The following is a 57671-nucleotide window of genomic DNA, read 5'->3' as shown; positions in this document are numbered from 1 at the left end:
CCTGAAGCCTGTATAATATGTTTCAGGAATGCAGATAAATCTCCGCGAGTTGGTAAGAGAATTGCAAAGTGATATAACCCGGTCGTTCTTGCCTCTTTTGGTGCAGCATTTTCAGGCTGTTCTAAAGTTAATAATGGTATTTTCCCATCCGCAGTTAGAACTGCTTTGTTTTCTTCTTCTACCATTACTTTAAATCCCATAAAATCTTTATAAAAAGTAATGGATTTCTTTAAGTCTGTCACATTTATATTAACTTCTCCTACGTATATTGTCGGTTGTTCAAAAAATTTCTTTTCCATAGCAATCTCCCTCACTTTTAATTACATGTTTATACTTAGTTACTTTATGTAAGTATTATAATGACTTTTTTTATTATTGTCAAATTACCTTTATTAAAAATAGTAAGAAGTGAATAAAAAGGCTTTTCTTTTATCTGTTTTTGTATTATACTAACTTGCATTGCTTTACGTGGTTCGTAACCATCCCACGATAAAAAACTAAGGAGAGATTTACGATGACCGTAAGAACACTTGTAATAAATGGTTTATTGGCTGCATTGTATATTGCTGTATCTGCACTTATTATACCTTTTGGGTTTACAAATATTCAATTCCGCATTTCCGAAGTATTCAATCACCTGATCGTGTTTGATAAACGTTACTTCTTCGGAATTGTACTAGGTGTATTTTTATATAATCTTTTATTCTCCCCATTAGGGTGGTATGATTTGGTCTTCGGAGTTGCCCATTCAGCTATCTCATTGGGTATTATCATCTTACTTGCAAAATATATAAAAAACATTTGGGTACTTCTTGTTGCAAATACAATCGTCTTCACATTCAATATGTTTATTATTGCATTTGAATTGAATCTGGCATTAGCTCTACCATTCCTATTTACATGGCTTACTACAGCTATTGGCGAATTTGTTGTGCTGGCAATCGGTATTCCAATAATTTATGCTCTAAATAAAAGATTACATTTTAATAAACTAATTTAAATTACTTCATCATTCGTTTTAATTTTGCGGATGATGAAGTTTTTATTTTGTCTACTCGACTACATTGCTTATACTGATAGTACATTCCACACCGGAAAGGATGGAGTTTAAATGATTGTCAGAGAACATGACCAACATTTTGTATTAATTCAGCAGGATCACCACGCCCAAATCTCAGGAGATATTTTGAAGCAGTGGAAATCGGATTATTTTCATGGTATTGAACTTCGTGAATCGGTTGAATACGCAGCATATCAGCATGATCATGGTTGGAAGGAGTTTGATAAGCAACCCTTTTTGAACGATAAAGAAAAGGTACCATTTTCCTTTTTCGATTTTCCTAACCTACCCAAAATCATTCTATATAAACATGGTATAGATGAAGTACAAAAAGTAGATTCCTATGCAGGAATGCTTTGTAGCGAGCATTATAAACGGTTTTTATTGAACAATACTTCGCTCGAAGCACAGGCATTTGTCACGTATGAGGAAATGCGTCAACAAACGATAATTGACACACGAAACAAATTCAACAAACGTTTGTTTGAATTTCATTATAGTCTTCTCCAGCTTGCAGATAACCTTTCATTATATATTTGTATGAATGAGCCAGGTGCTGAAAAACAAAATGAACATTCTTTTTTTAAAAAAGGGATCCCAACCAACACCACTCTCCATGAATTCTGTAAACAGAAAATACAACTTCGATGGCTAAATGGTCATACCGTAGTGATGAATGACTTTCCGTTTGAAGGGCCAATTGAAGTTACTATAAAACAAAAGGTTATTGCAAAAGATACGATCGCTACGAAAGGATTAATTGAAAGTTATGAAGAGGCTTCATTTGAGGAATTACCAATCACCATTTTGCCGGAGTAATTTCCTGCTTATAAAGTAATCATGTACAAGAAAAGCTGAACTACCTATACACGCGGAAGTTCAGCTTTTTCATACTTTTTCAGAAATCAATCCCATTCATAGGGAGTTGCCTGGTATACATAGTAATTGAGCCAATTCGAAAACAACAGACTGCAATGGCTTTTCCATCGATATAATGGTGCCTTTTCCGGGTCATCATCAGGGAAATAGTTCTCCGGTATTTGTGTTTTAATACCTCGTTCATGATCCCGTTGATATTCCTCCGCCAACGTTGTAGCGTCATATTCTAAATGACCGGTAGCCATTATATTTTTACCATCTTTGGATCCAGCAAGAAAAACTCCAGCTTGATCGGAATGAGCCAAAACTTGAAGTTCCGGATGATTCCTTATCCGCTCATACTCAATATCGGTGTATCTAGAATGTGGTGCAAGGAAATGGTCATCAAACCCGCGAACAAGATTTTCATTAGGCAGTAATACTTCATGTTCATATATACCAAAACATTTTTTAGGCAGTTCATATTTATTTAATCCATAATGATGGTAAAATGCAGCCTGTGCACCCCAGCATATATGTAAAGTTGAAGTTACGTTTTCTTGGGACCAGTCCATTATATCCTGTAGTTCTTTCCAATAATCGACTTCTTCAAATGGAATAAGTTCTACAGGAGAACCCGTAATAATCATTCCATCGAATTTCTTTTTATTTACCTCAGAAAACGACTGATAGAAAGTGTCTAAATGAAGCTTACTTGTATTTTTCGAATTATGTGTTGTCATCCTTAAAAAAGATATATTTACCTGGATAGGTGTATTCCCTAGAAATCGAAGCAGCTGGGCTTCCGCCTTTTCCTTTTCAGGCATCAAATTTAAGATTAATATATTTAATGGACGAATATCCTGCATCGTGGCACGTTCTTCCTCCATCACAAATATATTTTCCTTTTCAAGAATTTCCTTTGCAGGTAGTTGAGCTGGTATTCTTATCGGCATATAAAAAGCCCCCTTCTTAGACATTCCTAGTTGTATCAAAATCTATTAGATATTCAAATAATTGTCAATACGAATGTAATGAATTTTTCAGATAATACTATTAGTTTATCAGAAGAAAGGGTCCATATGTCAAAGGATAATCAATTTGTTGCTAGATTTTGTTTTTAATCCCCTCTTCTTTTAATTACTAACATTCCTTTTCCTTGGCTTTTACTGTATATGCGCCTTGACTGAAATATAATTATACACTAATATTGGCACTTCTCTTTTCGAAATCAACATTTGGATAGTATGCATTCTTTACTAAAACATTTGGCCCCAGGCATTTAACTGCAGGACAGTGACAGTTCAGGCTTTTTGCGGTATTTGTTTTCAACCATGTTGCATAGGAATCCAGTAAAGACGTTGTTTGAATATTACCAAGTGAAGGCTCATCAGCAAAATCCGTTACAATTACTTCGCCCGTGAAAATATTTACATTGAGACGCGAGCGGCCATCCGGGTCATTTCTAATGGTCACATTCCTCTCTTTATACAAGCGTTTTAAAAGCTCTAATTCTTCCTTAGAAGAACTACACGCATAAAATGGAAGTGTGCCAAACAACATCCACAAATTTTCATTACGGTGATCCAACAGACGTTGAATTCCTGTTCGCATTTCATCCAGACTGAGTATTTCCAGATTGCTGGCAAAATCAACGGGGTACATCGGGTGAATCTCGTGTCGTGCACAACCCATTTCGACAACATGATCATGAATTTTTTCGAGATATGGAAATGTACGCTTATTAAGCATCGTTTCTGCTGATACCATTACCCCTTCTTGAGCAAGAAGCTGGGAGTTCTCTACCATCCGCTCATAATATTTTTTGCGGTTCTCTTCAGAAGGCTTACGTTCCATCAGCGCAAATCCTGTTTCTGCAAATTCCTCCTCTGTTCCCCAGTTATGGGAAATATGTAGGACATCCAAATATGGAATAATCTCTTCATAGCGACTATATGGTAATGTCAGGTTAGAATTTATTTGTGTTTTCACTCCCCTGCCATGAGCATATTTCAACAATGGAAGCACATATTCCCTTACTGATTTTTTATTCATCATCGGCTCCCCACCAGTAATACTTAGTGTGCGGAGATGGGGGATTTCATCCAGTCTTCGTTGAATAATCTCCATCGGCAGCGCTTCAGGGTCCATATTTTGCAATGTGTAACCAACAGCACAATGAGCACATCGCATATTACACATGTATGTAGTCGTAAATTCAATATTGGATAAGGTCATCTCTCCATGTTGTTCCACGTCCATGTATGCTTCCCATGGATCATTGGCAGGAATTATAGTCTTCTCTTTCATATTCACTGATCCATCTTCCTTTCTCTATATTCCTTATATTAACATTTTTAGTTACCTTTACTCACCACTTCTTAAAACTTAAATCACTGGATATGGAAATAACGTTTTTATCGAGTGATTATTTTTATATAACGCGATTACTTTCAGTCTTCCATGGTAATTATAGTTAATATGAGTTTTCATTTGGCTACAGCCGAAAATCTAAATGGAAAAGAGGAGAACGAATGACTAAAGATCCATCAAAACAGAATACATCCGGAAATGTTGAAAATGACGATACGTTAACCACCAGACAGGGGCACCCCGTTACAAATAATCAAAACATAAGAACTGTCGGCAATCGTGGCCCCGCTACGCTTGAGAACTATGATTTCATTGAAAAAATCAGTCATTTTGATAGAGAAAAAGTTCCTGAGCGAATTGTGCATGCACGTGGAGCTGGAGCGCATGGTTATTTTGAGACTTATGGAACAGTTGGTGAAGATCCGGTCTCAAAATATACAAGGGCAAAAGTATTTCAAGATAAGGGAAAACAAACTCCTGTTTTTGTAAGGTTTTCAACGGTAGTACACGGCATGCACTCCCCTGAAACGGTAAGGGATCCTCGTGGTTTTGCAGTTAAATTTTACACAGAAGATGGTAACTGGGACTTAGTTGGTAACAATATTAAAATATTTTTCATTCGCGACGCCATGAAATTTCCTGATATGATTCATGCATTCCGACCTGATCCAGTAACAAATATTCAGGATAGTGAGCGTTTCTTTGATTTTTGTTCCAATTCTCCAGAATCTTTTCATATGGTTACATTCATCTACTCGCCTTGGGGAATTCCTGCAAACTACCGAATGATGCAAGGATCCGGAGTAAACACGTATAGATGGGTTAACAGTGCGGGAGAAGCTGTACTTGTTAAATATCACTGGGAACCAAAACAAGGAATTAAAAATCTAACAATGAAAGAAGCAGAAGAAATACAAGGTAAAAACTTTAACCATGCTACACAAGATTTATATGATTCGATTGAGAAAGGTGATTATCCGGAGTGGGAACTATTTGTACAAATTATGAGTGATGATGAGCATCCTGAATTGGATTTCGATCCACTTGATGATACAAAACTCTGGCCAGAGGACCAATTCCCATGGCTACCTGTTGGGAAAATGGTATTGAATAAGAACCCAGAAAATTATTTTAATGAAGTAGAACAGGCGTCGTTTGGTACTGGAGTTCTCGTGGACGGTCTTGACTTTTCCGATGATAAGATGCTCCAGGGCAGAACTTTCTCCTATTCTGATACGCAACGGTATCGCGTAGGTGCAAACTACTTGCAGTTGCCGATTAATGCTGCTAAGAAACGCGTTGCCACGAATCAGGAAGGTGGGCAATTACGTTATGAAAATGATAAAGCACCTGGTCAAAATCCACATGTGAACTATGAACCTTCCGTACTTGGTGGGCTGAAAGAAGCAGAACAGAATGGTTCGGACCATACACCACAAGTAGAAGGTAAACTTGTACGGGAATCCATTGATCGAAATAATAATACAAAACAAGCTGGTGAAACATACCGCATGTTTAAAGACTGGGAAAAAGATGAGTTGATTTCCAACCTTGTTGGCGATTTATCTGAATGTGATCAGCGTATTCAGGATAAGATGATCGCTCTTGCGGAAAAAGCTGATGAAGAATACGGCCGCAGATTGCGTGAAGGGTTGGAGAAGGCAAGCAAAATGATGGATAAGGACGGGACAAGCCAGAACCCACTAGGAGCTAAAGATGCAGAAAAAGCACCTGAAGAAGCAGTTGAAAAAGGTCACGACGCAGAACCTTATTAAAAGGAGCCAATTGGCTTCTTTTTTTGGTGTTATATTTATTGATCAAACGTTTGTTTAATGCCGACCTATGTCAACTGCTGTTCGGCAAACTTACGATATAACTCATGTGTTTCAACTAACTCCTGGTGTGTCCCCTGCCCTGTCAATTTTCCTTCCTCAATAAAAATAATTTTATCTGAATCAACAATTGTTGATAAAACTAGGGATATAAATGGTTTTAAGCCTTCTTTTTGCTTCTTTTCCATACTAGAACTCCTGTCATTAATGTTTTCATTATCAAAAAAAGGAATAGGCTTAACCAGCAATATCCCTTCTATTGTAACCAACAAATCCTGCAACTGATACACTAATTGCAATGATCATCAATATGGTCACACTTAAAAAGTCCATATCTTCCACAGGTATTTGTGGAACATGACCAAAGGCAGATAGGTTACTTAGCCATGCCGGAAATTGCAGCAAATCCCCTAAATAAACGACAATGAAGGAATAAATTAAATACAACCATAGTAACCCTGTGAATTTTGGTGCAAAACCAACAAGTAATACTGCAACACCAATCATCACCCAGATTGCAGGCAGATAAACCATCCCAGCACTAAACATGGTACCAAAAGTAATTTGTTCTTCCATTACTGCTGAACCCGCCAACCAAAGGCCAAATACAGCCAGAAATTGCATAATAAAACTTGTAGCAACCGATAGGATGTAATAACTTCCCATTAGTCGTCTACGAGATACGGAACGGGTTAATAAATGTTCTGTTCGATTTTTATTTTCCTCGCTCTTTATCTTCATAGCAACCATTAAAGCAGGAACTGTACTAATCATAGACATAATTGCCATTAACATCGTAATGAACTGCTCCGTTAACGAAAACCCTTCTACTGGCTTTACTAATTGCTGCATCATTTCAATATCTTCCATAAACGATTCTAAATCACCTAGAACAGATCCATAGGAAATACCTATCGCAAACATCCCTACAGCCCAGGCAAAAATAGTTGTCCGCTGAAGTCGAAAGCTCAACCCGATTGGGCTTTGTAAAAATACAGAAGCATTTCTCCTTCCGGCTTTCGATGGTAAAAATCCAGAATTTAAATCTCGTATTGCATTTAAATAGAAAGCAAGAATAGTTAAAACAAATGATACGACGAGCAACAATAATACGGGCCACCAATAATTATTTACATAAACTTCTGTACCTAACGTCCAACCTAAAGGTGAAAACCAGGAGAGGGTTTCGTTTCCAACATCACCAATAGCTCGAATAAGATATGCAAGACCCAATACAGTAAGAGAAAGGCTTATCGTTCCTCTGGAGCTTTCAGAGAGTTGGGCAAAGACTGCTGTCAAAGAAGTGAATAAAATACCAGTGGCCCCCAAAGATGCTCCATACAAGAGGGAGCCCTCCAAGTCCATGCTCTCGATACCTAAAGCATACATTCCAAATCCGGTAATCAATGCCAATAGCACATTTGTGACGCTCACTGCTATAATTGCAGAAGCTAGATTCGACAGACGTCCTGAAGGCAAGGAACGAATCATTTCGATACGTCCATCCTCTTCTTCTGCCCGTGTATGTCGTGTAACCAGTAATATACTCATAATCGCAACGGTAATAGCAGTAAAAAGCAACATCTGGTGAGCCATCATAGCTCCAACTGTATAATTATCCAATCCATAACCTTGGCCGACCATCGCAGTCATTGCAGGATTACGCATTGTTTCAGCCATTGCTTGCCTTTCACCATCATTCTGATACAGATCAATAAATGCAAGCGCAATGACAATCGTTATACCAGATAAAGAAATGAACCAAATAGGAATTCGAATGCGATTTTCTCTAAATATAAAACGAGAAAGCCGCCCCGTATTTTTAAACAGCTGATTCATTATCCCGCACCTCCCACTCCTGATTCTGCAATATTTCCAGATCCTTCATAGTAGCGCATAAATAAATCCTCTAACTTTGGAGGTGCACTTTCTAATTTCACTATCCCGAATTGACTCATATACTTCATCACTTCATCCAGTTCTTCAGAATCGACTTGAAAAGAAAATGTTTGATTATCCTCCTCTATCCCATGTACCCCTTTTAATTCATTCAATGACGGAATAGGCTGTTTCGTCTCTACCACAAAATGGGTACGGGTTAAATGGCGCAGCTCACTTAGTGTACCTGTTTCAATCATTTTACCTTGACGAATAATAGCCACCCGATCGCATAATTTTTCAACTTCAGATAAAATATGACTGGAAAGCAATATACTCTTGCCCTTACTCTTTGCTTCCATTACAAGTTCCTGAAAAACATTTTCCATCAGAGGATCCAGCCCTGATGTCGGTTCATCTAATATATACAAGTCTGCATCAGATGAAAAAGCAGCTACTAACGCAACCTTCTGCCTGTTCCCCTTTGAATAGGTTCTACATTTTTTGGTTGGATCCAAGTCAAATCTCTTCATTAAATCTTCGTGTCTACTTTTATTGTTAGCGCCACGCAACTTTACAAACAGATCTATGACTTCTCCACCGGTTAAGTTTGGCCATAAGTTTACGTCTCCGGGTACATATGCGATTCGCTTATGTATTTCTACAGCATGACTCCATGCATCCTTACCAAAAATCTCTACGCTTCCTTCTGTAGCCTTCAAAATACCGAGCAATACACGAATAGCTGTTGATTTACCAGCACCATTAGGCCCTATAAAACCAAAAACCTCTCCTTTTTCCACTTCAATATTAACGCCATCTAGTGCAGTAAACTTTCCAAACTTCTTTGTTAAATTCACTGTTTTTAAAACGGACATACTTCCTCCCCCTCTTTGAAAAAAACATCCTTTCAATAAACCTTTTATGAAATATTTTATATTATATAGTTCATAATATAAATAGATATTTATCAAAAGATATTACCAATGACCGAAGACATTACAAAGTTGTTTTTTTATGGGGTTATTGGAAAGGGCAACGATTAATAGTCCCTCGGTTGCATTTCCAAAACCCGCATTCGATAAACATTCAATGTCGTTTCTGCAAGTTGATCCATTAAATTATGGTTCGCGTATGCACCGACAATTGCTCCAAATCCAGGAATTAACTGAAACATCTTTATTAAATCAATATGATCGCGATATTCTTGTTGGAATACACGCCAATCCATATCTACGAGTTTTTCTTTTTGCGCATCCCAATTTTCAACGATAAATAATGTCTCTCTCCGTTTTTCTTCACTGGAAAAAGCCAGTTGAAAAATATGAAGTAAAAATAAACGCTCCTCGTACTTACTTGTGTCATACCCATAAATAGCAGCAGCTTCGAATAGAAATTTAATTTTTATGGATAACAACAGAGGAAAATCAGCTGCTCCAAGCAGCAAGCCACCTGCACCAGTACCCGCACCTTCAATTACCGCTGTTTTCCGATACGATGTATGTTTCCCTCTTAAAAGCTCGTCCCTATCACGTAGACTCACATCTTTTTCTGGTAGTTTTTTCGTCATCATATGTGAGCCAGTTAACGTAGCTTTGACCATGTTTTTAATACTATCTGTTACTATTTTATGCGCTTTTTCCGGAATCCAGCTGTTGATCTTATTTTGTACTTTTTTTGAAAATCGGTTTACCAATCCAGATTGCTTCATTACTTTCAGTCTCCATGCCTGTACTTCTTGATAGGCTTTCAATTCATAGTTATCCGCCATATTATTCACCCTCTAGTTAGTGACCTATTTTATTATACGTTTAGCTCCAGTGAAAAGTTCCCTTCATACCTCTAATGCCTACACTTATCAATCCAATAAAGCATAATTATACTTTATAAAATACGAACAATTAAAAGTTTATTAAATAATTTTGCTAATTCGAGAAAATAAAATTGATGATAATGCTATTTTTAATTATACTAAGGTGAAAGTGAAGGGAGTTTTAAAAATGGTACAAATGAAACTTGAATCAAAAGTGTTTTCCGTTCTGAAAGATAAAATACGATTAATCAGATCTCAGGATCGTGCTATATATTTAATTGGACCAATTCAACTGCCTGTTAATTTATATGGAGAAACTATCATCTTTGAATGGTATTGCTGGCTGAATTATGATGAAGTAACCGAAGACTACGAAAAGATAATCGAAAAATTATCATCTTCCAATCTGGCTGAATTCCAACAATCGAGTGTACTTGTCTATGGAGATTTCGAGAATTCGGACGACGCACTAATACGTATGCATTCCATCTGCCATACGGGAGATATTTTCGGCAGTAAACGCTGTGACTGTGGTTTCCAATTAAAGGAATCGATGAAGAAAATTAAAGAGCATGGTAGTGGAGCACTCTTTTACTTGGCGAATCACGAAGGTAGAGGTATCGGTCTATTCAGTAAGGCAATGGCATACGTTCTCCAGGAGAATGGTTACGACACCGTGGAAGCAAATGAAAGTCTTGGATTTGTCAATGATTCCAGAGACTACAATGATGCCATTAAAGTACTTAAAACATTACGTCTGAAACCTGTAACGTTAATTACTAATAATCCGAAGAAGATGGAAGCATTGGTAAACTCAGGGATGCTTGTTGCAGGACGCACACCTTTATGGGGGGATGTCTCTGAGTACAACGAAAAATACCTGCAAACGAAAGTAATAAAATCGGGACATTTAGAAGAAGAAAGGACTTGCTCCAATGATTAATGATGAGTTCTATATGGATCTCGCATTAAAAAATGCACAAGCAATGAAGGGGCAAACAGATCCTAACCCTCTCGTTGGTTCGGTTGTTGTTAACGATAATCGAATCGTTGGTATAGGTACCCACTTAAAGGCTGGTGAGCCGCATGCGGAAATTCATGCATTACGGATGGCTGGTGAAAATGCAAAAGGTGGGACAATCTATGTCACGCTTGAACCATGCTCTCATCACGGTAGAACAGGTCCATGTGCTGTAGCAATCGCAGAAGCAGGTATTAAAAAGGTGATTATTGCCACCCTGGATCCAAATCCAATTGTAGCCGGTAATGGAGTTAATATATTACAAGATGCAGGTATCGAGGTCGTTACCGGGGTACTGGAAAATGAATCCCAAAAAATGAATGAAGTATTTAATAAACATATTGTGACAAAGAAGCCGTTTATTACATTAAAATCAGGAATTACATTAGACGGAAAAGTTGCAACCCATACTTCTAACAGCAAATGGATTACATCAGAGGAAGCAAGACAGGATGTTCATCAATTAAGAAATGAAAACATGGCAATTCTTGTTGGAATAAATACAGTATTAAAAGATGATCCAGCATTAACGACCCGAATTCCGAATGGTCGAAATCCTATTCGCATCATTATGGATTCCAAGTTAAGAATTCCTTTAGAATCACAGGTTATTACTGATACCCAAGCAGAAACAATAATCTTTACTTGTAAAGACTATGATAAAGAAAAAAGAAAGGCACTGGAAGCTCGGAACATAACTGTATTGGAAACTAGCGGGACCCTACATACAGATCCGGTTGATGTGGTCACACAGCTAGGGGAAAAAGGCATTTCCTCCCTGTTAATCGAAGGTGGCGGGAATATAAATGCTTCGTTCCTCAAAAATAAACTGATTGACAAAGTAGTCCTTTATTTTGCACCGAAATTAATTGGCGGGAAAGACGCACCTACGTTTCTTGAAGGTGCAGGTATTGACTTGATGAAAGATGCCATTGATTTGGAACATACAGATATAAGCCGGATTGGACCAGACTTCAAGTTTGTCGGTTATCCGAGCTATCATAATTAATACGATACCTGAGGGGTTATTTATGAAATTTGGATTTGATATTGATGACACACTAATTAATTTGAGAGAACATGCATTTCATATTTATAATGAAAAATTAAAGAAAGCGATCGACATCGAAGTTTTTAGCAATATAAAGCGGGTCGAGATACATGAAGCTTTTGGTATGTCAGATGAACAAGGGAATGAAATGTGGAACAGCTCCCTGGAAGAAATCTATTATACATCCTGTCCTCCTTTCCCTGGTGCGGTTGAAACTTTACAAGCACTTGAGAAAGAAGGGCATGAGATTTACTATATTACAGCACGCCCCAAAGAACATGGAGAAAGATCAAAAGAGTGGTTAAAAGAACAAGGATTCCCGGTACAGGATAACCACTTTTTCTACGGTATGAAGGACGAAGAAAAGATATATACCATACAAAAATTGAAGCTTGATTACTATGTGGATGATAAACCCGCTGTTCTCCAAACGCTTCTAGCGGGCTCAACCAAATTATATGTGAAAGACCAAGCTTATAATCGGCACTTACAAAACATTCCAAGGATTGAAGGCTGGTCGGACTTTTTAAAGGATATAACAGAGTAAACATTGATAGAAAAGATATTCCGGATTTCTCAACGGTATATCTTTTTTTCATGACTTTTTTTAAGGTTGAACTACGAATACTCATCCCAAAATAAATTGGAACTCCGCAGTCCTAGACAATTATCAAAGTCCCTTTTCCATTAACCGACACGTTTCATAATTACACCTCAAACTTCCCAGGTTTTTACAGACACTTCCAAAATATCACTATTGTGATATATTGCATATTCCAATTGAAAGCAATTTCATGTATACTCCTAGTAGGAGTTTTATCATTTTCCAGGAAGGTGTGAATTATATTGCCAATACCAACTGATCATTTAAAACCAATTCGCTTATCAGCAAAAGAAAACGCATACAACCAAATTCAGCAGTGGATTATAGATGGAACGTTACTTCCAGGAGAGAAATTAAACGATACCGAACTTGCCAATGCATTAGGTGTCAGCAGAACACCCATCCGTGAATCCTTGCAGTTACTGGAGTCTCAAGGGTTTGTAAAAATGTACCCAGGAAAAGCTACACAAGTAACAGAAGTAGAGAAGGAATCTATTAAACAACTTCTGCCTCCACTAGCAGCATTACAATCATTATCAGCAGAATTAGCCATTCCTAAATTAAATGAAGAGACTTTGAAACAACTAAAGCAAACAAATGAACGGTTTGCCGATGCCATCCAATCAGAAAATTATTATTCTGCTTTAAAAATTGATGAACAATTTCATAAAATAATAGTCGCTACAGCAAATAATCCATACATAGACAGCATCTTAGAAGCTTTACAGGCACATGTAAGAAGGCAATTTTATCACAATTCCATTGTACTGACTGAAAAGTCGGTTGATGAACACTGGGAAATTATCGAACTGATGAAAAACGGTGAATCAACAACCCTTTCATCCGTTATGAAAGAAAACTGGCTACGTAATATTACGATGTTCTAAAGGCAATTGTCGAACAGTCATTCGCCTGAGATAAAGAAAACTTTTTGGGAGCGTATTGAATTGATATTGATGTAGATTACGGCGATAACGATCAGTCCATCACAGTTTAAACTCTGGAATTGCGACGGGCTTACCCTTCCCGAAAACTTTATAGAGTAAAAAAAACTATACTTTCTAATATAATGAACTCAACTTTCGAAATGGATAAATTATCCTTGATAGAATTAGGAAGGCTCGTGATAAACTGCTCAAGTTAACTTTGGATGAACTGTTTGCACTAATCAGTTCCGGATACATCGAGATTCCAAAGCTCTTTTTTTCATCGCATTTTCTATAAACTGCGAAGTAACTGCTTATCCCGCCGTCCGGGATCGCTCTGGGCGGATGCTTTCCGCGGGCACGGCCTCAGCCCCGAAGAGAAAACCACTCTTCTGGTCTTCGGACACGTGCTGTTCCCGCAGGAGTCACCGCCCGCCGCTCACCCGGACTGGTGAAGCTCGGTGATTTGAATTTTATAAATCACTAATGCAGTTATCAGTTTGTAAGCTTAAAACCAACTCTGGGGAAATATACTTCGCTTTCCGCGGGCGGCTGGTGAGCCCTCCTCGTGCTTCGCACTGCGGGGTCTCACCGATGCCTTTCCTCCCGCTGGAGTCTTCGTATATTTCCCCAGAGCGGTCGCCGAAGTAACTTATCCTAGTTCGTATTTTATCTCAACTCTGCGATGATTAAAAAGCAATAAACATTACGTAAACAGCCTTATTTTTACCAAGTTTAGCAAGGAGAGATGATTAGTAGAAACATCCTAAGTTTACCCCAGTTACCTATTTGAACCTATTTTATTGCTGCGAAAGTTCAGTAATGAAAAAACCTGTTTTCCTCTGTATAAGAGGTTTTTCGTTCATGTGCTTTTTTATGCTTCCTGAGCACTACTTACTTTCTGCAATTTTGAGGCTAGTCCTGTAATTAAGATTACAATTAATGCCGGCAGCAACCAGCCAAGGCCCTGATCATAGAATGGAAGGACCTGTTCATAGAAGGACACTACTGGTTTCATCCAGCTAAAGTAATCTATACCAAGTGAATCACATAATGCTTTCAAACCATCAAAAATACTAATCAAGAATGTAACTGCAGTGGTTGCAACATAAACAACTCTCGCATGATTAAACAACGGAGAAATAAATGTAAGCAACATGAGTACGATTGCTAATGGATATAGGAACATTAATACCGGTATCGAATAAGTAATAATATTTGCCAATCCAAAGTTTGCAATTACAAACGTTAATGTGGAGAAAAACACAACTAACACTTTATAGCTTATTTTTGGAAATAGTGTATGGAAATATTCAGCATTTGCTGTAATTAACCCGATTGCTGTTGTTAAACAGGCCAATGTTATGACAATAGCCATCATGATTGATCCAAACATTCCAAAGTAATGGGATGCCGCACCACTCAGTACCGGGCCACCTGTATCAAATAAACCTAGAACACTAGTACTTGTTGCTCCTAGGTAAGCAATACCAACATAAATAATTCCAAGAAGTGAAATTGCAATAACTCCTGACTTAGCTGTTGCCCTAAGAATTTCTCCTTTAGAAGTAACCCCCAGCGACCGTATGACATTTATAACGATAATACCAAATACAAGGGAAGCCAATGCATCCATCGTATTATATCCTTCTAGGAATCCGCCCATAAATGCTCCACTTTGATATGCTTCTTGTGGTGCCTGAATCGAACCCATTGGATTAAATAATGCAACCAGCAAGAGAACTACAAGCAATACTACAAGGAATGGTGCCAATAATTTACCTACGTTATCAACGATTTTCGCTGGAAATAAGGAGAATAAAAGAGCAATGGCAAAAAAGATAATGGTAAAAATAAGCAATACCGTTTGTTGTGACCCCTCACTCACAAATGGAGCGATCCCTACTTCGAACGCTACTGTTCCAGTCCTAGGAGCAGCGAAGAACGGTCCAATTGTCAGATAAAGCAATGCAGTGAAAAAGATGCCATATATCGGATGCACCCTGCTTGCAAGCTCCTGCAAGTTTCGACTGCCTGAGAAGCCCATTGCCAAAATCCCAAGTAATGGAAGTCCTACACCAGTAATTAAAAACCCAAATGCCGCTGGCCATAAATTGGTTCCTGCGTTTTGACCTAATTGAGCAGGGAAAATTAAATTGCCCGCTCCAAAGAATAATGCAAATAACATAAATCCGATTGCCATATAAGAAGAAAAAGGTAGCTTGTCCTTCATAAGTTGTTCCCCCTTGTTGTAAGCTCAAATACTTTATTAAATTTTCAAAATATTTAGCGAGCTGTGTATAATGTCTCAATGAAGATATCATACTACCTTTTTCAACAAAATGCAATATATCGCAGGAAATTTATGTGACAATTTTCGTAAATTAAACAAAGCATTTCTGTTGGATATTAATTTAATAATATGTTCTACTATAAACATAAGTTATATAAGGATATAATATTTAGATAATTATTTGAACTAATTGTAAATGAGGTGTTTTATAATGGAAATTTCGAATCGTTTAACTAAACTACCTTCCCAATTCTTTGCAACCTTAGTAAAAAAAGTTGCTGTAGCAGTTTCTGAAGGACGGGATGTGATTAATCTTGGCCAGGGAAATCCGGATCAACCAACTCCGAAGCATATTGTCCAGGCATTGCAAAAAGCGGTTGAAAATCCAGATACACATAAATATTCACCATTCAGAGGCACCGATGAATTCAAGCAAGCAGCAGCTGATTTTTATAAAAGGGAATACAATGTAGATCTTGATCCCGACTCAGAGATTGCTGTTTTATTTGGTACAAAAATCGGTTTAGTTGAATTACCCTTGGCCTTAATGAATGAGGGTGACCTGTTTCTACTTCCCGACCCCGGTTATCCTGATTATTTGTCTGGTGCAGGTATAGCAAATGTCACCTATGATACGATGCCTTTACATAGTGAGCATGGATTTTTGCCTGACTATAAAGAACTAACGGATAAACAGAAAGAAAAGGCGAAACTACTTTACTTAAACTACCCGAATAATCCAACCGGAGCGACAGCATCTCTTGCATTTTTTGATGAAACTGTTCAATTGGCAAAGTGTAATAATATAGGTATTGTTCATGATTTTGCCTATGGCGCCATTGGATTTGATGGTGATAAACCAGTCAGTTTCATGCAGGCAGAGGGTGCAAAGGAAGTTGGAATTGAGCTGTATACATTATCAAAAACCTATAATATGGCTGGATGGCGCGTAGGTTTTGCTGTAGGTAATGCAAAAATGATTGAAGCGATCAATCTTTTACAGGATCACTTATTTGTAAGTATCTTCCCAGCCCTTCAACATGCAGCTGCAACTGCTTTGTCTAGTAGTCAGGAATGTGTCGATGAACTGGTTAACTTATATGAAGGTAGACGGAACACATTAATTAATGAATGTAATCGGATCGGGTGGAAAGTAAACGCACCAAAAGGATCCTTCTTTGCCTGGCTCCCCATACCGGAGGGATTTCAAAGCGAGGAATTTGCAGACTATCTGTTGGCAAAAGCAGATGTCGCGGTTGCAGCTGGAAATGGTTTTGGAACGTTTGGAGAGGGATATGTACGAATTGGCTTACTTGTCGATGAAGGGCGCATCATAGAAGCCATCTCCAGAATTGAGAAGCTAAATATATTTAAGCCATAACCTTTTGATTATAAGGATGTGTTAATGGATTATCCTTTTTTCAAAATAAGTATTGACGAAATGATTGATATAATGTAACTTTATTTAATAACTCGAAACAAATAAATAAATCTCTTATCAAGAGTAGCTGAGGGACTGGCCCGTTGAAGCTCGGCAACCTTTATTGTTATACATAGAAAGGTGCTAAATCCAGCAAAACATGACGTTTTGGAAGATGAGAGAGGAACGTGAATTTATAATTTACTAGCCTCTCCTTTTATAATGAGAGGCTTTTTTTAATTCAAGGGTAAGGAATACTAAAATAGAGGTTTTCATCATGATGCCAGCCTCTTTTGAAAGGAATGTTACATACATGATTAAACTAGACAACATCACGAAAGTATTTCCTTCTAAAAATGGAGCTGTCAAAGCACTAAATGACGTTAACCTTCATGTGAAGAAGGGTGAAATTCACGGTGTAATTGGTTATAGTGGAGCAGGTAAAAGTACCTTAATTCGTTGTGTTAATTTACTTGAGAAACCAACCAGTGGCACTGTTTCCATAAACGGAGTAGAAATGACCTCTATGTCCCAGGAAAAATTACGAAAAACGCGGCAAAAAATTGGTATGATTTTTCAACACTTTAATCTGCTGAAAACGGCCACGGTTTATGATAATATCGCAATTCCACTTAAGCTTCTTGGCTATGACAAAAAAGAGGTTGAGACCCGTGTAGATAAATATTTGGGTATTGTTGACTTATTAGAAAAAAAACATACGTATCCTTCTCAATTATCAGGAGGACAAAAACAACGTGTTGCGATTGCAAGAGCATTATCACAGGAACCACAAATCTTACTCAGTGACGAAGCAACAAGTGCACTTGATCCAGAAACAACCAATTCCATTCTCGATTTACTTTTAAAAATTAACGAAGAGCTTGGAATAACTATACTACTCATCACTCACGAAATGAATGTAATTCAAAAAATCTGTGATTATGTATATGTGATAGAAAATGGGGATTTGATTGAACAAGGAACAGCAATTAATCTATTTACCAACCCCAGAGAAAAAACGACAAAGAAATTTTTAAATACAATCTCACAACGGAAATTATCTGATAGCTTAATAGAGCAGCTTAAATTAAACGGTACGGTTACAAGATTGACATTTATCGGCGAAAATACCGGACAACCCCTGCTTGCTCAAGTGAGCCATCGATTTAAAGTAGAACCAAATATATTAACAGCCAATATTATGGAATTGAAAAATGGAATTGTTGGAAACCTGGTCATACATCTAGTTGGAGAATCTCAAGAAGTTGCAAATGCCTTGAAATTTTTAGATGATAACGGTGTTTCTACAGAAGAATTGGAGGGGAAAACAAATGAATGAGTTTATTGAAGAGTGGTTTCCCATCATATCGGAAGCAGTAGTAGAGACATTTCAAATGGTCCTTATTTCCCTCTTTTTTGCCATTCTGATTGGAGTACCTTTAGCTATATTATTAATTCTAACCAGACCTGGACAATCATTGGAAAATAAATGGATTTATCAAATATTGAATTTATTTATTAATGTTATTCGATCTGTTCCATTCATTATTTTGCTGTTTTTTATTCTGCCATTTACAAAACTGCTTGTCGGAACATCTATTGGCGTGAAAGGTGTTATCGTACCTTTGGTTATCAATGCCGCCCCATATATTGCGAGGTTAATTGAATCTGCATTACTCGATGTGGATAACGGTGTAATTGAAGCCTATAAAGCAATGGGAATCAAAACTAGACAAATTATCTGGAATGTTATGTTAAGAGAAGCAAGACCAGCTATTATTTTGGGGCTGACAATTGCCACGGTCAGCTTAATTGGGGCTACAGCAATGGCAGGACTTGTTGGTGCTGGTGGTCTCGGTGACTTAGCTTATCGTTTTGGACATCTTCGCTATGAAGTGGATGTTATGTACGTGACTGTCTTTATTTTAATTATCATCGTACAAGGTATCCAATCCATTGGGAATAGACTAGCAGCAAGATTGAAAAAAGATTAATGCTTTTGAATATACTTTGATGAGGTGACCACTTTGACAATCAACAATATAGAAGATTCCTTTATACAACAGATTGTTTCATCCGAAGCCTTCCCCCTTAATTTTTCTGATCTTGAAGCTGCCGCAAGTAAGGTAATACCTAAAGCGGCATTTGGCTACATACGGTCAGGAGCAGGTGGAGAGGAAACATTAAGGATAAATACAACAGACTTTGATAAGTTGTCGATCGTGCCGAGGTATTTAAATGATGTTTCTGCTGCCGATACAAGTATTACGTTATTCGGCCGTACGTATCCACATCCCTTTTTGCTCTCTCCAGTTGGAATGTTGAAGTTAGCGCATGAAGATGCCGAATTAGCTGTCGTGAGAGCTGCTGCTTCACATCAGGTGCCATTTATTCAAAGCACTGTTTCCAGCTTTTCCATTGAAGAAGTAAGAAAAGCATCTCCCGACAGTTCAAAATGGTTCCAGCTATATTGGTCTAATAATGAAAATATCTCCTATAGCATGGTAAACCGAGCTGAAGAGGCCGGTTACGAAGCCATAGTTTTAACCGTCGATACGATCATGCTGGGATGGCGGGAAGAAGATATACGTAATAGCTTCTCTCCACTAAAAGAAGGTTATGGAAAAGCAAATTATATTAACGATAAGGTATTCTTGGATTCCTTGCCAAGTCAAGACAGTGATTCTGTTATTCAATCAATTCTAACTAACATTTTTCATCCTGCACTTAACTGGAAGCATGTAGAAGAGCTAAAGAAAAGAACCTCCCTACCGGTTCTAATAAAAGGGACTCTGCACCCGGAAGATGCGAAACTTGCCATCGAAGCTGGGATAGACGGTATCATCGTTTCCAATCATGGGGGCCGGCAAATGGATGGGATTGTTTCTAGCATTGAAGCTCTTCCCAAAATTGCTAAAGAGGTGAATGGAAGAATTCCTCTTCTGCTTGATAGCGGTATTCGACGCGGGCCAGATGTTGTAAAAGCATTGGCATTAGGTGCAGATGCCGTCTTACTAGGTAGACCATACGTGTATGGTTTAGCACTGGGTGGACAGGAAGGTGTAGAAAAGGTACTTACTAATTTCATTCAGGAGACTAGCGTTTCTCTTGCATTATCAGGCGCAGTAAACATAAAGGCAGCTAAGAAAGTTACGTTGACGTCATAGAGTAACCAATAAAAGCCACCAATTAATTATAAAATTGGTGGCTTTTATTATGTTTCATTTCACATTATGGCTGGGTATCAATCTTTTTCACACCCGCTTTATCTTCCAAATATCTGTCGCATACTCCTGAATCGTCTGATCACTGGAGAATTTCCCCGAGTAGGCAATATTTGTCACACTCATATTTAACCAGGTCATTCGATCACGATAGGCACGCTCTGCGAGTTCATGTGTTTCCAAATAGGCTTCAAAATCCTTTAGTACAAAATAAGGGTCGTTATGATACAAAATATTATAATAGATATCTTTAAATTCTATATTATGCGCCCCGAACTCCCCCTGATTCAATTGATCCAATATCCGCTTAACCCGGTCATCGGTATTATAAATATCTCTTGCATGATAACCCCCATGCTGATAATAATGCAGTACTTCGTCAGCTGTTAGACCGAAAATAAACATATTCTGATCTCCAACCAAATCATGTATTTCAATATTAGCGCCGTCCATGGTTCCAAGAGTTAGTGCGCCGTTCATCATCATTTTCATATTTCCTGTACCGGAAGCTTCCTTACTGGCTGTAGAGATCTGTTCACTGATATCCGCTGCAGGAATAATTTTTTCTGCCAGACTAACATTATAATTTTCCATAAAGATAACCTTCAGCCTGTCTTTTACAACCGGATCGTAGTTGACGATGGATGCCACTGTGTTTATCAGTTTAATAACTTCCTTCGCCAAATGGTAACTTGGAGCAGCTTTGGCTCCAAAGATAAATGTACGTGGTGTCATATCCTGATTTGGATTTTCCTTTAATTCATTATAAAGATAAATGACATGGAATATATTTAAAAGCTGTCGTTTATATTCATGTAGCCGTTTGATTTGCACGTCGAAAATAGATCTTTCATCGACGGTTATACCTAAATGTTGATGAATATAATTGGCTAACACTTTTTTATTTTCATGTTTTACCTGATCAAATTTCTCCAATAAAGCACTATCATTGGAATGTTTTAATAGACTGATCAGCTGTTTTGGTCGTTTGATCCACTGTGGGCCAATAACATCCGTTATTAAGTCTGCCATTTTTGGATTGGCCTGTAACAACCAACGTCGATGCGTAATTCCATTTGTCTTATTATTGAATTTATTAGGAAAAAGGCTGTAAAAAGTCTTCATTTCCTGTTTCTTTAAAATTTCCGTGTGAATTCTAGCGACCCCGTTTACACTGAAACTACCTACAATTGCGAGCCTTGCCATGTGAACACGATCATCTGCAATTATTGCAAGTTCCGGAATCTTTCCTCTTAACGCTTCATGATCAAACCAGATCCCTTTACAAAATCTTTCATTAATTTCATCGATAATCATATATATCCTCGGCAGCAGGTTCTGCATCATCTCCATGGACCATGTCTCAAGCGCTTCCGATAATGTCGTATGGTTGGTATATGCGAAAACATTCGTCGTTACTTTCCAGGCCTTATCCCAACTAAAACCTTCCTCATCCATTAATATCCGCATCAGTTCGGGAATTGCCAGACTCGGGTGGGTATCATTAATTTGAATGACCACTTTTTCAGCCAAATGACTCAGGGACATTTTATTATTTAATTTAAAATGTTTGAGGATGTTTTGAATACTTGCGGAAACAAGAAAGTATTGCTGTTTAAGACGAAGTTCCTTTCCCTCATAACTGGAATCATCCGGGTATAAAAAACCTGAAATCTGTTCAATCGAATGTTCATGGTCAAGATCGCGGTAAAATTGCTTGTTTTCTTCCAATGTATCGGTATTATTTTGAAAAATGGACTCCGCACTCCATAATCTTAAGGTATTAACTGTATCGTTTTCATATCCAACAACTGGTATATCGTAGGGAACAGCCATTACTTTATCCGTGTTTTGATATTCAAATTCAAGTGCGCCATCATTTCGCTTATGCATATGTACATCACCATGGAATTGAATAACAACTGCTTCTTCCTCTTTTCTTGTTTCCCATGGATAAGGATCTGTTAACCAATAATCGGGCAGTTCTACTTGATTACCGTGTATGATTCGCTGTTCAAACAGACCGTAGCGATAACGGATTCCATATCCATGACCCGGGTAGTTTAAAGATGCCAACGAATCCAGAAAACACGCTGCAAGACGACCCAGTCCTCCGTTACCAAGACCAGCATCATGCTCTTCGGCGAAAACTTCTTCATAGTCAAATCCAATCTGTTCCAATGCCTCTTTAGCTTCTTCCAACATCCCACAGTTCAAGAGGTTGCTCTCCAATAGTCTCCCAATTAAAAACTCCATGGATAAGTAATAAACTTCTTTATATTTTTCATCCTTATATTTCTTCCTGGTTTGAAACCATTGCTGTTTCACTTCTTCATTTACAATTGAAGCAAGAACATAATAGATGTCTTTGGATGTTGCTTCCTTAACCTCTCTGCCCTTGTCGGTAATTAGCTTTTTTAATATTTGTTCCTTCAATGTATTGACTGTTAACTCCGTCACGGAAACACCTCTCTTATCCATAAACCAATTCCGGCGATAAGCTTTCATAGATTGTCACATATTGATGTGCCGATTCCTTCCAGCTGAACTGGCTTTTATTTACATTCTTTAATAATTGTTGCCACTCAGAAGGATTATTAAATATCTCCAACGAATAGTTCAGTACATTCAGAAGATCATGTGCATTATAATTCGTAAAACTAAAGCCGTTCCCATCACCTGTTAATTCATTATAAGGATGGATCGTATCTTTCAAACCACCTGTTTCTCTTACAATGGGAACAGTCTTATATTGCAGAGCAATAAGCTGCGACAATCCACACGGCTCGAATTTAGATGGCATTAAGAAGAAATCAGCACTTGCATATAATTGTCGGGCGAGCCCTTCATCGAAAGTTAACAGAGCTGCAGCCTTCTCGGGATAACGATAGGCAATATCTGCAAAATAACCTTCAAATTCTTTCTCTCCAGTTCCTAATACGATAAATTGAATATCCTGATTTAAAAATTCATCCAAAATGTGCTGAACAAGATGTAATCCCTTCTGTTCCACCAGTCGGGTAATGATGACATATAGTGGGCTTTCTTCTTTATATGAAAGTCCAATTTGTTGCTGAAGATGCATCCGATTTTCTCTTTTTTTTGATCTTGCCGAACGGTAATTCATAAAAATGGAAGGATCTGAAGAAGGATTATACTCTCGTGTGTCAATCCCATTAATAACTCCAACTAAATCATCTGCTCTATTCAATAACATTGGATGGAGGCCTTCACTGTAATAAGGGTCTTTTATCTCATCCGCGTAACTTGGGCTTACGGTTGTAATTTTATCCGCATGGAATAGCGCGCTTTTCAGACAATTAAGCATTCCATCCCATTCCAAACCACTTATATGTTCTCTCCCCATCCGGAAGAAGTCCTCATAAATATCCAAGGGCATCACACCTTGATATTTAATATTATGAATCGTAAAGATTGTTTTCATATTTTTAATAGGTTGTAAAATGTTCGCAAGGGCAATAGCTATCCCCGTTTGCCAGTCATGTCCATGGAGAATTTGTGGCTTGTAATCTATATATTTTAAAGACTCAATAACCGCATGACTGAAGAAAACAAATCTCTCTCCGTCATCGTAATAACCGTAAATACCTTTTCTCGTAAAATAATAGTCATTGGAGATGAAATAATAAATAATTTTATTATAAGTCAAAGTAAAAAGATGTGCTTCCTGTGTTCGCCAGCCGAGTTGTACGTCAAAGGAACAGAGATATTCGAGTTGATCCTTCCATTCTTCATCCATTTCGTCGTATAGCGGCAAAATTACGCGCACTTCCTGCTTCTCATATTGTCTTAGTGCCTGTGGAAGTGAACCAACTACGTCTGCCAGTCCCCCTGTTTTAATAAATGGTGTACATTCAGAGGCGACAAATAATATATTATTCATTTATATCTCACCTTCCTTAATTTATAAAACATAAGACTCTAGTCTAAATAACTTGCCTTTTGGCGACAACATAGGGCTTTTCCTTTGATCCGATGATTTTTTGACCCTTTGATACATATACATCCTTATCCAAGATTACATTTTCTAGATAAACCCCTTCTTCAATGGTACATCTTTGCATGATAATGGAGTTTTTCACAGTTGCACCGGATTTAACATTAACCCCGCGGAAGAGCATACTTCCTTCAACAGCCCCATCAATAACACAGCCATTCGCAAGTAAGGAATCGTTAACTTCTGCGTGTTCACAATATTTCACAGGTGGGTTATTAGAAATTTTCGTACGAACTAAATTCTTATTGAAAAATAATTCTCGATAATTCTCCTCTTTCAATAGATTCATATTCTGCTTATAAAAGCTTTCAATTGTATTTACAAAAGCACTATAACCCTCATGATCATACTTTTGTATTTTTAAGTCAGCTAGTTTGTCCTTAATACCACACACAAAAAAATTATCCTTATTATACGCAATGCATTCATCAACTAAATCTAGCAGGAGGTCTTTATTAATAATATAGACACCGGTAAAGAGCTTTGAATTTTTCTGATCATGTGTTATATTTTCCACCCACCCGGAATCATCTGCTTCAATTCGAAAATATGGATAGTGCTCCGGCTGAACTTCGCCAACATCAGCACTGATCAACGTAACATCCGCATTCCTTTCCATGTGAGATTTAAATGCATTCTTATAATCGGAGTTGGAGATGAATTGGCTGCCACTTATTAAAACATAACGAGATTTACTGCGATGGAAATAATCACGATTATTATGGAAAAACCGAAGATCTCCCTTTGAACTGTCAGACGGGTCATTCCAATCTGGCGGAAGAATAAACAAACCGCCATTTCTCCTGTCCAGCTCCCAATTCTCTCCAGTTCCAATATGATCCAGCAGTGAGCGGTACTTATTCCTTACAAAAACCGCAACTTCATGAATTTCTGAATTAACCATATTCGATAAAGCAAAATCAATCATTCGATAACGTCCCCCAAATGGTAGAGAAGCATTATTACGGAAATAAGCAAGTTCATTAAACACATAGTGTTCATGATCCAAATTTATAAGTCCCATCATTTTTTCCATTATTTATCCCCCCCTGCAGGTGTTAGCATTTCACCTAAAACTTCTTCATTTATAACAAGTGGCTCCTCATCTTCGCTTCTTTGAAGAATGGTCCCCTCTGGAATTACGGTATTTTCCATAACAATGACACGTTCCAACATACAGTTTGCTCCAATGCTTGCTTTCGGATGAATGATAGATTGTTTAACGATACTTCCCTGTTCTATCCGTACATTTCTAAACAGAACAGAATTGTTGATATGCCCGTATACAAAACATCCTGAATTTATTAGAGAATTTTTCACAGAAGCATGTTGGCTTATATATTGTGGTGGAAGATTCGAGTCGTTTGTATAAATTCTCCAATTCTTATTATTGGAAGTTAGCCCTGATTTCTCATGGAGTAAATCCATATTAGCCTCCCAATAACTTTGAATCGTTCCTACATCTTTCCAATAGCCATTGAAGTGGTAGGCAAACATTCGATGATTATCCTGGAGCATTGCAGGGATAATATCTTTTCCAAAATCATGACTGGATTGTTTATTGTGTGCATCTTCAAGTAAATATGATTTCAGTTTTTTCCACGTGAAAATGTATATTCCCATCGACGCCAGGTTACTTTGAGGTACTTCAGGTTTCTCCTCAAATTCATAGATACGATGATTTTCAGACACACTCAATATTCCGAATCTGGAGGCCTCTTCGATTGGAACATCGATAACAGACACTGTTGCATCTGCTTCCGTTTCTTTATGTTGTTCAAGCATTTTTTGATAATCCATCTGATAAATATGATCACCCGAAATAACAAGTACATACTCAGAATCAAATTGATCGACAAAATGAATGTTTTGATAGATGGCATCAGCAGTTCCGGAATACCAGTCCCCACCTGTTTTTCCAGTATATGGAGATAACACGGTTACCCCGCCACTTTTTTTGTCCATATCCCACTGTTTACCATTTCCAATATGTCTATTCAGTTCCAAGGGAGAATACTGTGTTAATACTCCAAGTGTTTGAATTCCAGAATTAGCGCAATTACTTAACGTGAAATCAATGATCCGATATTTACCACCAAAAGGTACTGCCGGTTTCGCCCCATGATGGGTTAAAGCCCCTAAACGCTTACCTTCTCCTCCTGCCAATAACATGCCAACACATTCTTTCATTTATGACCCCTCCTCATCCAACTGCTTAAATTTGAATATCGCGATGGCTAACGGTGGTACTTTTATTTTGATATGTTGCGGCAAACCATGCCATTTTTCTTGGAAACTAAAATGTTCAGAACCATTTATTTGCCCGGATCCACCAAATTCTTTCCGATCAGAATTAAAAATTTCCTCATATTTCCCAGCAAATGGAACCCCAACTTTATAATCAAAATGCGTATTTGGAGTGAAATTACAAACGATAATCAATTCTTTCTCCGGTTGCATACTTCTTCTTCTGAAGGCAATAATACTTTGATCAATATTGTGTGGGTCAATCCATTCAAACCCCTCTGGTCGATGATCCATTTCAAAAAGTTCCGGAGTACCCATATAAAAATGGTTTAATTCGCTTATATACTTATAAATTCCCTCGTGGAGCGGATAATCAAGTAAATGCCAATCCAACTGCTCCTTATCCTTCCACTCTGCGTATTGTGCAAGTTCTCCACCCATAAAAAGAAGCTTCTTTCCTGGATGTGCAAACATATAACCATATAAAAGCCTGAGATTTGCAAACTGCTGCCATTGATCTCCCGGCATCTTATCCAATAATGACTTTTTACCATGTACAACCTCGTCATGCGAAAGAGGTAATAGAAAGTTTTCAGAGTTCGTATACATAAAGGAAAAGGTAAGTAAATGATGATGCCATTTTCGATTCCCTGATTCTTCTTCCATATATTTAAGCATGTCATTCATCCAGCCCATGTTCCATTTGAAATTGAAACCAAGCCCTCCAGCGTATGTCGGAGCTGTAACGAGAGGTAAGTCCGAGCTATCTTCAGCCATCATTAACGCATTCGGTTCATATGAAAAAACGACTTCATTCAATTTGCGTATGAATGCAAAAGCTTCCAGATTCTCTTCTCCACCTGAAGAATTGAAAATTTTCTCTTCTCCATCATGTCGATCAAAATTTAAATACAACATACTGGCAACTGCATCCACTCGAATTCCATCTATGTGATATTCTTGCAGCCAAAACAGCGCATTGGAAACTAAGAAACTCTGAACCTCTGGCCGGCCGAAATCAAAAGCCAACGTTCCCCAGGTTCTTTTCTCTGCTTTAACGGGATCTCTATATTCATACAAAGCCTTTCCATCAAACTCCCGAAGTGCAAAATCATCCTTACAAAAGTGACCTGGAACCCAGTCCATAATGACACCTATATTATTCTGATGGCACTCGTCCACAAAATATTTAAAATCATCACGTGAACCATAACGGGTCGTAACAGCATAATAGCCCGTTATCTGATAGCCCCAGGATAGGTCAAAAGGATGCTCAGCTAAAGGTAATAATTCAATATGGGTATATCCAAGGGATTTCACATAAGGTACCAGTTCCTCAGCAAGTTCCCGATATGTAAAGAATTCACCTGATTCTTTTGTTTTCCACGAACCCAAATGGGCTTCATAAATAGAAATCGGAGAGGAGTATGGGTCAAAAGTTTCTTTCCTTGCCTTCCAATCTTGATCTTTCCATTCATAAGCTGATTTCTCGGCAGGTGTCACAGACGCAGTTCTTGGCCGAAGTTCTGATTGGAGTGCATATGGATCAGCTTTTAACGACACTTGGTTATCTGAAGTTATAATCTCATATTTGTAAATCGTGCTGTCCGAAATATCTGTGAAAAAACCAATCCAGATTCCCTCGTTTGTTACTTTTTCTAAAGGATGTGTGTTGCCATTCCAATGATTAAAGTCACCAACAATCCGCACTTCTTGTGCATGCGGTGCCCAAACGGAAAATCGGTGTCCTCTTTTACCTTCCCATTCCGTGATATGACAACCTAACATTTTATAGCTCTGATAGTTCGTACCCTGGTGGAATAAATATATATCCTGTTCCGACATGTTGTATTTCAACAAATGGTGCCTCCTTCCAAAACGGTAAAGATACTGGAGATATTATCGTTTTGTAGATTATAATTAAGTATAGATATAAAAATAACAGAATTCAAGCCAGTTTTCAGAAAATTCCTTCGACAATAACTGGTGGTTTTTGTCGAAACTTGACACTACTTGTGGAGTTTTCCATTTTATCGAATTGTAATGTTTAATAATGGTAAATCGAGTGAATAATTTATTTAGATATAACAATTTTATGAAATTCCCGAAAAGTTTGGTATAACATATACTGTAGCAGCTAAGCGTCAGTGGAAGAGGAGTTGTCATTGTGAAAAAGAATATAGCCTGGATGGATGACGTTCATTTACTGACAGTCATTGTCGATCATATAAATAAAATACCGGATTTCCATAAGGATGAACCTATTCTTTATTGGGAAAAGGAACAAAGGAATTTATCTGTATCGTTTCAGGAGAAAATAGATGATTCTACAGTTCGACTCACTAACGAAGAGGAACTTCCCATTGGTGAAGAACTTGTTCTTCTATGGGGAGAAATGAAATTACCTGTTTATCCTCGTGCAATTGTCCGCACAAAATGGTTTGATGAGAATTATTCTGCGACAGCTATTAAGCTTGGAGCAACTTGTACGGAGGATTCCACTATCTTCTCTGTTTGGTCTCCAACAGCAACCGACTTGCAATTGGTACTGGGTGACAACATGTATGCGCTAAGCAAAAGTGAAAAAGGCGTATGGGAGACAGAAATCAAGGGAGACTGGCATGGATATCCATATGAATTTGAAGTAAGCCTCAACGGGGATACCCAACGCGTAAATGATCCATATGCAAAGGGGATGCTTGCCAATAGTGAAAAAGGCGTTGTTGTTAATTTTTCAAGGTCCGATCAAATAGAACATGAACAAAATCGGCCTACCGTAAAAAATTTGCAGGATGCCATCATCTATGAACTTCACGTAAGAGATGCCACGATTCATCAAGAAAGTGGCATCATGAATCGCGGAAAATTCTTAGGTTTATCTGAAACTGGTACTACCACTCCAAACGGATTTTCCACCGGTCTTTCCTATATGAAAGAAATCGGCTGTACACATGTTCAGTTATTGCCAATAAACGATTATGCACGTGTAGATGAACTTCACCCGGATGAACAGTATAATTGGGGTTACGATCCTTTATATTTCCAAGTCCCAGAGGGGAGCTACTCGGTATTACCGGATAGACCGATAGCAAGGATTAATGAACTTAAAACAATGATTCAAGCATTCCATCGTGAAGGAATATCTGTGATTCTTGATGTTGTGTTTAACCATGTTTTTATTTTGGAAGAATCACCTTTTGAAAAACTGGTGCCGGGATACTACTTTCGCTATCAACCCAACGGAAAATTAAGCAACGGAACTGGGGTTGGAAATGATATTGCCACGGAAAGAAAGATGACACGCAAATTTATTCTTGATACGATTGATTTTATGATCAATGAATATCATGTAGATGGATTCCGTTTTGATCTTATGGGCGCAATGGATATCGAAACAATGAGACAAATTCAAGAACGCTGTAACGCAGAAGATGTACCAATGATGCTGCTTGGAGAAGGATGGGAATTACCGACAGCAATTCCATCTGATTGGAAGGCAACCAGTTTTAACTCCAAGAAATTAGAGGGCATTCGCTTTTTCAATGACTATTTCCGTGATTGTCTAAAAGGAAATTTATTTAATGAACAGGATACTGGTTATATTAATGGAGGAGGCCGCTTCCTCGAGAAAATGCCTAACTTACTGTCAGGATCTTCACTGGAAGAATATGGTGAACCCTTTGTGTCGGATGTAAATCAGACGGTCAATTATGTAGAGTGCCACGATAACCATACCTTATGGGATCGCTTGCAGCTGACAAATCATGATGTTGATGAGTCCATACGTAAAAAAATGCATCAATTAGCTACTGGAATCGTTCTACTTAGCCAAGGTGTGCCTTTTATCCACGCTGGTCAGGAGTGGTTTCGAAGTAAGCAAGGTAATGAAAATAGCTATATTTCCGGAGACCATATTAATCAACTTGATTGGAATAAAAGAGAACAGGAACAAAAAAATATTACTTTTCTTAAAACACTCATTTCCTTAAGAAAAAAATATGATGTTTTTCGAATGACGTCCAAACAGGAAATAAGAAGAAGATTTCATGTTATTGAAACACCTCAACCGGTTTTTGGATTTACGCTATTAGGTGATAAAGATGATTTCTCCATTTATATTAATCCATCTAATAACAAATTTGATCTTCATCTCCCCTCATCAGGGAAGTGGAGTATTGCCGTAACTAATAATTCCTCTAAAAGAACAGCGCAGCAAGAAATTATTGGCGAATATACATTTGTTGATGCCTATGAACTCGTTGTTTTTCAGAAGACACGTAAACCCGCTTCATCCGATGTGGATGTAGTCAGCACCGGAACGGTTTATTAGTTATCAAGGATTGCTTCGTTTAAAATCCGCCCTAGGAAAGGTTTGATAATTAAAAGGGATTCCTGGACATATTTGTGGGTATTCCTTTTTGGTGCTATAAAATATCCACACCAACTTGCAGCACTGAGAGAGGAAGTAAGGTAAATGGTTTTCTTAAATATTCTTGATTATGCACTAATAGATGAAGGATCCAATGCTCGTGATGCATTAGGACAAACCACTGAACTTGCCAGATACGCAGATGAACTTGGCTACCATCGATACTGGGTCCCTGAGCAGCACAATGCTCTGTCCATTGCCAGCAGTGCTCCTGAGATGCTTATGATGCATTTAGCCGCTGCCACTAAATCAATTAGAGTTGGATCCGGCGGAGTAATGATCCCTCATTACAGTCCTTATAAGATTGCTGAAAATTTCCGAATGTTGGAGGCACTCCATCCAGCTCGCATCGACTTGGGTATTGGGAACAGTACCGGCGGAAGAATCGTGAGTAAGGTCTTGAATGAGGAGAAAGAGGAAAGACTACCCTACGAGCAACAAGTTACTGATATTCAGAAATACTTAACAGGTGAGACAACCCAAGAGCATCGATTTCAGAAGTTAATCGCCACCCCTGTCATTGACACCCTTCCAGAGATTTGGATGTTGGGCGCGGGAGGCAAGAGTACAAAAATTGCCACTGAATACGGCACTGCTTATTCGTATGCTCATTTTATAAAACCTTCGGAAGTCGGCGCTGACATAATAGCAACCTACCGGAAAAATTTTAAAGCCTCTGTTTTTCACGAGAAACCAAATGTATCCATCAGTGTTTTCGTCGTAATTGCCGAAACAAAAGAGGAAGCAGAGGAGCTTTCAAAGGCATTCGATTTATGGATGGCATCCCTTGAAACAGCTAAAAATCCGCCTTATTTCCCGTCTGTTGAAACAGCAAAAAAAAGACAATACAGTTCGTTTGAAAAACAAAAGATTAATCAAATTCGTAAAAGAATGATCGTTGGAAATCCTGCTCACGTAAAAGAGGAAATAATAAAATTGGCGGAATTCTATCAGGCTGACGAAGTTACCTTGATACCTAACTTTCCCGGAGCTGCAAACCGCATGAAAGGCATACAATTACTCGCTGATGCATTTAAGCTTAGAGGAAAACAAAAATAAGAAAAATCGGGCCAATAGCCGATCTCTCAATCTTATGCACTCCTCCTAAATTGACAATTAATCAAATGTTTGATTAGTTAAATTGTTAGATTACTATAGAACTGCTATAATTTTTAATATATACAGTAAGGGAAGTGTAGGAATGGAAGTAAGTGCAGGTCTGTCATTAGAAGGCGGTGGCATGCGAAGTGCCTATACGGTAGGAGTACTTGATTTATTTCTCGATAAAGGAATTGATTTCCCTGTGGTCGCTAGCGCATCTGCAGGTTCTCTGATTGGAAGCTCCTATATTGCAAAACAGAGGGAAAGAAATCATCGGATGCTTCTTGAGATAGGAGGAAATCCAGAATCCATATCTTTTAAAAGAATGATCCGTGATAAGGAACTATACTCTATGGATTACATTTTCAACAAAATACCAAATGAAATAATACCTCTGGATTTTAACGCATTTTCCCAATCAGCCTCCACTTTTATAATAGGGACAACCGATATTAACACAGGGTACCCAATCTATCACGATAAATATGATACGAAAGAAGATTTATTTAAAATCATACGTGCTTCATGTTCATTGCCTGTATTAGCACCAAGTATTTCTTATCAAGGACTAGATTTAATGGATGGTGGTGTTGCAGACCCAATTCCAATCAAACCTTTAATCGATAGAGGAAGCAATAAAAACGTCGTTGTTCTTACCAGAAATAAAGGTTATATCAAAAAGGGCACCAGATTAAATTGGTTGTATAAACGAATTTTTAGTGAGAAGCCACTACTTATAAAATTATTAAGAGAACGTCATTTAATATATAACAAGACTATGCAGCAACTGTTGGAAATGGAAAAAAGAAATGAAGTTTTCATTATACAGCCAGAGAAACCCCTGGTTACAAGCAGAATAGAACACAATAAGGAAAAACTGCAAAACTTATATGTTCAAGGTTATCAAGAGACTGAAAAAAAATATGAAGCATTAAAGTACTTCTTACAAGGTACAGATATTGCAGAGGCTGAGTTATTGACTACTGTCCCTTCATAGCGAAGATTCGATTTTAAAATAATTATCTCAACTCTGCAATGATTAAAAAGAACTAGCTTAATATCCTTAAAGTGTTTGTTCTTTGTAAATTTTTTGTGCCTCATATTTAAATCCACCATAGTGATAATTTTGCTTCTGATACATTTCCCTTGGTGTATCTTCTCCATCGGCAACTAAGATTACTGTTTTATCCCAAAATTTCCGCATTACAAAATACTGCAGTCTGCTTCCAATTCCCTTTTTACGCAGAAATTCGTTTACATCGAGACTATCAATTTCTGCCATTTTTTCAGTCATAATTACATCTACCGCTCCTGCAGGCTTACCTTTATAACTCGCAATAATCTGCATAATTGCTGGATTATTAAATTGCCTCTTATTTAAACCAATTTTTTGCGTTGCAAAGTCTTTCCCAAACTCCAGATCCTGTTCAAAACGTAATTTTAAGTACGCTTCAAAATTATCATCTGTTACAGATTGGACAAGTATGTCTGAACTATTTTCTATTTTCGGAAACTGATCTGGCTGGATAGCGTACAACTCAAGGTAACCAACCTCATACCCTTGTTTTTTAAAATAGTTCATTTCTTTCTCATCGGGTTTTTCGTTTTCTGGAAAATAAAACTTTACGTGTTTCTGGTTCCTTGCAAAATGAAACTCGCTCAAATAATCTTCAGCCTCTTTGAATTCAGCTAACGTTGGTAAGTGCTTAAATTCTATAAAATTACTATCATACCGATTTAACATTTCCGGATAATGAATATGTTTATACAGTTTGTTTTCAAATACTATATCCCCTATTGTATATATATCTTCAAATGTAATCTTTTTCATTTGTATTCTCCTTTATTTTTATTGGAAAAACCTTTCGATTAATTAAAAGGAATTTTCAAACAAATTTTGAAATCGCAACTATTTCTTATATAATAAAATTATAATACAAAAAAAGAAAAGTGAGGATAATTATGGGGAAAATTAAAAATGTATCATTGATTGGTCTAGGGGCAATTGGATCTGCTTACGGAAGCAAGTTACATGCATTATTAGGAGAATCGCTCCGTGTCGTTGCTAACGAGAATCGAATTAGAAGGTATCAATCAGACGGACTGGAAGTAAATGGTCATGTTTTCCATTTTAACTATATACTTCCTGAGACAAAGACAGAACCTGCAGACCTAGTTATCTTTGCAGTAAAAAACGCAGAGCTTGAACAGGCATTTTTAGATATGAAGCATCACATTGGTCCGAATACAATTATTCTTTCTCTTTTAAATGGCATATCAAGTGAAGATGAAATTTATGAAGCTACAAAAAATGAGCAAATTCTCTTTAGTATGTGCGTAGGGATTGATGCTGTAAGAACAAGCAATAAAATCCGCTTTTCCAGTATGGGGAAAATATGTTTTGGGGAAAAGGATCAAACAACATCTGATAATGTCTTAGCGGTAAAAGAACTATTCGAAAGAGCTGATATTGCTTATGAGATACCAGATAATATTTGGCATACCATTTGGGCAAAGTTCATGTTTAATGTAGGAATTAACCAGACATCCGCTGTATTGCGTGCCCCATACAAACATTTCCAGGAAATCCCTGCACTTCATCAATGGATGGAACAAGCGATGTATGAAGTAGTAGAAATATCCAAAAGTATCGGGGTCCATTTAACAGAAGAAGATGTACGTAATTACCGACCTATTTTAATGAATTTGGCACCCGATGGTCAAACATCCATGCTACAGGACATTGAAGCCAATCGTAAAACCGAAGTGGAATACTTTGCTGGAAAGGTATGTGAACTTGGAAAGAAATATCATATTCCAACACCAGTTAACGATCAGCTTTATAAAATGATAACGATTATCGAATCAATGGCAAAGTTATAGTTCGTATATTACTAACTAAAAAATGTGGTTAGTAACTATCTTCTCTTGAAGCATTTTCTTGAAAGTATAATTTCCCTGAAACTCCAAATGATAACCGTACACAAAAGGGGAAAAGTTGCAAAATATCATTTCTTCGCTCTTCTTATCGAAAATTCCAGCAACATCTATTCGATACGATTAACTTATACAGGAGGTTCACATGAAGAAAGTTTCTAATGTTTTTTATATCACCATTGCTTTAGTTGTTATATTTGTTTTGATCGGTGCTATCATGCCTGTACGATTTGAGCAAGTAACAACAAACCTGAATGCTTTTATTTCTACTAACTTCGGATGGTATTATATGTGGCTGATGATTGCTCTGATCATTCTTTCCATCTTTATCATCATAAGCCCTTACGGAAAAATCCGTTTAGGGAAAGATAATGAAAGACCCGAATTTTCTACGCCTACTTGGATTGCGATGTTATTCTCTGCAGGACTAGGTATAGGGCTTGTTTTCTATGGTGCTGCTGAACCGCTTTTTCACGGATTTTTAGATTCGCCGCTATCTGAAGTAGGTACGGAACAGGCATTTAAGGAAGGGCTTTCGTTAACTTATTTCCATTGGGGCTTCCATGGTTGGGCTATGTATGGACTTATCGCACTTTCACTTGCATTTTTTCAATTTCGCAAAGGGGAACGCGGCTTGATTTCGGCAACTTTAAAACCTCTATTCGGCGATCGGATGAACGGTCCATTTGGAATAGCGATTGACGTACTTGCGACATTTGCAACAATATTCGGTGTAGCAACGTCCCTCGGATTAGGAGCCATGCAAATTAACGGTGGATTGAATCATTTGTTTGGAATTGATGTTAGTTTCGCATCCCAGTTTATCATTGTTGCGATTGTAACGGTTCTATTCCTTGCTTCATCCTGGTCGGGCCTAAGTAAAGGTATTAGATATTTATCAAATACGAATATGGTTGTCGCAATTTTATTGTTTTTTGGAGTATTATTTATTGGACCAACATTGCTGATTCTTAACATGTTTACAGATACTTTTGGTTTATACATTCAAAACATTGTGCAATGGAGTTTCCGTACTGCACCACTAGAAGGGGATAATCGTGGTTGGGTTGATTCCTGGACGATTTTCTACTGGGCATGGTGGATATCATGGGCACCTTTTGTTGGAATGTTCATTGCCCGTGTCTCACGCGGAAGAACCATTCGTGAATTCATGATTGGAGTTATGATCGTACCGACTTTCATTATCGCCATCTGGTTTGCAACGTTTGGGACAACAGCAGGTGATATTCAAAACAGTGGTGTGGACTTAACACAATATTCAACAGAATTAATAGCCTTTAACATGTATGATCAAATGTCTTTTTCATTCATCTTATCAGCCCTATCGATTTTGTTGCTTATGACTTTCTTCATTACGTCTGCTGATTCAGCAACATTCGTTTTAGGAATGCAAACCACAAGAGGGTCGTTAACCCCTCCGAATACAGTTAAAACGATTATGGGTCTTTCACAGTCTGCAGTAGCTCTCATTTTACTTTATGTAGGTGGATTAACTGCATTACAAAATACCATTATAGCCGCTGCACTTCCCTTTTCATTTGTTGTCATTTTAATGATGTTTTCGCTCTTTAAAGCACTTAAACAGGAGTTAAAGACAATTAAGAAAATACCTAAGAGGAAATAAATAATATAGTTCCATCTAAAAACGCACGCTAAAAGAGCATTTTGCTCAGAGTGCGTTTTTTTAATAAACTAAGCGATAAATCAAAAAGCGTTCATCTGGATTTCTTTCATATAAACCCGGCCGTCTAATTTCCTTTATCAATTCAAAAGATGTATTTTTTTCAAGAAAATATACATACTCTTCGTGCGGATAATACAGGATTAACTCGATTTCACGTTCCTTTTTTTCCACAGAACGTAAAATATTATTAATGACCTTTCTAAATATCGTTACTGAGAATGGATTAAAGAAATAGAAACGATTATCATTATGTTCAATGATATATTCTTCTGCCAGACAGCAAAAGAATTCAATCGTATCACCATTTTTATTTGTATGATGTAAGTAATTTCTCTGATTAATAATTGCTTCCTGAAAGAATTTTTCATCCATTTCAATTCCTTTGACAGATAAACCAAGAAAATAATGAATATAAAAGTTCAGTCTTCCTTTCCCGCATCCATAATCAACCACTTGATCATCTTGACTCATTTCGTAACCCTTGAAAAGTGTTTCTAATGCGCTATATGGTGTTGGTTCATATGGATTGTATTGAATGGAGTCAGGATAGAGCAGTTTCTTCCCTGCTCCTGTACGGATATGTAATAATTTATCAAGCTTATATTCATTCATATGATTTTCCTCTTTTACATGCACTGTATCCCCTAAAATATCGGGAACCAAAATTACCTTTTATTTTTATTTTGTCAGATTCAATAAAATAACACAACCATTACTCATTATTCACTCACATTAATTATCTGTATACCTTTTTAGGATATTGGCTAGAATAGGTAACATTATATCTTAAAAGGAGTGAAGGAAAATGATTGAACTAGATACAGAAATTGAAGGAAAAAGAGCTTATTTTGGTCAAATGCTGTCTGGACTTAAGCCCTTGGGATATGGCTTATGTGGGGGTTGGGATTATGATAAAGGTTTCTTTGATGGAATTCTATCACGCGAGGGTGGAGAAACGATTTATATAAGATTACCTTTTAAGGTTGTAAGCGGACAGTTGGATTATAAAAACGCCCTTATCGAGTTTCAAACCCCCTTTGTTATCAAACATGTTGTAAATATTGGTTTGGACAAGGATGGGTCCTCGTTATTAACAGCTACTGGGTTTAGTCAATTTCAGACACCGCTTGATACAGATGGGCAAATAAAGCATAAAGCGAAATGGGAAGAAATTGGGGAGAAATCTGTCAAGCAAGTAATTCAATACATACCTCCGAATGTATCTTAATAAAAATAAGGCTGTTTTTCGTAATGCTTATTGCTTTTTAATCATCGTAGAATTGATATAAACTACGAACTAGTATAGGGAACTTCGGCGACCGCTCTGGGAAATACACTGCGCTTTTCGCGGGCGGCTGGTGAGCCTTTCCTCCCGCAGTCACCCATGTATCGCAAAAACAGCTATACACCACAGAAAATGAAAATGGTTATAGTTTGGCTATACTGATGCTACGGCTGGATGAGGAAGGTCGAAACTTCTTGGTGCGTTAGAGCCCTACCCGCAGTCTGACTCCTTCGACCACGGTGCATCACGGATTGTTGCTCCCTTTTGGGAAGCACTCATGGTAGATTAACCCTATTCTGGTTGTTGCGCCAGCCTCTAATATTATATGCCGTAGAAAGGATGTTTTCAATGGATGTAATCATTGAAAGAGCGTGTGGTTTAGATGTCCACAAAGACAACATTACTGCATGTATTATCACTCCAGAAGGAAAGGAGATTGAAACATTTTCAACTAAAACCGTGTACCTAATCGAGTTGGTGGATTGGGTAAAGGAACACAAGTGTACTCATGTGGCTATGGAAAGTACAAGTGTTTACTGGAAACCAATTGTTAATTTGTTGGAAGCTGAAGATATAGAATTTCTAGTTGTTAATGCTCAACATATTAAAGCTGTTCCAGGGAGAAAAACGGATGTAAAAGATGCCGAATGGGTTGCTAAGCTACTTCGTCATGGTTTGCTCAGAGCTAGTTTTATTCCTGATCGTAACCAGCGAGAATTACGTGAACTTGTTCGTTATCGTCGAAGTATAATCGAAGAGCGCGCCAGACAACTTAATCGGATACAAAAAGTTTTAGAAGGAGCTAATATCAAATTAGGTTCCGTTGTTTCCGATATTACAGGAGTATCTGCACGTGATATGCTTCGATCTATAGCTGAAGGCAATGATGATCTTGACGTTTTATCAAATTATGCAAGAGGAAAAATGAAACAGAAAAAAGACGAGCTAAAACTCGCACTTCAGGGTTATATACAAGATCATCAACGATTCATGATAAAGACGATTTTAGACCATATTGATTTCCTTACTGACAACATAGATAAGTTGGACGAAGAGATCGCTTTAAGGATGAAGGGCTACCAAGAAGATATAGACCGATTAGATTCCATTCCAGGAATTGGTACAAGAATGGCTGAACAGATGCTAGCAGAACTTGGAACGGATATTAAGAAACAATTTCCTAGTGCAGCTCATATGTGTTCGTGGGCGGGATTGGTTCCTGGAAATAACCAAAGTGCTGGAAAACGTAAAGCTTCTAAAACTAGGAATGGAAACAAATATTTGAAATCAGCATTAATAGAAGCAGCTCATTCCGTTCGAGGTTCAAAGAACTATCTTGGAGCACTTTACCGCCGTACTGCTGCACGTAAAGGAAAAAAACGAGCAGCAGTTGTAGTTGCTCATGCGATTTTACGGATCTCCTACTACCTATTAACCCGCAAGGAAATGTATGTGGATTTAGGAGAAGATTACTTCGATAAGCAAAGAAAACAATCCATTGTTAGACATTCACTTCGTCGCCTAGAAAGTCTAGGATACACAGTGGATATCAAGGAACAAATAGCTTAATCAACATCGCCTTATTCCAATAGATCTTTGAATGATGGCGCTCTCCTCTTTTTTTAAAAAATGAATGAGCTGCGTCTACTTTAGTATTGCCATTTTTCCTTATTTAAGAACTTTATTTTCATGGTAGAAGTCTCCGTGTATTTCCCAGAGCTGGTTAGAAGGTTGCTAACAATTACTATATTAGCGTAGCCAAAATAGCATTATAAAACTTCACCAGTCCGGGTGAGCGGCGGGCGGTGACTCCTGCGGGAACAGCACGTGTCCGAAGACCAGAAGAGTGGTTTTCTCTTCGGGGCTGAGGCCGTGCCCGCGGAAAGCATCCGCCCAGAGCGATCCCTGACGGCGGGAAAAGCAGTTACATAAAGAAACCAATCAACCAGTAGTTACTTCGCAGTTTATACAAAATGCGATGATAAAAATCTAGTAGGTAAGGCCAAAATACGACGAGGGCTCTTACCTCCATGCAAACTTAGAACAAATCAAGTTGCCTCGATGAGAGCCCTTCGTATTGAATTTGGAGCAATTCTTGAAATGTTTTGGCATTGCTCGCTAATCTCCGCCAGAATTATTGTTGAACAGGACAATGATATCTTTCGTATCTTTACTTAAATCCATAATCGTCTTCTTCTTTCATAAAAGCAAGTGTTTCAGCACGATAACGTCCATTAAACCTTTTTTACAACATTCATAGCTTAATTCTCCAATCTCTTCCGTTTCGTATCCTTGCTTACGACATATTTTACGAAAGGAATAATAAATACCGACAGAAATAAAATGCGGAACAATTGAAATGCGGTTACGATTGTCACCTCCGCTTTTACAGAAGCAGCAATAATCCCCATTTGATCTAGTCCTCCAGGAACGACACTTAAAAAGCCAGTCGAGAAATCTAATGCTGTTTGCCTTTGGAGAAGAATACTAATCCCTAGTGCAAACAGAATTAATACCCCACTTGAGAAAAAGGCATAAAAAATATTTTTTTTGGTAAGTTTGATATTCTCTTTTTTCAAGAGAAGACCAATGTAAATTCCAATAACTAGTTGTGCCATATGTAGAAGTGAGGATGGCATAAATGGTACTTCCACACTTCCTAAATTAAACATCATCATTAAAAAGACTGGTCCTAGCAAATAAGCGGTTGGGATCTTTATCTTTTTAAAGAGGAACCCTGTAAAATAACAAAGCACTAGAAGGCCAATTAGATAAACAGAATAAACCCCTTCTACCGAATTCTGGACGTGTGATGTTTGGTCGTTTGTTACGATAAACGGAACAACCGTAACAATCATTAAAACGCGAAGAATATGATAAAAAGTTACAGCAGACAAATCAATATTTTTCTGTTCTTCAGCAAATATTATGATCTGTTGCAGCCCTCCAGGTACACAACAAGTCATTGCAGTACCACGGTCCATCTTCGTCCAGTATGCCATCAATGAACTAATTAACAAAAATAATATAAAAAAGACGATATTGATGAGAAGCATAACTGGAAAATATTGCTTCATATCACGCAAAGCTTCTAATGTAAATGCATAACCTATTACATATCCTGCAATGACAAGACCTATATTTCGAAAAACTGGATGCCATTTAAGCGAAATCGGAGTAAATAATTGTACGGATAATACAGCAAATAATGGACCAAGCATCCATGGCATCGGCAGACCCACTGCAACAAAAAGAATAGCTCCAGCAATTCCTATAAGTAAAGCTTTCAACATTGAATAGATGGACATGTAGTCAACTTCCTTCTCACGTTCGGAGTTCTCCTCTTTTTATTATATCGTTTTTTATCTATTTCCTAAATCATTATTGTAACAAGGTTAGCCCAAATCAAAAAAACCTGAGACGTTAGGAAACCGAACTCAGGTTTTTGGCATCTTATTTGTAGGACCGATTGCTTTCTTATTTCACTATGAGAACTGGGCAATCTGCACGTTTTGCAACTTTATGACTTACACTACCTAATATAAAGGATTGCAAGTTATTCAATCCACGACTTCCAATCACGACACAGTCAAATCCCTTTTCGTTCGCAAACGCGACAATCTCTGGTCCAGGCTCCCCATGAAGTACATGTGTATTAAATTCAGCAACCGACTGTTTCAGTAATTCCCTTATTGGATTAAGTTTTTCTTTACGCTTTTTTTCAATTTCAAATTTATTTGTAGCATGTAAAACATCTTCTTTTGCTTTATTGCCATCGACAACATAAAGGACATCGATCGCTCCGTTAAAATTTTCAGCCAATGCAATCGCATGATGAGTAGATCGGATGGAATTCTCTGATCCATCTACTGCCAATAAAATTCGTTTAAACAAATGCCTCACCTCCCATTTATATCTATTTTTAATCATATAACCGTTAATTAATGTCCAGATGCGTTCGAAATACCGCCAATTCGGCTCTTCAGTTGCTCACTCTCTGCATTTATCCCGCTGTAACTGACCTTAATGTTATTCTGTGCAAACTTCATTTCTATCTTATCCAATGCTCCTATTGCGGAATCATCCCACAAGTGAGTATTCGTTAAGTCAATTTCTACTTCTTTGACAGAATCCTCAAAGTTAAACTTACTTGGAAAATCACTTACAGATGCAAAGAATAATTGTCCCTCTACTCGGTAGATTTTCTTCTGATCTCGAAGTACAAGCTCTTCTGTTACTTTAATTTTAGATATCTTAGCTGCAAAGAAAATAGCACTTAATAGTACTCCTGCAAATACTCCGATAGCTAAATTATGAGTTGCCAGTACAATAATCACAGTAGCAACCATGACGATTGCATCTGTTCTAGGAAGTTTCGCAAGATTTTTAACTGATGACCAATCAAATGTACTGATGGCGACCATAAACATTACACCCGCCAAGGCTGCTAGTGGAATCTGTATAACCAACCCACCTAAAACAACAATCAAGAACATGAGAAACACACCCGCAACAAGCGCTGATAAGCGACCTCTTCCGCCGGATTTTACATTAATAACCGATTGTCCAATCATTGCACAGCCAGCCATACCACCAAAGAATCCTGACACGATGTTAGCAATCCCCTGTCCTCGGCTTTCTTTGTTTTTATTACTCTCTGAATCTGTCATATCATCAACAATATTAGCCGTCAAAAGTGACTCTATTAAACCAACTACTGCCAGTGATAATGAATAAGGAAGAATAATCATTAGGGTCTCCAACGACAATGGGATGTCAGGAAGTAAAAATACGGGCAATTGTTGCGAGATTGCTCCCATATCCCCCACTGTTCCAATATTGATATTTCCGTAAATAACAATTGCAGTTATTACTACAATCGCCACAAGAGTTGAAGGTATTGCTTTTGTAATTCTTGGCAAAAGATAAATAATTGCCAAAGTCAGTCCGACAAGCGCAAACATAATCCATGATTCTCCTTCAAAATGCGGCAACTGAGCTGTGAAAATCATGATAGCTAGCGCATTTACAAATCCAACCATTACCGACCTGGGAACGAATTTCATTACTTTAGCCATTTTAAAAACACCAAATAATATTTGAATAGCACCTGTTAAAATTGTTGCAGCCAATAAGTATTGTAATCCATGGTCTGCAATCAAATCAACCATTACCAAGGCCATCGCCCCTGTTGCAGCAGAAATCATTCCTGGGCGTCCACCGACAAAGGCAATAACTACTGCAATACAGAATGAAGCATAAAGGCCAACCATTGGATCGACTCCTGCAATAATCGAAAAGGCTATTGCCTCCGGTATGAGGGCCAGTGCTACAACGATTCCCGCTAATACATCACCTCTTACATTTCCAAACCATTCTTGTTTTAATTCTTGTACTTTCAATTTTGCACCTCTTTTAATTTTTTATAGTATAGTAACTTTTGACTCTCACAAAAGTTAAGTTCCGTTTTCAACAAAACGAATCATACCATAGAAAATTTAAAAATACAAAACCTTAAGTAAACGCAATCATTAATAATATACTCTATAATCCTCCACTATTACTTATATATCTATCAACTTTGACCAATAGTATATAATTTTATATCGGAGTATAATCATTTATAATTGAGTATGTTCTGTTATAAATTTGAAAAAGTTAGCGCTCAAATATGGTATGATAAAGATATGTAATAAGTTTGGAGGCATCTTTTAATGACGAAAGAAATTATGACTGTTTCACAAGTAGCAGAATACTTACAGCTGAGTGAAATGACAACATATAAATTGGTACAAGAAGGAAAACTGCCCGGGTTTAAAATCGGAAGACACTGGAGAGTAAAAAAAGAAGATTTAAATGAGTTTATCGAAAGACTGAAAAATGGAGAGAGACTTTAAATAAATAATTCCAAATAGCAAAGCACGTATTCTAATTCATTGAATAACGTGCTTTGCTATTTGATTTTTTTCGCTGACATTCATGGTAGTAACGACAAATTAATAAGATTATAAGTAATTATTCTCTTATTTAAGTAACCGACTATAATTAAATTTTATTAAAATAAAAATAGAATTTCTGCAGATAATATATGAGTCAAGACGTAATTTTAAGGTCAATTTACAGAAGGAGGAAACATAACAAATGGCAAACGTTAAATTAGCGATTATTTACTACAGTTCTACCGGAACAAATTATCAAATGGCACAATGGGCTGAAGAAGCTGGTTCACAGGCTGGAGCTGAAGTTAGATTACGTAAAGTGCATGAGCTTGCCCCAGAAGCCGCAATAGAACAAAATGCTGGATGGAAAGCCCATTATGAAGCAGCAAAGGATGTTTCAGAAGCATCTTCTGAAGATATTGAATGGGCAGATGCAATTATTTTCAGTACCCCAACACGTTTTGGAAATGTAGCATCACAAATGAAACAATTTCTTGATTTACAAGGTGGAATATGGGGATCTGGTAAAACAGTAAATAAAGTGGTCAGTGCAATGACATCTGCATCAAATTCTCATGGTGGTCAAGAAGCAACGATCCTTTCTCTTTATACATCCATGATGCACTGGGGGGCAATTATTGTACCTCCTGGATACACCGATCAAGTGCTTTTTGGTGCTGGTGGAAATCCATATGGAACTAGCGTTACACAGGGACCAGACGGGAAAATGGTAGAAGATGTACAAGCAGCAGTAAAACATCAAGCAAAACGGACAGTAGAAATTGCTTCGAAGGTTATTGGTGGTTAAACATTTAAATAATTTCGATTAGATATATCCCTCAATGTAGAAAAGCACGATATTCAATGGATTAGAATATCGTGCTTTTCTTATTAATTATATTTTTTAAAATAGATTCACTTACATTATTCGACCGTAACTGATTTAGCCAAGTTACGCGGCTTATCCACGTCACAATCACGATGCAATGCAGCATAATAAGCCAGTAATTGCATTGGAATGACACTTACAAGCGGTGTCAATAGCTCATGCACATGCGGTAATACAAAGGCATCATCGTCCTGTTCCAGTCCTTTAAGGCTGATAATCATTGCCTTGGCACCACGAGCAACTACTTCCTGTACATTACTACGGATAGAGTAGTTAACGTTTTCCTGTGTAGCCAAAGCAATTACAGGTGTACCTTCTTCGATCAAAGCGATGGTACCATGTTTTAATTCCCCACCGGCAAATCCTTCTGCCTGAATGTAGGAGATTTCTTTCAGCTTCAATGCCGCTTCAAGGGAAACATTGTAATCACCACTTCTTCCAATAAAGAACGCATTACGTGTAGTGCTAAAGTAATCTCTTGCCAGCTGTTCCAATTCCTCTTTCTGATCTGTTAAAACTTCCATTGCATTGGCAACAATCGCAAGCTCCTGCATTGGGTCAAAATCCAATGCAATGCCTTTTGCATTAGCTGTATCTACTGCTAGTATTGCCAGTACTGCAATTTGAGCAGTATATGCTTTTGTTGATGCGACTGCAATTTCAGGACCTGCATATAAGTTTAATGTGTAATCTGCTTCACGAGAAAGGGTGGATCCTGGCACATTCGTAATCGTTAGTGCTGGATATCCTTTTTTCTTTATTTTCACTAATACGGATCTGCTGTCAGCAGTTTCTCCACTTTGTGAGATGAACACAAATAACGGATTTTCTGACAGTAATGGCATATTATATGAAAATTCACTTGCAACATGGACTTCGACTGGAATCTTTGCTAATTTTTCGAGGAACTCTTTCCCAACTAAACCTGCATGATAGCTTGTTCCTGCAGCAATAATATAGATACGATCAGCTGCCTTCATAGCACTGCGAATATCTGCATCAAGCTTTAATTCATTGTTTTCTTTCTGATATTTATTGATAATTTTACGCATCACAATCGGCTGTTCATCGATTTCTTTTAGCATAAAATGCGGATATGTCCCTTTTTCAGTATCATTTGCATCGATTTCAGCTGTATATGGTTTACGTTCCACAACAGTTCCTTCAAGTGTTTGCACTTCAACGAAATTGCGATTTACAAGGACAATTTCCTTATCAAAAATCTCCAAGTATTGATCCGTTTCCTTTAACGTAGCCATGGCATCACTTGCAACAAGGTTGAACCCATCACCTAAACCTACTAGAAGTGGACTTTTATTTTTGGAAACATACAATGTCTCGTGATCCTCAGCATCAATCATGGCAATCGCATAGGAGCCTTTCAAAAGACGCATCGCTTCACGGAATGCTTCCAAAGTATCCTGATGTTGTTCATAAAGCTGGTCAATTAACTGTATGATTATTTCCGTATCTGTATCACTTACAAGGTTCACATCACGAAGATATTCTTTTTTGAGGTCATTGTAATTTTCAATAACACCATTATGAACAAGTGTAAATCTTCCAGTCACGCTTTGGTGTGGATGTGCATTGATTATACTTGGCACACCATGAGTAGCCCAGCGAGTATGGCCTATTCCCATTGTTGCATAAACAGAGCTATCAACACTTTCACGTAATGCTGCAATACGACCTTTTACTTTTGTCAGGTTGACTCCCTCATCATTCAGGATAGCAATTCCTGCAGAGTCATAACCTCTATATTCCAATTTTTCAAGACCATTTAATAAAACTTCTTTCGTATCGTTTTGTCCGATATAGCCTACAATTCCGCACATATCGATGTCCTCCTTAAAATAGGGGGCAGATAAACAAACCTCTACAAAGTTTAGGGGCGTTAACTGCCCCTCTCTCGTGTATTTTTTGTATGAACATCTTTCTTTATCCTTTTGTCCAATAAGTCGCCAAATTGTTTTTAGGATAAAGCTAAACGACTGAGATATCCAGCCGGGAGGCATCCGCCGAAATCCTCGATAACCCCCACCTCGTCAACTACTTTTCCTCACCGATCGAAAAATAGTCCTGGCGCTTTAATTACTTTAATACTTTCTATGCTCCTTTCATTTCTTGAATAATAAAGACAGCTCTATACATTTACCTCTTTTAACAGAAAGTAAACACTTTTACAAAGAGCTTATTATATTGTAACCGAGAAAGTTTAGGCAGGCAACATATTTTTTAATGTATACCTTTAGTTAGCTTATGAGATACAATCTCTACGTGTTCACAAGGAGACAAATAGATTCATCCTGTTGAGCAAGTAAATAAGGAAATCTGGACCTATCTAAATCCATTGCCCATAAATTTACCTTCCCATTTAGATTAATTCAGACTGTACTATCACTTCGGTTTCGTCTAACTATCCGTGGTAACTTTCCGTATTATAAATACTTGAAATACAAAAAGAACTGCTTTCATTGAAAACAGTTCTTTTCTTATATAGAGTATAGTTACATTCCAGGAAGATTTTCTATGACTTTCACTACTCGATCTGCGTAATGCTCACATTCCTCTTTTGTTGGTGCTTCAACCATCACTCGAACAAGCGGTTCCGTTCCTGAAGGCCTAACCAACACGCGCCCTTGGTCACCCAATTCTCGCTCTACTGCTGCAACCTCTTCCAGAATAACGGAATTGCTTAATACCTCGTTTTTATCTTTTACTTTAACGTTTATCAATACCTGTGGGAAGATTTTCATTTCACCGGCAAGTTCTGATAAAGGTTTCCCCGTTTCTTTCATGACATTAACAAGCTGCAACGCGGATAACATGCCATCACCAGTTGTGATGTAGTCCAAGAAGATAATGTGACCCGACTGTTCTCCACCAAGGTTGTAACCACCTTTACGCATCTCTTCCATTACGTAACGATCACCGACTGCGGTTTTGTCACTGCGCATACCATTTTCCTCTATCGCTTTGTAAAAACCAATATTACTCATTACGGTAGACACAACCGTATTATGTTTTAGTAATCCAATTTCATTCAAATACTTTGCACAGATAAACATGATCTGATCGCCATCGACGATATTGCCTTTCTCATCCACCGCAATCAGTCGATCACCATCTCCGTCAAAAGCCAATCCGATATCAGCGCCCTTTTCTGAAACAAATGCCTGTAATGTCTCTGGATGTGTAGATCCCACACCATCATTAATGTTTAGTCCATTTGGTGTGGAGCCGAGGGAAAAGATATCCGCTTCAAGGTCCGCAAATAAATGCGTCGCAAGACTCGATGTTGCCCCATGTGCACAATCAATAGCAATTTGAATTCCTTCAAAATCATTATCGATGGTGTCTTTCAGGTAGGATAAATATTTCTGGCCACCTTCAAAGTAATCATTGACAATACCAATATCTCCACCGGTTGGACGTGGCAAAGTATCTTCGCCATCCATCAGGCTTTCAATTTCATGCTCCTGTTCATCCGTTAATTTAAAGCCATCTGGGCCAAAGAATTTAATTCCATTATCTTCAACTGGATTATGGGAAGCAGAAATCATTACACCGGCATGGGCGCTGGTAGCTTTTGTAAGATATGCTACTCCTGGAGTAGATATAACTCCAAGACGCATCACCTCTGCACCAATTGATAGCAGTCCAGCTAATAGAGCTCCCTCAAGCATATGTCCTGAAATCCGTGTATCACGACCGATAAGGACTCGAGGTTTATCATTATCCTTTGTGAGTACATAACCACCACAGCGTCCCAGTTTATAAGCAAGTTCAGGTGTCAGCTCCTCATTGGCAATCCCTCTAACGCCATCTGTTCCAAAATATTTTCCCATCTTTACCTCTCCTTTAACTACATCCAATTCAACTGTTTTCTAAAACAAGCTCTTCATCGTCTCAGTTGATTTCAATAAGTATTTCTTCCAATGCAACAGTAACTGTTATCTCTTCTACTTCCGGTCCATCAATTATTAGAGGAACCCGGTGTTCTCCCTGTTCCAAGTTAGATAAATTTATGACGGCACGAAAATCATCCACGGTTAATTCACTGATATTTGATTGATTACCTGTAACTGTAATATCCATCAAGGCTGTTTCAGGTTCAATATAATTTACGTTCAGTCCTTCTTCCAACTCTTCTTCAGTAATTGGTACATCTTCAATAACATGCATTTGTTCTATATCGATTGTTACCTCAATTGTTTCCAACTCTGGGGCATTTACACCTTCGGGCAATCTTAGTTCTGCATTGATTGTCCCTGATTCGGTTACTTCTGACAAATCAATTGCTTCTGTAGTTACTTCCGTAATATCATCCAATATAGCACTCGTGGAGTAAATTTCTACTTCTTCTACATTAGCAGAAATGGAACTTAGTGAATAGCCTTCAGACATTTCGCCAGTAGTCTCCACCGTTACAGGTACTGACTTACTAGGATTATCAATTTCGGCGGATACTTGTACACTTTCAGGTTCAATTCTAACATCCAATTCTTTTCCCTGTGTATCATAGACAGCTACAGGAACTTCACGGTTGTTAATCGAGCCTTCCAATCCTTCTAAATTAACATATGCTTTGACAGACCCTACTTGGTCGATTACAGATCTGGAACTTGTTATGGTAACCGTTGCAGGTTCTACCACATGGTCAATAAGTTTATATCCTTCTGCCAACTTATCACTGTTAACAAAATCAGCAACCACACTGAATTCTTCACTTGCTCTTTCTTCAATCGTTACCTCAATTGTTTTTGGTTCAATATATACATTAATATCCTTGGAAATTGTATGTTGGATTTCTACAACATGCTCTCCTTCTTCTAATCCTTGCAAATCGACATACACATCAAAGTTGCGCTGTAAGGATAATGGGGTCACATTACCAGGTGATCCCTGTAAATTAACTGTTACATATTTGGGTACTCCGCTGACAACATAATTTTCTTCATCTATTCTAATATCCACTGGAACATCGTCCAGCATATTTGATTGATCGTTACTTCCTGAAAAAGTTGGATCAGACTCGGTTGAATTAACGGTAACATTAACGAATGCATATAAAAACACCGCAAAGGCTAACGAAATTATCCGGACAAACCATTTACTTTTAAACCAGTTATCCATTATTACTTCCCCCTCGTTTCCGCGACTTTTTTTCAGAGGTTTTTTCAATTAAGGATAAGTGGGCTTGCAACATACCGCGAAGGTTATCTTGATCCAAGTCCCTATGCAGTTCTCCGTTTTTCGTGCAGGAAATAGCACCAGTTTCCTCCGAAACAACAATTGTTAGTGCATCTGTTACTTCACTGATACCCATTGCTGCCCGATGACGTGTCCCTAGTTCCTTCGATATAAATGGACTTTCCGATAAAGGGAGATAACAGGCCGCTGCTGTTATTTCACCTTCTTTAAGAATCACAGCACCATCATGCAGCGGGGTGTTCGGTGTAAAGATATTCGTAAGCAGCTGATGAGATAATTTCCCATTTATAGCTATGCCGGTTTCAGCATATTCACCAATACCTGTCTCCCGTTCGATAGATATAAGTGCACCGATTCTCCTTTTTGCCATATAACTGCATGACTGAAGAATTGCTGCAATTTCCTGTTCAATAATTTCTTCTTCTGATTTAGCACTTCTTGAAAAAAGATTTCCCCTACCAAGCTGTTCAAGTGCCCTTCTCAATTCTGGTTGGAATAAAATTATAATTACGATAAGTCCCCAGTCAATAGCTTGATTAGTTACCCATTGCATCGTTTGTAGATCGAGTATGATGCTTAACGCCCAAACTACTAAGACAACTGCAATCCCTTTTAAAAGCTGAATTGCTTTTGTACCCCTGATTAGCATTAACAATTTATATAGTACATACCAGACGAAAGCTATATCTACGCCTATTCTTAGCAGATCCAAAACATCAAATCCCCCATCAAGCATGCTAACACATCCTTTAGCTGTATAAATTTATTTAATAGATGTTCTCAAAGTATTGGTAGCATACTTAACTTTTTGAACAATTTCTTTATTTTTTATAGATAGTCACGATACCTATTATAACATATTTTTCCGAAAAGATATGTCTTCGAACATACCAGCATTCAAACAAAAACACGGATAAGTTTCATGCTCATCCGCGTTTAATTTAGAATATATTTATTTAAAAGGAAAAGACACCTTTAAAGAAATTCTTCACCTGATACCACATCCACTCAAACATTCGGTCAACGGTTTGAAATTCTCCATTTATCCCCCCAACCGAGGCCATAAGTTCTTCCCCTTCTAGCGGGTTATCCTGAATGAGTTCACTATTTACTAATGTGACATTACCGTCAATCGTACCTTTTATTAGTAAGTTACCATTTTTGACCAGTACATCTCCAGGAACCGTTACCCCTTCAGGAACGATCACTGTATCTCCCTCGATGATCAGCTCTTCCTGTTTGGAGACTACTAATTCACTGTCCTGATTCCAGGATGAGAACATCCCGCCCATCATTAAGATAAAAAATATAGCTGCAGCCGTTATTACCGGATGTATTTTAAACCATCGTATATATTTCACGCTTTTTCTTTCTATTGGTAGCTTCTGCATAACTTTCTGAGTGAAGTCATCTGGTGCCGAAAAATGTTCTGCACTCTTTATCAGTGTTATTGTACGCTTTAATTCATGGAAGTGGTGTTGACAGTCAGCACACGTTTCCAAGTGTGTGCGTAAATCACATTCTTCCTGCTTCGTAAGGTCTCCGTCTAAATATTTATGCATCAATTCTATTGATGTTCGATTACAATCCATGTAGTACACACTCCTTTACACATGACGAAGTCTTTTCCTTAATGCTTCCCTTCCACGATGGATCCGGGTTTTCACCGTTCCTAATGGGACATCCAAAATTTCGCTTATTTCCTGAAGCGAAAATTCCTCCAAATAACGTAGCATAATAATGCTTCGATACTTTGGTGGGAGTTGTGAAATTTCATGATGAATATAGCGCTGCAATTCAAGACCTTCAACTACTTCTCCTGGGAGACGTTCCTCGCTCGCCAGTTGAGAATACATATCTAAACCTTCCGTCCCTTTTATTTCCGCATCCAGATATAAATCTGGCTTCCGTTTTCGTAATCGGTCGATCGTTAAATTAGTAGCGATACGATACAACCACGTAGAAAACTTTCTGCGTTCATCATAGGAATGAATATTAACATATGCACGTATAAAAGCCTCTTGAGCCATATCTTCCGCCTCATGTGCATTACCAAGCATTCGGAAACAATGCTGGTAAATTTTATTTTGATAGAAGGAGACTACATCACCAAATGCGGCCTGATCCCCTTTTTTTACTTCTTTAATTTTTTCTTTAATAAACTGGTCCATAAGGTTCCCTCCGCTTACTATGCGGTACTCGTTATACGAATATGTAATACAAAAGGTTTCAAAATTATTTCGTATTTTATCGCATTTTATTATTTTTCCCTGTCACAGAATGTTCAATTTATACTAGGACGTTTAAAATTGATTAAATTTGGGTATTTTTCTATTATAGTATACTAGATAGGAGGAAAGTTTTGTGACTAAAAATAATTTAAGAGAAAAAATCGAAGAATGCCGTGAAGAAATGATTACTCTTTCCTTTACCAATGATCTAACTTCTGAAGCTGTAATTTCCTCAAGTATTAAACTTGATCAATTACTTAATGAATACCAAAGATACACACAATGACAAAAAAATATAATGAAAGCATAAAAAGACGTCTATTTTCTGAAAGAATTCGAAAATAATGTCTTTTTATGCTTTCATATAAAATAATTTTTATTATTATCTATGATAAACTTACTGCACCGTGAGAATTCGGTTGAAGGGTTAGCGGTTTAATACCTGCCTCTTCCCAAGCCTTCATCAATCCTTCTGCTTTTTCCTTTGTGGGCATAAAAGCAATCCCGCAATCGCCCCCACCTGCACCTGAAGGTTTCCCTGCACCACCAAAGGATTCAGCTAAATCACACAGTTTACGAAGGAGGGGTGTTTCAATCCAGGTGTTCGCATGCCTTCCAACCGTGGCTAATGCTTGTCTGTTTTGTTTAACACCTCTTATAAGAAGGTTGAAATCTTCCTCATCCATACCTGTTAGAAAGTTGGCTACAGCTTCATCACTACTTTTTAAAAAAGTCTGAAATGCAACCGGATTATCTATTTTTAACTGTAATATTTTATCGACAAGTTTCGCAGTAGATGCTGGCTTACCCGTCCAACCAACACAAAAATAAACATTTTTTGGCATTTTAATCGGTTTCGATGAATAATAAATCCAATTATTCTCCAACAATTCAGTGATCGAATCACTATGTAAATAAGCTTTTTTCAACCAATCCGCCTGAAAAGAAGAATACTGCAATAGACCACCGAAAGACGAAGCCGCCACATCAGCGCCAGAACCATTTCCCTGCGTTTTTACGTGAGATATTGCTGCAAGTTTAAATACAATCTCTGGGGTTGGATCCTGGGCAAGAAATTCCTTTAGAATAGCTGTTACAACCGAAGTGACAACCGCTGCACTGGATCCCAAGCCATATTTTATTCCAGACGCATCGTCAAGTTCACTATGAATAGACAAGTGGAACGGTTTTACGTTTATTCGCTTTTCCTTTAAATAAGTATAGGCAATGGTCATAGCATCACACACAAATCGAACTCTCTCATCGTCCGTACGAATCGTTATTTGATCGTTATTATATTCCCACTTGAGATTTTGTAAATTAAAATCGTGTAATGTAAGCCCGTTTCTATCACTATTCTCAATCGTTGCATAAACAAACCTGTTTATTGCCATTACCGCTAAATTATGACGGGGTTCAAGAACGGCAAACTCTCCAGCTATCATTAATTTCCCCGGAACTTTTATGGTCATTGAAGTGCTTGACAAGACGCCCAACTCCTAAAGATAACTTATTCCCTGACCTGGTTTACTTAAAATAACATCCGTTACACCGGGTATCGTTCGAAGTGTTTCCTTAACTTTTCCTTCATCCTCCGGCAAATAAAGAACCTTTACATTTGGACCTGCGTCTATAGTGAAATAAGCAGGAATACCCTTCTCTTTCATTTCTTGAACTGTTTGCATGACACGCATTGTTGTATCATGCCAATATGTAAATGGAGGATTTGCAGCCAACGTAGTTGCATGCATTTTCAAACAATTGGCTTCAGCTATACTGCCTGTTTTTTCAAAGTCCTTGGTTTTTATTGCGTCTTTAATTTCCCGTAAATCCTTGGGAATGCTATCAATCCATCCAGAGTAAAACGGAGATGTTTCCACTGTTCTTTTCATACCAGCACGACTCGACACTTTTTTCACCGTTGACGAAAGAACTACGGCTGCAACTCTAATATCCCAATGTTGAGCTGGAGCCACTGGAACAGCAAATGAATCGGAACCATCCGTCTTATCTCCCATTTCCCACTCAGCAAATCCACCATAAATGGAACGGCTAGCTGAGCCCGAGCCTTGACGAGTAAGTCGTGATAATTCCTGATTGTCCAATTGCATTCCAATCGCTTTCGTTCCTGCTGCAGCGAGCGCCGCAAATCCGGAAGCAGATGATGCGAATCCTGCTGCAGTAGGAACATCATTTTTAGAGTGAACCGTTGCATAAAGATTTTCTTTTCCTGCCATCGTGCGAATTATATCAAGAAAATTACTTACGCGTTGATAAGACTCACCTTCTACAGGCTTGTCATCTAGCATAAATTGATCTCGGGTTAAATTTGCCTGAAAGTCTACAGTTGTTGTTGTAAAAAAGCCATCCAGGGTTAAGGAAAGACTGCTGTTCGTAGGTAGAATTAGTGCTTCGTCACGCTTCCCCCAATATTTTATTAAAGCAATATTCGTATGCGCTTTGGCTGTAGCTTTCATCATAATCTCCCATTTCTTTCATCTTTTTAATCCTGTTTTTTTAAAACAAACGGCCAAACAGATGTAGCACCATATTTCCTTAACTTCTCAGCAAGTTGTTTGGAATGCACTTCATTCTGGGCAAGGGCGATAATACAACCACCGTTGCCACCACCGGTCAATTTCGCTCCAAGAGCTCCTTCTTTGCGGGCAAAATAAATGAGCTTGTTTAAGCCAGCATCACTAACACCCAAAGCTTCCAATTCTTTCTGTGCTTCATTCAAAAGTTGTCCTAAAAATTGCCTGCTGGCCTTCTCCATTGCATCCTTCGCGTGATGTGTTAATTCACCAATCCGGTCAATTTTCCGTTGAATACGCTTTGGAGCAGATTTTAATAAACGAGCTACCGATTCGACGGATGTCCGTGTATCTCCCACTCTTCCCGAATCTGCAACGATAAAGTGAAAATCCTCACCAAGTTCAATATAATTAATAGGGCTTTCTTTTTCGTACCAAATTGGGGTTTTTGAAGTAATCGTAAGTGTATCAATCCCACTAGGAGCCCCATGTGCATAAGTTTCCGCAACATTTGCAAGCATTAGTAATTCGGACTCGGTACAATCTCTATCCGCGAAATCAAACAGGGATCTAATAACAGAAATGGCAACAGATGCACTGGATCCCAAACCTTTACCAGGCGGTATAGAAGAATTAATTCGGATCAGTAAATCTTCACAAGGAATCCCTAGATAATCAAGTGTATCATTTATGCAATTAACGATTCCATGCAAAGATTCCGGGGCCAAATGAAGTGGCCCATGATAGAAAGTACTGTCCATTTTTACTGAGCCTGGCACATATTCAATAACTGTTTCAACACCAATTAGTGGAAAAGGAATAGCGATTGCTGGTTGTCCGTGTACAACTGCGTGCTCTCCTATCAAAATTAGCTTACTATGAGCTATACCTATAGCTGTTTTTTCTGAAGTTGTTACTTTTTCTGCACTCATTTTTTATACATTTCCACCAATTCTTTAGCTTTTCCGACACGGATTTCTTTTTGTTCGATTAATTTTTCAGCAATGATATCAATCATCTCCCCTGAAGCGCCTGCTGCTATTGCAACAGATCGAGAATGTAGAGCCATATGGCCTTTTTGAATACCATCTGTCGCTAGTGCCTTCAATGCTCCGAGATTTTGCGCCAATCCAACCGCTACAATTACCTGCGCAAGTTCCTTGGCCGATTTTATATCCATTATGGATAGGGAAAGCTTTGCCAACGGATGAACTCTGGTTGCTCCACCAACAGTTCCGACAGACATTGGTAATTCAATTTCCCCTATAAGATTTCCGTTTTCATCTTTGAACCATTTTGTCATGGAACCGTAACTACCATGACGGGAAGCATATGCATGTGCTCCAGCCTCCACGGCACGCCAGTCATTACCTGTTGCAATTACAACAGGATCAATTCCATTCATAATCCCTTTATTATGCGTTACTGCACGATATGGGTCTGATTCCGCAAATTCATATGCATGTATAACGCCATCACGAACTTCCTCTCCGGAATATTCTCCAGTAGCAAGCAGTTCAGGAGGAATGACACACCTTGCCCGCGCCAAGCATTTATCTGCAAAGTTCGATAAAATCCGCAAATAAACTTTACCTTTTGTTATTTCCTCGACAATGGGCGCAATAGATTCAACCATCGTGTTAATAATATTCGCTCCCATTGCATCACGTGTATCGACATATATATGCAGGACAAGCATCTGCCCATACTTCGAATTACTTTCTTCATTAAGGATACGTATATCCAGATCTCCAGCCCCGCCACCTCGATTTACAATGCTCGGATATGCAGCGTTCGCAGCTTTTATTAATGACTCTTTTTGATCCAATAAGTCCTGTTTCGCAACTTGATAATTCGGACAGCCTATCACCTGAATCTGTCCTATCATTATTCTTTCCGTTGCATTGGTTTGAAATCCCCCAGCGCTTCTGACAATTTTAGCTATATGACTTGCCGAAGCAACTACTGAGGCTTCCTCAATCGCCATTGGTACTACATATTCTTTCCCGTTTACTAGGAAATTCAACCCTAAACCCAATGGGAGTTGAAATGTACCTATAACATTTTCGATCATTTTATCTGCGGTTTCAGTAGATAGAGGCTGATTAATACAGAGATCGTTTAAATCCTCTGAAGAGAAATCTAGCACATTTTTAAGCAGGTCCCGTCGTTGTTCAACAGACAAATTATAAAAACCGGGGATTCTGGAAGATTTCATCCTGGATCATCCTTTAATATAGAAATTATATATAAAATTCTTTCCATTTATGATTTTAAACTATATAGATTATAACATGAAACCTTATTTTTTTTCATTTAGAAGTAACTCCATAGAAAACACAAAAAAATAACTGTAACTATTATGAATAATTTTATCTAAATATGCAAATAAACAAGGTTGTATGTTACCATAACGACCTTGTTTATTTTCTGTTGCATATACTGATTTTGATTGATGAGCCATGAAGGATTCGAACCTTCGACCCTTTGATTAAAAGTCAAATGCTCTACCAACTGAGCTAATGGCTCGTATAATATTTTTATCAAAGAAAAATTACAAAACATCCTTCAAAATAAAAAAATGGCTGGGCCACCAGGATTCGAACCTGGGGTACACGGGATCAAAACCCGATGCCTTACCGCTTGGCTATAGCCCAACAATAGTAATGGTGGAGGGGGGCAGATTCGAACTGCCGAACCCTGAGGGAGCGGATTTACAGTCCGCCGCGTTTAGCCACTTCGCTACCCCTCCGTACATATTGTTAACTATACTTATTAATTTATAC

49 protein-coding genes, 3 tRNA genes and 2 riboswitches (1 of these 54 running past the window's edge) are annotated in these 57671 nt (G+C 37.9%); of the genes, 21 read left to right on the top strand and 31 right to left on the bottom strand.

Features of this window, described 5'->3' with window-relative positions; genetic code table 11:
- On the bottom strand, positions 1-299 hold the 5' portion of the coding sequence (locus ACHABU_RS19775) for a VOC family protein (RefSeq protein ID WP_435766680.1). It extends 562 nt beyond the left edge of the window; 299 of the gene's 861 nt are visible here — the first part of the coding sequence; its start codon is at positions 297-299; its stop codon lies beyond the left edge, outside the window.
- Positions 300-462: 163 nt separating this feature from the next.
- A riboswitch (PreQ1 riboswitch) is annotated at positions 463-507 on the top strand.
- A 7-nt stretch (positions 508-514) separates the two neighbouring features.
- Here ACHABU_RS19775 and ACHABU_RS19770 point away from each other — a divergent pair.
- Together ACHABU_RS19770 and ACHABU_RS19765 are read left to right on the top strand one after the other, a co-directional pair.
- Positions 515-1000: a QueT transporter family protein gene (locus ACHABU_RS19770; RefSeq protein ID WP_435766679.1), complete on the top strand. Its 486-nt coding sequence runs from the start codon at positions 515-517 to the stop codon at positions 998-1000.
- 111 nt (positions 1001-1111) lie between these two features.
- The gene (locus ACHABU_RS19765) at positions 1112-1879 is read left to right on the top strand and encodes a DUF3891 family protein (RefSeq protein ID WP_435766678.1); all 768 of its coding nucleotides are present in this window, start codon (positions 1112-1114) and stop codon (positions 1877-1879) included.
- Between the two features lie 86 nt (positions 1880-1965).
- Here ACHABU_RS19765 and metA read toward each other — a convergent pair whose 3' ends face one another.
- A complete protein-coding gene (metA, locus tag ACHABU_RS19760; RefSeq protein WP_435766677.1) occupies positions 1966-2874 on the bottom strand; it encodes a homoserine O-acetyltransferase MetA in 909 nt (302 codons plus the stop codon).
- 241 nt (positions 2875-3115) lie between these two features.
- The gene (gene yfkAB, locus ACHABU_RS19755; protein WP_435766697.1) at positions 3116-4228 is read right to left on the bottom strand and encodes a radical SAM/CxCxxxxC motif protein YfkAB; all 1113 of its coding nucleotides are present in this window, start codon (positions 4226-4228) and stop codon (positions 3116-3118) included.
- A gap of 224 nt (positions 4229-4452) precedes the next feature.
- Here yfkAB and ACHABU_RS19750 point away from each other — a divergent pair, with 224 nt between their 5' ends.
- The gene (locus ACHABU_RS19750; RefSeq protein ID WP_435766676.1) at positions 4453-6066 is read left to right on the top strand and encodes a catalase; all 1614 of its coding nucleotides are present in this window, start codon (positions 4453-4455) and stop codon (positions 6064-6066) included.
- 65 nt (positions 6067-6131) lie between these two features.
- Here the strand turns inward: ACHABU_RS19750 and ACHABU_RS19745 are convergent, their stop codons facing one another.
- From ACHABU_RS19745 to ACHABU_RS19730, 4 genes are all read right to left on the bottom strand, one after another.
- Positions 6132-6311, bottom strand: a complete 180-nt coding sequence (locus ACHABU_RS19745; RefSeq protein WP_435766698.1) for a hypothetical protein — start codon at positions 6309-6311, stop codon at positions 6132-6134.
- A gap of 49 nt (positions 6312-6360) precedes the next feature.
- Complete coding sequence (locus ACHABU_RS19740; protein ID WP_435766675.1) at positions 6361-7962, bottom strand: ABC transporter permease; 1602 nt, start codon at positions 7960-7962, stop codon at positions 6361-6363.
- Complete coding sequence (locus ACHABU_RS19735; protein ID WP_435766674.1) at positions 7962-8879, bottom strand: ABC transporter ATP-binding protein; 918 nt, start codon at positions 8877-8879, stop codon at positions 7962-7964. The genes ACHABU_RS19740 and ACHABU_RS19735 overlap by 1 nt, the downstream gene beginning before the upstream one ends.
- A 164-nt stretch (positions 8880-9043) precedes the next feature.
- On the bottom strand, positions 9044-9772 hold the full coding sequence (locus ACHABU_RS19730) for an EcsC family protein (RefSeq protein ID WP_435766673.1): 729 nt from the start codon (positions 9770-9772) through the stop codon (positions 9044-9046).
- 229 nt (positions 9773-10001) lie between these two features.
- Here ACHABU_RS19730 and ACHABU_RS19725 point away from each other — a divergent pair, with 229 nt between their 5' ends.
- The 4 genes from ACHABU_RS19725 (at position 10002) to ACHABU_RS19710 (ending at position 13377) form a co-directional block, all read left to right on the top strand.
- Entirely contained in the window at positions 10002-10757 is a 756-nt protein-coding gene (locus ACHABU_RS19725) for a GTP cyclohydrolase II (RefSeq protein WP_435766672.1), read from the top strand.
- Positions 10750-11844, top strand: coding sequence for a bifunctional diaminohydroxyphosphoribosylaminopyrimidine deaminase/5-amino-6-(5-phosphoribosylamino)uracil reductase RibD (gene ribD, locus ACHABU_RS19720; RefSeq protein WP_435766671.1), 1095 nt, complete (start codon positions 10750-10752; stop codon positions 11842-11844). Before ACHABU_RS19725 ends, ribD begins: the two co-directional genes overlap by 8 nt.
- A 22-nt stretch (positions 11845-11866) precedes the next feature.
- The gene (locus ACHABU_RS19715) at positions 11867-12433 is read left to right on the top strand and encodes a 5' nucleotidase, NT5C type (protein WP_435766670.1); all 567 of its coding nucleotides are present in this window, start codon (positions 11867-11869) and stop codon (positions 12431-12433) included.
- Positions 12434-12732: 299 nt separating this feature from the next.
- The gene (locus tag ACHABU_RS19710) at positions 12733-13377 is read left to right on the top strand and encodes a GntR family transcriptional regulator (RefSeq protein WP_435766669.1); all 645 of its coding nucleotides are present in this window, start codon (positions 12733-12735) and stop codon (positions 13375-13377) included.
- A 913-nt stretch (positions 13378-14290) separates the two neighbouring features.
- On the opposite strand, the gene brnQ is transcribed toward ACHABU_RS19710, so the two are convergent.
- Entirely contained in the window at positions 14291-15649 is a 1359-nt protein-coding gene (gene brnQ / locus ACHABU_RS19705) for a branched-chain amino acid transport system II carrier protein (protein WP_435766668.1), read from the bottom strand.
- 271 nt (positions 15650-15920) lie between these two features.
- On the opposite strand from brnQ, the gene ACHABU_RS19700 reads away from it, so the two are divergent.
- From ACHABU_RS19700 to ACHABU_RS19685, 4 genes are all read left to right on the top strand, one after another.
- Positions 15921-17090 (top strand): pyridoxal phosphate-dependent aminotransferase, encoded by a 1170-nt coding sequence (locus ACHABU_RS19700; protein WP_435766667.1) that lies wholly within the window; start codon positions 15921-15923, stop codon positions 17088-17090.
- Positions 17091-17201: 111 nt separating this feature from the next.
- Positions 17202-17311, top strand: a riboswitch (SAM riboswitch).
- 131 nt (positions 17312-17442) lie between these two features.
- Positions 17443-18468 (top strand): methionine ABC transporter ATP-binding protein, encoded by a 1026-nt coding sequence (locus ACHABU_RS19695; RefSeq protein ID WP_435766666.1) that lies wholly within the window; start codon positions 17443-17445, stop codon positions 18466-18468.
- The gene (locus ACHABU_RS19690; RefSeq protein ID WP_435766665.1) at positions 18461-19123 is read left to right on the top strand and encodes a methionine ABC transporter permease; all 663 of its coding nucleotides are present in this window, start codon (positions 18461-18463) and stop codon (positions 19121-19123) included. The genes ACHABU_RS19695 and ACHABU_RS19690 overlap by 8 nt, the downstream gene beginning before the upstream one ends.
- Positions 19124-19156: 33 nt before the next feature.
- On the top strand, positions 19157-20296 hold the full coding sequence (locus ACHABU_RS19685; protein WP_435766664.1) for an alpha-hydroxy acid oxidase: 1140 nt from the start codon (positions 19157-19159) through the stop codon (positions 20294-20296).
- Between the two features lie 87 nt (positions 20297-20383).
- On the opposite strand, the gene ACHABU_RS19680 is transcribed toward ACHABU_RS19685, so the two are convergent.
- Genes ACHABU_RS19680 through glgB form a run of 5 tightly spaced genes read right to left on the bottom strand, consistent with a single transcriptional unit; the run spans position 20384 to position 28463 of the window.
- Positions 20384-22813 carry a glycogen/starch/alpha-glucan phosphorylase gene (locus tag ACHABU_RS19680; protein WP_435766663.1) on the bottom strand — a complete coding sequence of 810 codons (2430 nt, stop codon included), beginning with the start codon at positions 22811-22813 and terminating at the stop codon, positions 20384-20386.
- Positions 22814-22826: 13 nt separating this feature from the next.
- On the bottom strand, positions 22827-24257 hold the full coding sequence (locus ACHABU_RS19675; protein WP_435766662.1) for a glycogen synthase: 1431 nt from the start codon (positions 24255-24257) through the stop codon (positions 22827-22829).
- A 43-nt stretch (positions 24258-24300) separates the two neighbouring features.
- On the bottom strand, positions 24301-25407 hold the full coding sequence (glgD, locus tag ACHABU_RS19670; protein ID WP_435766661.1) for a glucose-1-phosphate adenylyltransferase subunit GlgD: 1107 nt from the start codon (positions 25405-25407) through the stop codon (positions 24301-24303).
- Positions 25407-26561 (bottom strand): glucose-1-phosphate adenylyltransferase, encoded by a 1155-nt coding sequence (locus tag ACHABU_RS19665; protein ID WP_435766660.1) that lies wholly within the window; start codon positions 26559-26561, stop codon positions 25407-25409. Before ACHABU_RS19665 ends, glgD begins: the two co-directional genes overlap by 1 nt.
- Entirely contained in the window at positions 26562-28463 is a 1902-nt protein-coding gene (gene glgB / locus ACHABU_RS19660) for a 1,4-alpha-glucan branching protein GlgB (protein WP_435766696.1), read from the bottom strand.
- A 322-nt stretch (positions 28464-28785) separates the two neighbouring features.
- Between glgB and pulA the strand changes: the two genes are divergently transcribed.
- The 3 genes from pulA to ACHABU_RS19645 all read left to right on the top strand — a co-directional run bounded on the left by pulA (position 28786) and on the right by ACHABU_RS19645 (position 33145).
- Positions 28786-30948 carry a type I pullulanase gene (pulA, locus tag ACHABU_RS19655; RefSeq protein WP_435766659.1) on the top strand — a complete coding sequence of 721 codons (2163 nt, stop codon included), beginning with the start codon at positions 28786-28788 and terminating at the stop codon, positions 30946-30948.
- 144 nt (positions 30949-31092) lie between these two features.
- Positions 31093-32106, top strand: coding sequence for an LLM class flavin-dependent oxidoreductase (locus ACHABU_RS19650; RefSeq protein WP_435766658.1), 1014 nt, complete (start codon positions 31093-31095; stop codon positions 32104-32106).
- A 142-nt stretch (positions 32107-32248) separates the two neighbouring features.
- Entirely contained in the window at positions 32249-33145 is an 897-nt protein-coding gene (locus ACHABU_RS19645) for a patatin-like phospholipase family protein (protein WP_435766657.1), read from the top strand.
- Between the two features lie 66 nt (positions 33146-33211).
- On the opposite strand, the gene ACHABU_RS19640 is transcribed toward ACHABU_RS19645, so the two are convergent.
- Entirely contained in the window at positions 33212-33979 is a 768-nt protein-coding gene (locus ACHABU_RS19640) for a GNAT family N-acetyltransferase (RefSeq protein WP_435766656.1), read from the bottom strand.
- 131 nt (positions 33980-34110) lie between these two features.
- On the opposite strand from ACHABU_RS19640, the gene ACHABU_RS19635 reads away from it, so the two are divergent.
- Positions 34111-35031 carry a ketopantoate reductase family protein gene (locus ACHABU_RS19635; RefSeq protein WP_435766655.1) on the top strand — a complete coding sequence of 307 codons (921 nt, stop codon included), beginning with the start codon at positions 34111-34113 and terminating at the stop codon, positions 35029-35031.
- A 199-nt stretch (positions 35032-35230) separates the two neighbouring features.
- Positions 35231-36730 (top strand): BCCT family transporter, encoded by a 1500-nt coding sequence (locus ACHABU_RS19630; RefSeq protein WP_435766654.1) that lies wholly within the window; start codon positions 35231-35233, stop codon positions 36728-36730.
- Between the two features lie 60 nt (positions 36731-36790).
- On the opposite strand, the gene ACHABU_RS19625 is transcribed toward ACHABU_RS19630, so the two are convergent.
- A complete protein-coding gene (locus ACHABU_RS19625; protein WP_435766653.1) occupies positions 36791-37402 on the bottom strand; it encodes a class I SAM-dependent methyltransferase in 612 nt (203 codons plus the stop codon).
- 193 nt (positions 37403-37595) lie between these two features.
- On the opposite strand from ACHABU_RS19625, the gene ACHABU_RS19620 reads away from it, so the two are divergent.
- Together ACHABU_RS19620 and ACHABU_RS19615 are read left to right on the top strand one after the other, a co-directional pair.
- Entirely contained in the window at positions 37596-38018 is a 423-nt protein-coding gene (locus ACHABU_RS19620) for a YugN family protein (protein WP_435766652.1), read from the top strand.
- 405 nt (positions 38019-38423) lie between these two features.
- Positions 38424-39644 (top strand): IS110 family transposase, encoded by a 1221-nt coding sequence (locus ACHABU_RS19615; RefSeq protein ID WP_435766651.1) that lies wholly within the window; start codon positions 38424-38426, stop codon positions 39642-39644.
- A gap of 692 nt (positions 39645-40336) precedes the next feature.
- Here ACHABU_RS19615 and ACHABU_RS19610 read toward each other — a convergent pair.
- The 3 genes from ACHABU_RS19610 to ACHABU_RS19600 form a co-directional block, all read right to left on the bottom strand.
- Entirely contained in the window at positions 40337-41383 is a 1047-nt protein-coding gene (locus ACHABU_RS19610) for an AbrB family transcriptional regulator (RefSeq protein ID WP_435766650.1), read from the bottom strand.
- A 169-nt stretch (positions 41384-41552) separates the two neighbouring features.
- On the bottom strand, positions 41553-41978 hold the full coding sequence (locus ACHABU_RS19605) for a universal stress protein (protein ID WP_435766649.1): 426 nt from the start codon (positions 41976-41978) through the stop codon (positions 41553-41555).
- Positions 41979-42016: 38 nt separating this feature from the next.
- Positions 42017-43477 (bottom strand): SulP family inorganic anion transporter, encoded by a 1461-nt coding sequence (locus ACHABU_RS19600; protein ID WP_435766648.1) that lies wholly within the window; start codon positions 43475-43477, stop codon positions 42017-42019.
- A 312-nt stretch (positions 43478-43789) separates the two neighbouring features.
- Between ACHABU_RS19600 and ACHABU_RS19595 the strand changes: the two genes are divergently transcribed.
- Entirely contained in the window at positions 43790-43972 is a 183-nt protein-coding gene (locus tag ACHABU_RS19595; RefSeq protein WP_435766647.1) for a helix-turn-helix domain-containing protein, read from the top strand.
- A gap of 244 nt (positions 43973-44216) precedes the next feature.
- Positions 44217-44822, top strand: coding sequence for an NAD(P)H:quinone oxidoreductase (gene wrbA / locus ACHABU_RS19590; protein WP_435766646.1), 606 nt, complete (start codon positions 44217-44219; stop codon positions 44820-44822).
- A 116-nt stretch (positions 44823-44938) separates the two neighbouring features.
- Here the strand turns inward: wrbA and glmS are convergent, their stop codons facing one another.
- The 6 genes from glmS to sigW form a co-directional block, all read right to left on the bottom strand.
- A complete protein-coding gene (gene glmS, locus ACHABU_RS19585) occupies positions 44939-46741 on the bottom strand; it encodes a glutamine--fructose-6-phosphate transaminase (isomerizing) (RefSeq protein WP_435766645.1) in 1803 nt (600 codons plus the stop codon).
- Positions 46742-47413: 672 nt separating this feature from the next.
- Complete coding sequence (gene glmM, locus ACHABU_RS19580) at positions 47414-48754, bottom strand: phosphoglucosamine mutase (protein WP_435766644.1); 1341 nt, start codon at positions 48752-48754, stop codon at positions 47414-47416.
- A gap of 61 nt (positions 48755-48815) precedes the next feature.
- Positions 48816-50042 carry a CdaR family protein gene (locus ACHABU_RS19575; protein ID WP_435766643.1) on the bottom strand — a complete coding sequence of 409 codons (1227 nt, stop codon included), beginning with the start codon at positions 50040-50042 and terminating at the stop codon, positions 48816-48818.
- Complete coding sequence (gene cdaA, locus ACHABU_RS19570) at positions 50035-50856, bottom strand: diadenylate cyclase CdaA (RefSeq protein WP_435766642.1); 822 nt, start codon at positions 50854-50856, stop codon at positions 50035-50037. Before cdaA ends, ACHABU_RS19575 begins: the two co-directional genes overlap by 8 nt.
- Positions 50857-51076: 220 nt before the next feature.
- Positions 51077-51712 (bottom strand): anti-sigma-W factor RsiW, encoded by a 636-nt coding sequence (gene rsiW / locus ACHABU_RS19565; protein WP_435766641.1) that lies wholly within the window; start codon positions 51710-51712, stop codon positions 51077-51079.
- Between the two features lie 15 nt (positions 51713-51727).
- A complete protein-coding gene (gene sigW, locus ACHABU_RS19560; RefSeq protein WP_435766640.1) occupies positions 51728-52291 on the bottom strand; it encodes an RNA polymerase sigma factor SigW in 564 nt (187 codons plus the stop codon).
- 193 nt (positions 52292-52484) lie between these two features.
- On the opposite strand from sigW, the gene ACHABU_RS19555 reads away from it, so the two are divergent.
- Positions 52485-52637 carry a Spo0E family sporulation regulatory protein-aspartic acid phosphatase gene (locus tag ACHABU_RS19555; RefSeq protein ID WP_435766639.1) on the top strand — a complete coding sequence of 51 codons (153 nt, stop codon included), beginning with the start codon at positions 52485-52487 and terminating at the stop codon, positions 52635-52637.
- Positions 52638-52737: 100 nt separating this feature from the next.
- Here ACHABU_RS19555 and ACHABU_RS19550 read toward each other — a convergent pair whose 3' ends face one another.
- The 7 genes from ACHABU_RS19550 to ACHABU_RS19520 form a co-directional block, all read right to left on the bottom strand.
- A complete protein-coding gene (locus ACHABU_RS19550) occupies positions 52738-53838 on the bottom strand; it encodes a phosphomevalonate kinase (RefSeq protein ID WP_435766638.1) in 1101 nt (366 codons plus the stop codon).
- 12 nt (positions 53839-53850) lie between these two features.
- Positions 53851-54828, bottom strand: coding sequence for a diphosphomevalonate decarboxylase (gene mvaD / locus ACHABU_RS19545; protein WP_435766637.1), 978 nt, complete (start codon positions 54826-54828; stop codon positions 53851-53853).
- Between the two features lie 26 nt (positions 54829-54854).
- A complete protein-coding gene (mvk, locus tag ACHABU_RS19540; protein ID WP_435766636.1) occupies positions 54855-55817 on the bottom strand; it encodes a mevalonate kinase in 963 nt (320 codons plus the stop codon).
- On the bottom strand, positions 55814-57103 hold the full coding sequence (locus tag ACHABU_RS19535; RefSeq protein WP_435766635.1) for a hydroxymethylglutaryl-CoA reductase, degradative: 1290 nt from the start codon (positions 57101-57103) through the stop codon (positions 55814-55816). The genes mvk and ACHABU_RS19535 overlap by 4 nt, the downstream gene beginning before the upstream one ends.
- Before the next feature lie 238 nt (positions 57104-57341).
- A tRNA-Lys gene (locus tag ACHABU_RS19530) sits at positions 57342-57414 on the bottom strand.
- A 53-nt stretch (positions 57415-57467) separates the two neighbouring features.
- Positions 57468-57542: transfer RNA gene (locus tag ACHABU_RS19525), tRNA-Gln, on the bottom strand.
- Between the two features lie 10 nt (positions 57543-57552).
- Positions 57553-57637, bottom strand: a tRNA-Tyr gene (locus tag ACHABU_RS19520).
- Positions 57638-57671: the final 34 nt, after the last annotated feature.

Source organism: Oceanobacillus sp. CF4.6 (genome assembly GCF_051262635.1).
GTDB lineage: Bacteria > Bacillota > Bacilli > Bacillales > Amphibacillaceae > Oceanobacillus.
Note: the sequence above shows the minus strand (reverse complement) of the source record. Positions and strands in the feature narration are given on the sequence as shown.

Coding starts and splice junctions, on each gene's coding strand:
- ACHABU_RS19640 (WP_435766656.1), bottom strand. CDS start 33,979: ATGAAAAAGATTACATTTGAAGATATATATACAATAGGGGATATAGTA.
- yfkAB (WP_435766697.1), bottom strand. CDS start 4,228: ATGAAAGAGAAGACTATAATTCCTGCCAATGATCCATGGGAAGCATAC.
- ACHABU_RS19535 (WP_435766635.1), bottom strand. CDS start 57,103: ATGAAATCTTCCAGAATCCCCGGTTTTTATAATTTGTCTGTTGAACAA.
- ACHABU_RS19575 (WP_435766643.1), bottom strand. CDS start 50,042: ATGGATAACTGGTTTAAAAGTAAATGGTTTGTCCGGATAATTTCGTTA.
- ACHABU_RS19765 (WP_435766678.1), top strand. CDS start 1,112: ATGATTGTCAGAGAACATGACCAACATTTTGTATTAATTCAGCAGGAT.
- ACHABU_RS19715 (WP_435766670.1), top strand. CDS start 11,867: ATGAAATTTGGATTTGATATTGATGACACACTAATTAATTTGAGAGAA.
- ribD (WP_435766671.1), top strand. CDS start 10,750: ATGATTAATGATGAGTTCTATATGGATCTCGCATTAAAAAATGCACAA.
- ACHABU_RS19630 (WP_435766654.1), top strand. CDS start 35,231: ATGAAGAAAGTTTCTAATGTTTTTTATATCACCATTGCTTTAGTTGTT.
- ACHABU_RS19730 (WP_435766673.1), bottom strand. CDS start 9,772: ATGGCGGATAACTATGAATTGAAAGCCTATCAAGAAGTACAGGCATGG.
- mvaD (WP_435766637.1), bottom strand. CDS start 54,828: ATGAAAGCTACAGCCAAAGCGCATACGAATATTGCTTTAATAAAATAT.
- brnQ (WP_435766668.1), bottom strand. CDS start 15,649: ATGAAGGACAAGCTACCTTTTTCTTCTTATATGGCAATCGGATTTATG.
- glgD (WP_435766661.1), bottom strand. CDS start 25,407: ATGGAAAAAATGATGGGACTTATAAATTTGGATCATGAACACTATGTG.
- glgB (WP_435766696.1), bottom strand. CDS start 28,463: ATGTCGGAACAGGATATATATTTATTCCACCAGGGTACGAACTATCAG.
- sigW (WP_435766640.1), bottom strand. CDS start 52,291: ATGGACCAGTTTATTAAAGAAAAAATTAAAGAAGTAAAAAAAGGGGAT.
- cdaA (WP_435766642.1), bottom strand. CDS start 50,856: ATGCTTGATGGGGGATTTGATGTTTTGGATCTGCTAAGAATAGGCGTA.
- ACHABU_RS19665 (WP_435766660.1), bottom strand. CDS start 26,561: ATGAAAGAATGTGTTGGCATGTTATTGGCAGGAGGAGAAGGTAAGCGT.
- ACHABU_RS19615 (WP_435766651.1), top strand. CDS start 38,424: ATGGATGTAATCATTGAAAGAGCGTGTGGTTTAGATGTCCACAAAGAC.
- metA (WP_435766677.1), bottom strand. CDS start 2,874: ATGCCGATAAGAATACCAGCTCAACTACCTGCAAAGGAAATTCTTGAA.
- wrbA (WP_435766646.1), top strand. CDS start 44,217: ATGGCAAACGTTAAATTAGCGATTATTTACTACAGTTCTACCGGAACA.
- ACHABU_RS19620 (WP_435766652.1), top strand. CDS start 37,596: ATGATTGAACTAGATACAGAAATTGAAGGAAAAAGAGCTTATTTTGGT.
- glmS (WP_435766645.1), bottom strand. CDS start 46,741: ATGTGCGGAATTGTAGGCTATATCGGACAAAACGATACGAAAGAAGTT.
- ACHABU_RS19745 (WP_435766698.1), bottom strand. CDS start 6,311: ATGGAAAAGAAGCAAAAAGAAGGCTTAAAACCATTTATATCCCTAGTT.
- ACHABU_RS19695 (WP_435766666.1), top strand. CDS start 17,443: ATGATTAAACTAGACAACATCACGAAAGTATTTCCTTCTAAAAATGGA.
- ACHABU_RS19650 (WP_435766658.1), top strand. CDS start 31,093: ATGGTTTTCTTAAATATTCTTGATTATGCACTAATAGATGAAGGATCC.
- ACHABU_RS19635 (WP_435766655.1), top strand. CDS start 34,111: ATGGGGAAAATTAAAAATGTATCATTGATTGGTCTAGGGGCAATTGGA.
- ACHABU_RS19595 (WP_435766647.1), top strand. CDS start 43,790: ATGACGAAAGAAATTATGACTGTTTCACAAGTAGCAGAATACTTACAG.
- ACHABU_RS19625 (WP_435766653.1), bottom strand. CDS start 37,402: ATGAATGAATATAAGCTTGATAAATTATTACATATCCGTACAGGAGCA.
- ACHABU_RS19750 (WP_435766676.1), top strand. CDS start 4,453: ATGACTAAAGATCCATCAAAACAGAATACATCCGGAAATGTTGAAAAT.
- ACHABU_RS19690 (WP_435766665.1), top strand. CDS start 18,461: ATGAATGAGTTTATTGAAGAGTGGTTTCCCATCATATCGGAAGCAGTA.
- mvk (WP_435766636.1), bottom strand. CDS start 55,817: ATGAGTGCAGAAAAAGTAACAACTTCAGAAAAAACAGCTATAGGTATA.
- glmM (WP_435766644.1), bottom strand. CDS start 48,754: ATGGGAAAATATTTTGGAACAGATGGCGTTAGAGGGATTGCCAATGAG.
- rsiW (WP_435766641.1), bottom strand. CDS start 51,712: ATGGATTGTAATCGAACATCAATAGAATTGATGCATAAATATTTAGAC.
- ACHABU_RS19675 (WP_435766662.1), bottom strand. CDS start 24,257: ATGAATAATATATTATTTGTCGCCTCTGAATGTACACCATTTATTAAA.
- ACHABU_RS19740 (WP_435766675.1), bottom strand. CDS start 7,962: ATGAATCAGCTGTTTAAAAATACGGGGCGGCTTTCTCGTTTTATATTT.
- ACHABU_RS19700 (WP_435766667.1), top strand. CDS start 15,921: ATGGAAATTTCGAATCGTTTAACTAAACTACCTTCCCAATTCTTTGCA.
- ACHABU_RS19770 (WP_435766679.1), top strand. CDS start 515: ATGACCGTAAGAACACTTGTAATAAATGGTTTATTGGCTGCATTGTAT.
- ACHABU_RS19735 (WP_435766674.1), bottom strand. CDS start 8,879: ATGTCCGTTTTAAAAACAGTGAATTTAACAAAGAAGTTTGGAAAGTTT.
- ACHABU_RS19610 (WP_435766650.1), bottom strand. CDS start 41,383: ATGTCCATCTATTCAATGTTGAAAGCTTTACTTATAGGAATTGCTGGA.
- ACHABU_RS19725 (WP_435766672.1), top strand. CDS start 10,002: ATGGTACAAATGAAACTTGAATCAAAAGTGTTTTCCGTTCTGAAAGAT.
- ACHABU_RS19645 (WP_435766657.1), top strand. CDS start 32,249: ATGGAAGTAAGTGCAGGTCTGTCATTAGAAGGCGGTGGCATGCGAAGT.